A 56071-nucleotide genomic window follows, 5' to 3' on the forward strand; every position below is an offset into this window, starting at 1 on the left:
CACCGGGGAGATCTCCGGCGCGATGCTCGCCAAGCTGGGCTGCTCGTACGTGGTGGTCGGGCACTCCGAGCGCCGCGAGTACCACAACGAGGACGACGCGCTGGTCAACGCCAAGGTGAAGGCGGCGCTGGCCAACGAGCTCACGCCGATCCTGTGCGTGGGCGAGGGGCTCGAGATCCGCGAGGCCGCCGGTCACGTCGCGCACTGCTGCACGCAGCTGGACGCGGCCCTCGACGGGCTCAAGGCCGAGCAGGTCAAGGACATCGTCATCGCGTACGAGCCGGTCTGGGCGATCGGCACCGGCAAGACCGCGACCCCCGACGACGCGCAGGAGGTGTGCGGCGCCATCCGGGCGCGGCTCGCCGAGAAGTACGGCGCCGAGACGGCCGACGCGGTGCGCATCCAGTACGGCGGCTCCGTGAAGGCGGCGAACATCGCCGCGATCATGGCGCAGCCGGACGTCGACGGTGCGCTGATCGGCGGCGCGAGCCTGGACGCGGAGGAGTTCGCCTCCATCGTCCGGTTCCGCGAGCACGTCCAGCGGTAACCGTCGTCGCGGAACCGTCCGCCCAGCGAGGCGGCCGGTTCCGCGCGCCGGTTCATTTCGGGCCGCCCTGGGGCGGCCCGTTCTCCGCGCGCCCGCTATTGTGGGGTCCGCGCTGCCGTGCCCTTCGAGAGGACTGACCCCACCATGCCGATCGCGTTCGCCTACACGTTGATCGTGTTGCTGGTCATCACCAGCATCCTGCTGACGCTGTTGATCCTGCTGCACCGCGGCAAGGGCGGCGGCATGTCCAGCATGTTCGGCGGCGGCGTCACCTCCAGCCTGGCCGGCTCCTCGGTGGCCGAGAAGAACCTCGACCGCTACACCGTTCTCGTCGGCATCGTGTGGTTCGCTTGCATCGTGGGCCTCGGGCTCTGGCTGAAGTTGCAGCAGGCGGGCTGAAACACACTGTTAACGACCGGTTCCTTACCGTTCGTCAGTAACACTTCCTCCGGCGTCTCAGGGGTCGTAAACTCTGCCGCGCGGTCCGGTCCGTCCGGGTCGCGCGGTTCTTTTTTGCCGCTCCTTTCCGCCGTTTCACCCCGGCGAAGAAACGCCTCTGAAAGACAGGAGTGACATCCGTGTCCAGTGGCAGCGCGATCCGCGGCAGCCGCGTCGGGTCCAGCCCGATGCGCCCCGACGAGCGCAGCGAACCCGCCCCGCGGCGGGAGGTGACGTACTGGTGCGCGGCCGGCCACGCGGTCGATGTCCGCTTCGCCGCCGACGTCACCCCGCCGGAAACCTGGGACTGCGTCCGCTGCGGCCAGCCGGCCGGCCTCGACCGCAGCAACCCGCCCGGCCGGTTGCGCGTGGAGCCGTACAAGTCGCATCTGGCGTACGTGAAGGAGCGGCGCTCCGACGCGGACGGGGCGGCGATCCTGGCCGAGGCCCTGGCGAAGGTGCGCCAGCGTCGGGGGCGCAGCGAGTAGCCGCGCGTCGGCTTACCGGCCGGCTTCCTGCGGGTTGATTGACGCCGCTGGGCCGGTTTGCTGCGGGTTGATTGACGCCGCTGGGCCGGTTTGCTGCGGGTTGGCTTACCCGCTGGGCCGGTTTGTTGCGGGTGGCTTACCCGCTGGGCCGGTTTGCTGCGGGTTGGCTTACCCGCTGGGCCGGCTTGCTGGGGTCGGGCTTGCCGTTGGGCGGCTCGGCGGGCCGGTTTACAGCGGGCTGGTGTCGCGGCCGAGGAAGGTCACCGACGTCGCGCCCGGCACCGTGAGCTCGACGAAGCCCAGCCGGTCGTAGAAGGCACGCGCCGACGTGTTCGTCGGCACCATGCCGAGGTGCACCCGCGGCACACCGGCCGCGCGCAGCCCCGCGAGGAACGCGCCGATCAGCCCACGCCCCCAGCCCTTGCCCTGCCACTCCGGCAGCAGGTCGATGTGCAGGTGCGCCGGGTAGTCGGCGAGCTCCGGCGTGACCATGCGCTCAGGGTGATAGTGCAGCGCGAGCATGCGGTCGTCCGGCGTCACCGGCGGGTCCTGCGGCAGCGGGTAGCGGTCGGCCGTCGCCGGCAGCCACTCGTCGCGGTAACGCCGGGCGAAGCGGGCCGTGTCCGCGGTGCCGAGCACGTAGCCGACCGCCGTGCCGGTGCCGTCGTCGAGGACGTGCGCGTGCTCCGGCTCGAGGATCACGTACGGCGCCGCGAAGATGTCGCCCATGAGCCGGTCGGACGAGTACTGCCCTCGGGCGTCTCCGCCGGCGTCCGCCGTACGGACGCAGATGTCATAGATGGTGTTCAGGTCCTCGGGGCGGTACGCGCGGATTGCTGGCTGCACGACGCCAGTCTAGGCGGGCATGATCTGTGACCGGCGTCACTGCGCACCCGCCAACCTTTTGCCGCGCCAGGCGTCCCTCCCAGCGAGAGCATGTCACCGATCGCAGGAGGACCACCCGATGCGCCTGAGCGCCCGCGCCGCCGTCAGCACCGCCGCCGTCACCGCCGTCTTCGCGCTCGGCGGGACATATGCGGCGAACGCGTTCGCCGACTCCGGCCCGAAGCCCGCGCCCGTGCCGGCCACGTCGCCTGTCGGGTCGTCGCCGGCGGCGTCGCCCGTGCCCGCTACGTCGCCCGTATCGTCGCCGGTGCCGTCGCCCGTATCGTCGCCGGTATCGGAGATGCCGGGGCCGGTGCTACCGCCGGCCCGCCCGGAAGCGTCGCCGGCCCGTCCCGGAGCTTCCCCGGCTCGCCCCGAAGCGTCTCCGGCCCGCCCGGAGGCGTCCCCGGCGCGTCCTCAGGCGTCGCCCGTGGCCGTGCCGTCGCCCGCTCGACCGGAGGGCGCGGCGCCGTCACCCTCCCGGGCGCTCCCGCCGGTGAGCCCCGCCGCGGTACCGTCACCCACCCGGACCGCCCACTGACCCGCAGGGCCCGCCATGATCCTCGCCATCCCGCTGCCGTCGCTGCTGCTGCGCCGGTTGCGATCGAGCGTGTCCACGCCCGTCCGGCGGCCGTCGGCGCCGGACGGGCCGCCGGCGATCAACGAGCTGTACCACGCGCGGCGGCTCGGGCTGGTGCGGCTGGCGGTGCTCATGGTCGACGACCTGGCGACGGCCGAGGACATCGTGCAGGACGTGTTCGCCGCCCTGTACCGGCGGCACGGGGCTGATCTGCGTACCGTCGCCGACCCGGAGGCCTACCTGACCTCCGGGGTGATGAACGCCGCCCGCTCGGCGCTGCGCCGCCGCCGGACCGCGCGCGCCTACGTGCCGCCGCCGGCGGGCACGGCCCCGGCGGCGGAGGAGCAGATGCTGCTGGCCGACGGCGACCGGGAGGTGCTGGGGGCGCTGGGCGAGCTGACCGTACGGCAGCGCCAGGTCGTGGTCCTGCGCTACTGGTCGGAGCTGTCGGAACAGGAGATCGCCGACGTTCTGCACGTGTCCCGCGGCACGGTCAAGTCGACAGCCAGCCGCGCCCTGACCATCCTCCGCGGCCTGCTGGGAGAACGCCGATGACGAACCTTGTAGCGCGGTTGCACGGCGCCCTGGGCGGCGTGCTGGGAGAACACGGATGACGAAGTTTGTAGCGCGGTTGCGCGGCGTGCGGGGAGATCACGGATGACGAACCTCGAAGCGCGGCTGCGCGCGGCCCTGTCCGCCCGGGCGCTGTCCGTGTCGGCGGATGATCTGCAGCCCGCCGTGCCGCCCACCCTGGCGACCGTACCGAAACCGCGGCGGCTGGCCTGGCCGTGGGCGGGAGCGTTGGCGGGCGGTGTGGCCGTGGCGCTGGTCGCCGGTTTCGTGGCGGCGCGGCTGCCCGGGGACGACGGGACGGGCCCGGCACCGAATCCGCCGGCGGCGACCGTACCGTCGCAGCAGTCCTCGTCGTCGCCCTCGTCGTCGCCGGAGGCTTCGCCGGGGATTTCCCCGGGGGTTTCGCCGGAGCCGGGACCGGCCCGGGGGAGCGACGGCCTGCCGAAGGGCAGGCCCGAGGCGTCGCCCGGATCGGCTCGGTCGCACCCGCCGGTGCCGGTGAGCCCTGGGGCCCCGGAACCGTCGACGGCGCCCAGCCCGCCGGCCGCGTTCGGCTGATCCGTCCCACTTGAGGGTTCCGGGCCGCCGAACCGAATGGCAACCGGGGCGCGCCTGTTCTGCGCTCCCTGGGGGCGCGGGGCGGGCGAATGGATGGGCATGACGGACACGCAGATCGTTGAGCTGGGGCTGCAGGCCATGACCATCGCGGCGAAGATGTGCGCGCCGGTGCTGGTGACCGCGTTGCTGATCGGGTTCGCGATCTCGTTGTTCCAGTCGGTGACGCAGATTCAGGAGGCGACGCTGAGCTTCGTGCCGAAGGCGGCGGCGGTGGGTGCGGCGATCCTGTTCAGCGGGAACTGGATGTTGCACGAGATGGTGACGTTCACGACGCAGTTGTTCGAGAGGATTCCGTCGCTGCTGAGCTGACGTCCGTCAGAGCTCGAAAGGCCGCCCCTCGCCATCGCGAGGGGCGGCCTTCACCGTTTGGCGGCCTTCACCGCTTGGTGGCTTGCGCGGAGCGCGGCGGCCTTCACCGTTTGGCGGCCGCGGCCGTGTCGAGCAGCCAGAGCGTACGGCGGGTGCCTCGCGCGTGGGCCGCGGGCAGGTTCAGGTCGCCGCCGAGCGCCGCTCCCACCGACTCGGCCTTGTCCGGACCCGCCGCGACCAGCCAGACCTCTTCGGCGGACTGGATGGCGTTCATCGTCAGCGAGATGCGGGTGGGCGGGGGCTTCGGGCTGTCGTGCACCGCCGTGGCCGAGCCGGTGGCGGTCGCGTCGGGGTGGCCCGGGAACAGCGACGCCACGTGCCCGTCCTCGCCGACGCCCAGCATGAGCACGTCGAAGTACGGCAGGGCCGCCTCGACCTCAGCCTCCGCCTGCGGGTCGTCGGGGATCGGGGCGCCGCCCGCGGCCGAGGTCGCGGCGGTCGTGGCGGGGGAGGCGTCGGTGGCCGCGGCGGCGAGGTCGCGGGCGTACCGGGCGGCGGCCGCCCGGGCGTCGTCGCCGTCGGGGCCGTCCGAGGCGGGCATCGCGTGGATGCGGGCCGGGTCCAGCGGCAGCGCGTCGAGCAGGGCCTCGCGGGCCTGGGTCTCGTTGCGGTCCGGGTCGCCGGAGGGCAGGAACCGCTCGTCGCCCCACCACAGGTCGACGCGGGACCAGTCGATGGCGCCCGAGGCCGGAAGGTCCTTGACGGCGCGCAGCACCTTGGCAGCCACCCGGCCGCCGGTCAGCACCACGTCCGCGCGGCCGCGGGTCGCCTGCGCGTCGATGATGGTGACGACCAGGCGGGCCGCCACGGCCGCCGCCAGAATGTCGGCGTCGGGAACCACCACCACAACGGTCTCGCTCATCGGACCCCTCGTCATTTTCGGTGCTGTCACGGCTCGGGGCCGTACCGCGCCAGGCGGAACGGCCCCGTTGATCTTAGAGAGGCGCCGGGATCAGGCGGCGCTCCCACCCTTGCCGGCCATGGCGCAGGACTCGGGTGGCGGTGCCTTCAGAGCCGGCCGGAGCGGCCGGGATCAGGCGGCGCTCCCGCCCGGGCCGGCCATGGCGCCGGACTCGTCGCCTGCACGGGCGGCCTGGACCGGGTCCTTCCAGACGTGCACCCGCATCGGCGGCCGCTTGTCCAGGTCGGCGACGCCCGCCATCGCGCCGAGTGCGTCGCCGTAGATCTGGTCCGGGTCCAGGCGGCGCAGCTCCTCGGCGAGCTCGTCCCCGACCGGGCGCTTGGGCAGCGGCATGTAGCGCGGCTCCTGGCCCGTACGGCTGAACAGCGCCGTGCCCTCCTCCCGGGTGACCGTCACGCAGTCGCCGTTGGCGCACTCGAGCTGCACCGAATACATCCGCGGGGCCCGGTCGGTGTGCTGCCACACCGGCTCGATGTCCAGCCGGGACTTGAGCCAGCCGCACATCAGCGCCGCGGTCGGGTCGTTCGGGGGCGCCATGACGGTCGCGCCGGTGACCCGCTCCTCGGTGGTGTCGAACGCGCCGGCCACCAGGGTGCGCCACAGGGTGATGCGGGTCCAGGTGAGGTCGGTGTCGCCCGGCGCGTAGTCGGCCGCCCGCTGCTTGAGCGCCGCGACCGGGTCGTCGGCGAGCTTGCTGTCGGTGATCCGCCGGTCGGCCACGACGCCGAGGAAGTCGTTGGCGATGACGTCCGGCGGCGCGCCGTGCCACCACGTGACCACCGGGACGTCCGGGGCCAGCAGCGGCATGACGACCGATTCCGCGTGCAGGGCCAGGCGGCCGTACATGCGCATCACGACGGCCTCGGCCGGCCCGAGCCGGCCGCCGACGACGATCTCCGCGTCGAGCCGGCTGCGGCCCTCCAGGTCGGACCGGACCACGATGAGCAGCCGGCACGGGTGCGCGGCGGCGGCGATGGTCGCGGCGGCCTCGGCCTCGCGGACCTTCTTCTCCTCCACGACGGCGACCAGCGTCAGGGCGAGCCCGGAGGCCACGCCGCCCGCGCTGCGCCGTTCGGCCGCGAGCGCCTTGACGACCTCGTTGCCGGTGGTGTCCCACAGACCGATCATGCTCGCCTCCAAGCACGGCCCTCGCGGGCCAGCATCTCGTCCGAGGCGCGCGGGCCCCACTCGCCGGCCCGGTACGGCTCCGGCTTCGTGCCGACCCAGGCCTCCTCGAGCGGGTCGATGACGCGCCAGCTCTGCTCCACCTCGGCCGCGTCGGGGAAGAGCGTACGGTCGCCGACCAGCACGTCGAGCACGAGCCGCTCGTACGCCTCCGGGCTGGACTCGGTGAACGCCTCGCCGTACTGGAAGTCCATCGCGATGTCGCGGACCTCCATGGTGGTGCCGGGCACCTTGGAGCCGAACTTGAGCACCACGCCCTCGTCCGGCTGGACCCGGATGACCAGCTGGTTGTTGCCGAGCATCTCCACGTCGGCCGGGTCGAACGGCAGGTGCGGCGCGCGCTTGAACAGGACCGCGATCTCGGTCACCCGGCGCGGCATCCGCTTGCCCACACGGACGAAGAACGGTACGCCCGCCCAGCGCCGGTTCTGGATGCCGAGGCGGACCGCCACATACGTCTCCGTGGTGGAGTCCTCCGGCACCCCCTTCTCCTCCAGATAGCCGACCGCCCGCTCACCGGCGACCCAGCCGGGGAGATACTGCCCGCGGACCGAGCCCTCGGCGATGTTCTGCGGCAGGCTGATGGCCTTGAGCACCTTCAGCTTCTCGGCGCGGATCTCGTTGGGGTCGAAGCTCGTCGGCTCCTCCATGCCCACCAGCGCGAGCAGCTGGAGGAGGTGGTTCTGCAGCACGTCGCGCGCGGCGCCGGCGGAGTCGTAGAACGCGGCGCGGGTGCCGATGCCGACGTCCTCGGCCATCGTGATCTGCACCGAGTCGACGTACTTGGAATTCCACACCGGCTCGAACAGGCTGTTGGCGAAGCGGAGCGCCAGGATGTTCTGGACCGTCTCCTTGCCGAGGTAGTGGTCGATGCGGAAGACGTCAGCGGGCGTGAACACCTCGTCGACCAGGTGGTTGAGCGCCATGGCCGTCTTCAGGTCGTTGCCGAACGGCTTCTCCACCACGACCCGGCGCCAGCCGCCGGACTTGGCGTTGTCGGCCATCCCGGTGCGGTTGAGCTGGTTGAGCACGATGGGGAACGCGGCCGGCGGGATCGAGAAGTAGAAGGCGGCGTTGCCGGCGATGCCGTTGCGCTCGCGCAGCTCGTCCAGGGTGCTCGCCAGGCTGTCGAACGCGGCGTCGTCGTCGAACGAGCCGGGCACGAACTGGAACTGACTCGCGAGCCGCTGCCAGACGTCCTCACGCCACGGTGTGCGGGCGCCCTTCTTCGCCGCCTCGTACGCCAGCGACTCGAAGTCGCCGTCGCCCCAGTCGCGCCGGGCGAAGCCCAGGACGACGAAGCCGGGCGGCAGCAGACCCCGGTTGGCCAGGTCGTAGACGGCCGGGATCAGTTTCTTCCGGGACAGGTCACCCGTGACACCGAAGATCACCAGAGCGCAGGGCTCCGGGATCCTGGGCAGCCGTCGGTCCTGTGCTGTGCGCAGCGGATTACCCACGTTTGCCATCCTGCCAGCTTTTCATCGTCCCGCAGGGTTACCCACAGGGTCGGGCCTGCAACATCCCGGCCGCGGCGAGCAGCTGCCGGATGCCGCGCCGCCGGTCGGTGAGGTGCAGCCGCAGCAGCGGCCGCCCGTGGCGGGTCAGGGCCTGCCGCGCGGCAGCGGCGCGGCGCGAGCGGGAACCGCCCAGCGGGTACGCCCGCCCCGGCACCTCCACGTCCTCCGGATCGGCACCCGTGATCTGCAGAAACGAGCCGTTGCGCAGGTCCCCGACGTGGTCGGCGTCCCAGTCCCAGGTGACCGGGCGGCCGATGGCGGCGGCGAGCAGCGGGCGCAGGGCGGCCACCTCGGCGTCGGATCCGGGGTCGAGGACGGCCACCACGGACAGATGATCATGAATGTCGGCGCCGAACTCGCGCAGGAGGGTGCTCAGGCCGGCGCGCGGACGAGTGGTGAAGATCTCCACGGCACCGTCGGTCCAGGACGGTGATTCCTCGTCTGCCGCGGCAGTACTCGGGTGTGCGGCCGGTTCCGCGCCGCGCAGCCGTCCGGCGATCGCCGCGGCCCAGCGCCACGCCACGAACTGCGCACCCAGCGGCCCGTTGACGGCCACGTCGGGGCGCGCGCCGCCGCCCGGGACCGCGCCCGCGCGCAGGCTGCCGCCGTACGAGATGGTCAGCACGTCCTCGCCGCGCACGCCGGGGCTGTCCGGCGTCTCGGCCACGACGGGCACCAGGCCGGCGGCGCCCAGCAGGGGAGCGGCCCATTCACCCAGGCCCTCGAGGCCGGAACCGTCGGCCACCAGGGCGACCGCATCGGCGCCGGCCAGGGCCAGGCCCAGGACGAGCGCCGGGTTGTCGCCCGCCTCGGCCCGGACCGACGGCGCGAACGCCGCGGCCTGGCCGATGAGCTCGCCCGCGTCGATGCCGGCGAGCGTGGCGGCGACGAGGGTCTCCTGGCCGGGCGCCTCGAGCAGCGCCTCGGAGCCGCCGAGCGACAGGAGGTGCCGGGCCGTCTCCGCCTCGGTCAGGCCGAGGTCGAGATAGGCCCGTTGCAGCACCCGGCGCAGGTCGCCGGCGCTCTCGGCGACCACCGTCACGCTGCGGCCCATCAGATCGCGGTCGCGCGTCAGGGCGAGCACCTGCCGCGGGTCCGGGTCGTCGAGCACGGTCAGCCGGCGGCCGAGCGTACGGGCGATCGCCCGGGCCGCGCGTCCCGGGCCGGCGAGCACGACGTTATCGAGGTCGCCCAGCTCCTCGTGCAGCTCGGCGAGCTGGGGGAGCAACGCCGGGTCCAGCGCGAGGGGGTCCGGGCCGGCGTCGAGGCCGGCCAGACGCGCGTCGACCCGCCCGTGGCGGGAGGCGGTCGCCGGGGCGCCGAACACGGCGAGTCCGGCGGCCGCCTCCACGGCCGCGAGCGGGTCGATCGTCACCCGTTACCCTTTGGCGGCGTCGCTCGGGCTGCCCGAGCCCTTCGCGGCCGCGGCCAGGGACTTCTTGACGTCCTCGAGCAGCTCGGCCCAGCTGGCCTCGAACTTCTCGACGCCCTCCTCCTCCAGGACCCGGAACACGTCGTCGAGGTCCACGCCGGCCGCGGTGACGTCGTCCATCACCTTCTGGGCGTCGGCGTACGAGCCGGTCACCGTGTCGCCCCGGGTCTCGCCGTGATCCTCGAACGCCTTGATCACCGACTCCGGCATGGTGTTGACCGTGCCGGGCGCGATGAGCTCCTCGACGTAGATGGTGTCCTTGTAGTCCGGGTTCTTGGTGCCGGTGGACGCCCACAGCGGCCGCTGCGGCAGCGCGCCCGCGTCGGCCAGCGCCTTCCAGCGGTCCGAGGAGAAGATCTCCTCGTACGCCTGGTAGGCCAGCTGCGCGTTGGCGACGGCGGCCTTGCCGCGCAGCGCCTTGGCCTCGTCGCTGCCGATCTTGTCGAGGCGCTTGTCGATCTCGGTGTCCACCCGGGACACGAAGAACGAGGCGACCGAGCCGATCTTGGAGAGGTCGTGGCCGTTCGCCTTGGCCTGCTCCATGCCGTCGAGGAACGCGTGCATGACGGCCTTGTAGCGCTCCAGCGAGAAGATCAGCGTCACGTTCACGCTGATGCCCGCGGCCAGGGTCGCCGTGATCGCCGGCAGGCCCGCCTCGGTCGCCGGGATCTTGATGAACAGGTTCGGGCGGTCGACGAGCCACCACAGCGTCTTCGCCTCGGACGCCGTCTTCTCGGTCAGGTGGGCGCTGCGGGGGTCCACCTCGATGGACACCCGGCCGTCCACGCCGTTCGACGCGTCGTACGCCGGCTTCATGACGTCACACGCCCAGCGCACGTCGAACGAGGTCAGCAGCCGCACCGCCTCCTCGACGGTGACGCCCTGCGCGGCCAGGTCCTTGAGCTGGTCGTCGTACGCGTCGGCGTCGGCGAGCGCCTTGGCGAAGATCGTCGGGTTCGTGGTCACGCCCACGACGTGCTGCTCGCGGCGCATCTTGTCCAGCGAGCCGCTCTGCAGCCGTACGCGGGAGAGATCGTCGAGCCATACCGCCACACCTGCGGCGGAGAGCTCAGCCAGCCTGTCCGTCATCGCTACTCCTCAGTTTCCGGTCGTGTGACCGGTGATTTCGCCGACCTTGGCGAGGGCGGCGTTGGCCTTGGCCACCACGTTGTCCGCGGTGAAGCCGAACTGCTCGAACAGGATCTTCGCGGGGGCGCTGGCGCCGTAGTGCTCGATGCTGACGGCCTCGCCGGCGTCACCGATCAGGCGGTCCCAGCTCATCCGGATGCCGGCCTCGACCGACACGCGCGCCTTGACGCCGCGCGGCAGGACCTTCTGCTGGTACGCGGTGTCCTGCTCGAAGAACCACTCCTGGCAGGGCATCGACACGACCCGGGTCGGGGTGCCCTCGGCCTCGAGGCGCTCCTGCGCGGCGAGGCAGATCGACACCTCGGAGCCGGTGCCGATGAGGATCACCTTCGGCTCGCCGGTGGACGCCTCGGAGAGGATGTAGCCGCCCTTGAGGACGCCCTCGGCCGACGCGTACTTGCTGCGGTCGATGGTCGGCAGGTTCTGCCGGGACAGCGCGAGCGCGGTCGGCCGGTCGGTGTGCTCCAGCGCGCCGCGCCACGCCCACGCCGTCTCGTTGGCGTCGGCCGGGCGGACCACGTCGAGGCCCACGATGGCGCGCAGCGCGGTCAGCGTCTCGATCGGCTGGTGCGTCGGTCCGTCCTCGCCCAGGCCGATCGAGTCGTGCGTCCACACGTACGTGACCGGGAGCTTCATCAGCGCGGACAGTCGCACGGCGCCGCGCATGTAGTCGCTGAACACGAGGAACGTGCCGCCGTACGGGCGGGTGAGGCCGTTCGCCGCGATGCCGTTGAGGATCGAGCCCATGCCGTGCTCGCGGATGCCGAAGTGCAGGGTACGGCCGTACTCGTGCCCCGGGAACGCCTTGGTGGCGTACTCGGCCGGGATGAACGACGGCTCGCCCTTCATCGTGGTGTTGTTGCTCTCGGCGAGGTCGGCCGAGCCGCCCCACAGCTCGGGCAGCACCGGCGCGAGCGCGTCGAGCACCTTGCCGGACGCGGCACGGGTGGCGAGGCCCTTCTCGTCCGCGGGGAACTCCGGCAGCGCGGAGGTCCAGCCCTCGGGCAGGCTACGGGTCGACAGGCGGTCGAAGAGCTTCTTGCCCTCCTCGTTGCCGGCCGCCCACGCCTCGAACGCCTTGGTCCACTCGGCGTGCTGCTCACGGCCGCGGGCGGCGGCCTGCCGGGTGTGCTCGAGGACCTCCGGGGCGACGTCGAACGGCCGGTTGGGGTCGAAGCCGAGGATCTCCTTGGTGGCCTTCACCTCGTCGGCGCCCAGGGCCGAGCCGTGGATCTTGCCGGTGTTCTGCTTGTTCGGCGCCGGCCAGCCGATGATGGTGCGCAGCACGATGAACGAGGGCTTGTCGGTGACCGCCTTGGCCTCCTGGATCGCCGCCCAGAGCGCCTCGACGTCCTCGTTGTAGTCGCCCTTCTCCGGGTCGCCCTGGCGCCAGTCCACGGTCTGCACGTGCCAGCCGTACGCCGCGTACCGCGCGCCGACGTCCTCGTTCTTGGCGATGCGGGTGTCGTCCTCGATGGAGATCTCGTTGTCGTCGTAGATCACCGTGAGGTTGCCGAGCTTCTGCACGCCCGCGACGGCGCTGGACTCGTGGCTGACGCCCTCTTCGATGTCACCGTCGGAGCACATGGCGTACACGTGGTGATCGAAGATCGAGGCGCCGTCGGCGGCGTCCGGGTCGAGCAGGCCGCGCTCGCGGCGGGCGGCCATCGCCATGCCGACCGCGTTGCCGATGCCCTGGCCCAGCGGGCCGGTGGTGACCTCGACGCCGGGGGTGTGCCCGTACTCGGGGTGACCGGGGGTCAGCGAGTCCCACTGCCGCAGCGAGGCGAGGTCGTCCACCTCGAGGCCGAAGCCGGCGAGGTAGAGCTGGATGTACAGCGTCAGGCTGGAGTGGCCGCACGACAGGACGAAGCGGTCACGGGCCGCCCAGAGCGGGTCCGTCGGGTCGTGCCGCATCACCTTGTTGAACAGCAGGTAGGCGGCGGGCGCCAGGCTCATGGCGGTGCCGGGGTGGCCGTTGCCGGCCTTCTCGACGGCATCCATGGCCAGTACCCGGACCGTGTCGACCGCCCGGCGGTCGAGGTCGGACCAATTGAGATCGTCTTTGGCAGCCACGTCGATTGTGCTCCTCGGGCATGATGTGTGAACCCTTTTGAGGTTGACCCTATCCAGTCCCTGTAAACCCCCGCCCTGGGAACGGCGCAGGCCCATACGCTGAGAGCGGACAGGCAGGGGTGCCGGTTGTGACGCCATGCACCCGCGACGGGTCGACCGAGCACGGCCCCGGGCTGCGCGTAGGCTGTCCGAACGTGCCCGCCGGTCCGCACCCGGCAACGGCTCGCAAAACGCCCGCGCCGATGCCGGAAGGTGGCTGTCCGTGAGCATGATCACCGAGCGTCCTGTGCCGGGGCGGTCGCCGGAACTCCGGGCGGCGACTCCGCGGGCGGAGGCGGGCGCCGCGCCGCGCCGCGACGTCCGTGCCGTGCTGAGGGCGTACGTGTCGCTCACGAAGCCGCAGATCGTCGAGCTTCTGCTGGTCACCACCATCCCGGCGATGATGTTCGCCGCCGGCGGCTGGCCCGACCTGGGCCTGATGGCGGTCGTGCTGGTCGGCGGCTCGCTCGCCGCCGGCGCGGCGAGTGCGCTGAACTGCTACATCGACCGCGACATCGACCAGCTCATGCGCCGCACCAAGCGCCGCCCGCTGGCCACGCACAGCCTCACGCCGCGCTCCGTGCTCGTCTTCGGGCTGAGCCTCGCCGTGGTGTCGCTGGTGTTGATGGCCGCCTTCACCAACTGGCTCGCGACGGCGCTGACCGCGGCGGCGATCGTCTACTACGACGTCGTCTACACGCTGTGGCTCAAGCGGCGCACCCCGCAGAACACCTTCTGGGGTGGCATCTGCGGCGCGGCGCCCGTGCTCATCGCGTGGGCGGCGGTCACCGGCACGGTCGGGGCGATCGGATGGGCGCTTTTTGCAGTTGTGTTCTTTTGGCAGATGCCGCATTTCTACCCGCTCGCCATCAAATACAAGGACGACTACGCCCGCGCCGGCATTCCGATGCTCCCCGTGGTCCGTTCGGCGCGCCGGGTCGACGCCGAGATCTTGATCTTCACCGTGCTCACGATCGCGTCGTCCCTGGCGGCCTGGCCGCTCGGCATGGGACCGATCTACGGCGTCACGGCGGTCGTGTCGGGGGCCCTGTTCCTCGCCGAGGCGATCCAGATGGTCGCCCGTTCGCGCCGGGGCGAGCCGCTGAAGGCGATGCGCCTGTTCCACTGGTCGATCACCTACCTGACGATCCTGTTCATCGCCGTCGCGGTCGACGCGCTCATCTGAGCCTGCTTGCGGTGGGTGACACCGCCGCGACCCGGAAGCCGCGATGCCCGTTTCGCCCGCTCTTTCGGTGACTCTGGGTCACTCCATCGATGGACTTCGTAGCCACGGATAATTCGGGCGATATCGGGTGATACCAATGGCGTCGGCGGCTAAACCCGCAGGTAATTGGCATCACAAAACCCGCCCGTCATTACTTGCCCGCGGCGGAAGTCTGCCTAGGCTGCGATCCATGGCAGAAGGTTCCGATACGACACTGACCGCGGGGATCAAGTCTTTCGCCGTCGGCCACGGCGGCGCGAAGGCGGTCATCGAGTACGTCGGTAAGCGTGGCGCGCGCATCGTCCTCGTAGGCGAGGACGGCGAGTGGACCGACCAGTTCGCCGCCGGCGGCACGGACGTGGCGCGCAAGGCCTGCGAGACAGCGGGCGTGCAGGTGGAGAACGAGTGGGAGCGCGAGCTCATGGAGCAGATGCGCCCCAGCAACGACCTCTGGCGATCGATGGCGCGCCGCAGCATGGCGCGGTAAATACAGACCTTGTCGGTGCGGCCCGGAGCTTTCCTCCGGGCCGCTTTCGTCTTTCACGATCAAGAGCTTGATGTCGTGGCCCGGTGGGTGGTGCGGACCGCAACTCCCGTCGAGGCCGGGGCCGGGGCCCAGCTTCGCCGGCCCTGGCCCCTTCATTCTGCGTAAGTGGGGAACCCCGGGTCAGGCGACGGGAGCGGGGGACTGCGGCAGGGGTTCGGCGGCCGTGTCCGCCGGCGGGACCGGCGTGGGGGTGACCGGGGCCGGGCGGTCGCGCAGGCGCCACAGGACGTTCAACGTGCCCACCCAGACCAGGCAGGCGCCGAGCATGTGCGCGCCGACCAGGATCACCGGCAGGTGCGTGAAGTACTGGACGAAGCCGATCAGCCCCTGGGCCAGCTCCACCACCACGAACAGGGCGGCCGCGCGCACCGCCGCGGGAGGCGCGTTCACCGCGCGCAGGGCGAACCAGAGGGCCACCGAGAGGCCGATCAGCAGGAAGACGAGGTCCGCGTGGGCCTGGGAGACCTCGGCCGGGTCGAGGCCGGTGCGCTTGGCGTCCTCGTCGCCCGCGTGCGGGCCGCTGCCGGTCACGATGACACCGACCACGAGCACGGCGGCGCTCACCACCGTCATGAACCCGGCGAGGTGGCGCAGCGGCGGGGCCACCAGCGGGCGGGTGGGCGCGTCGCCTTCCTTCGTCCGCTGCCAGAGCGCGTACGTGACGGCGATGAGCGCCATCGAGAGCAGGAAGTGCAGCCCGACCACCCACGGGTTGAGGTCCGTCAGCACGGTGATGCCGCCGATCACGCCCTGTCCCGGGATGCCGAGCCCGGCGGCCAGCGACAGCAGGACCAGCGACCGGCGGCGCGGCTTGTGCAGCAAGGCGGCCACGAAGGTCGCGAGCGCGATCAGGCCGAGGGCGATGCCGAGCAGCCGGTTGCCGAACTCGATGACGCCGTGGACGCCCATCTCCTGGGTCGTCGTGTACGACTGGTCGGTGCACCGGGGCCACGTCGGGCATCCCAGTCCGGAACCGGTCAGGCGGACCGCCGCGCCGGTCACGACCAGGCCGATGTTGGCGATCAGCGAGGCCAGGGCCAGGGGTCGTACCAGGGTGGGCTTGCTCACCTCGGTCATCGTACGCTCGAATTCGATCTTGGATCCGGACGCCTCCACGCGGTGGTGTCCTGGATCACCGGGGGGCCGGTTTGCAGGCTCGGAACGAAATACGTAACGTTGGCGTAGTGAAAAACGAGGTGCTGGCGAGGAGCAGCCAGGTGGCCGGTGCGGCCACCGGGCCGCGCGCCGCCACCTCGGCCTCCGACGGGCGCACCCGCGACCGCGTCGCCCAGCTCCTGCTGGAGCGGGGCGCCGCCACCGCCGCCGAGCTCGGCGCCCAGCTGGGGCTCAGCCCCGCCGCGATCCGCAAGCACCTCGACGCGATGCTCGCCGACCGGCTCGTCGAGGTCCGTGAGACCCCGCGGCGCGGCCCGCGCGGCCGCGGCCGGCCCGCCAAGGCGTTCGTGCTCACCGCCGCCGCCCGCGAGAACTTCCCGCACTTCTACGACGGCATCGCCACCGCCGCCCTGCGCTGGATCGCCGAGCACGGCGGGCCGCAGGCCGTCGACGCCTTCGCCACCGCCCAGGTGACCGCGCTCGAGGAGCGCTGCCGCGCCGCCCTGCTCGAGGCCGGCGACGACCCGGTGGCCCGGGCGGAGGCGCTCGCCGAGGCGCTGACGGCCGAGGGCTACGCTGCCAACGCGACCGCGATCGCGTCCGGCGGGCAGCTGTGCCAGCACCACTGCCCGGTGGCGCACGTGGCCGCCGAGTTCCCCCAGCTGTGCGACGCCGAGACCGCGGTCATCTCGCGGCTCGTCGGCACCCACGTGCAGCGCCTCGCCACCATCGCGCACGGCGACGGGGTGTGCACCACGCACATCCCGGCACCTCACTGCGCCCATCCGACCGCCCCGCCCGCCGCCCACGACCGGACTGAAGCCCTCACCACCGCACACACGGTTAGGAACGGATAATGACCGACCAGATCGTCACTCAGGAAGAGCACCTGGCCGCTCTTGGCAAGTACGAGTACGGCTGGGCCGACGCCGACGTCGCGGGCTCCACCGCCCAGCGCGGTCTGTCCGAGGCCGTGGTGCGTGACATCTCCGCCAAGAAGAACGAGCCGCAGTGGATGCTCGACCTGCGCCTCAAGGGCCTGCGCCTGTTCGACCGCAAGCCCATGCCGAACTGGGGCGCCGACCTCACCGGCATCGATTTCCAGAACATCAAGTACTTCGTGCGCTCCACGGAGAAGCAGGCCGCCACCTGGGACGACCTGCCCGCGGACATCAAGAACACGTACGACAAGCTCGGCATCCCCGAGGCGGAGAAGCAGCGCCTCGTGTCCGGCGTCGCGGCGCAGTACGAGTCCGAGGTCGTGTACCACAAGATCCGTGAGGACCTCGAGGAGCAGGGCGTCGTCTTCCTCGACACCGACACGGCCCTCAAGGAGCACGAGGACGTCTTCAAGGAGTACTTCGGCACGGTGATCCCGGTCGGCGACAACAAGTTCGCCGCGCTGAACACCTCCGTGTGGTCCGGCGGCTCGTTCATCTACGTGCCGAAGGGCGTGCACGTGGAGATCCCGCTGCAGGCGTACTTCCGGATCAACACCGAGAACATGGGCCAGTTCGAGCGGACCCTGATCATCGTCGACGAGGGCGCGTACGTGCACTACGTCGAGGGCTGCACCGCGCCGATCTACTCGTCCGACTCGCTGCACAGCGCGGTCGTCGAGATCATCGTCAAGAAGAACGCCCGCTGCCGGTACACGACCATCCAGAACTGGTCGAACAACGTCTACAACCTGGTCACCAAGCGCGCCACCTGCGAAGAGGGCGCGACCATGGAGTGGATCGACGGCAACATCGGCTCCAAGGTGACGATGAAGTACCCGGCCGTCTACATGACCGGCCCGCACGCCAAGGGCGAGGTGCTCTCCGTCGCGATGGCCGGCGAGGGCCAGCACCAGGACGCCGGCGCCAAGATGGTGCACGCGGCGCCGTACACGTCGAGCACGATCGTCAGCAAGTCCATCGCGCGCGGCGGCGGCCGGACCTCGTACCGGGGCCTGGTGCAGGTGCTGGACGGCTCGCACCACAGCGCCAGCACGGTCAAGTGCGACGCGCTGCTGGTCGACACGATCTCGCGCTCGGACACGTACCCGTACGTCGACATCCGCGAGGACGACGTCAACATGGGCCACGAGGCGACCGTCTCCAAGGTCAGCGAGGACCAGCTCTTCTACCTGATGAGCCGCGGCCTGACCGAGGACGAGGCCATGGCGATGATCGTGCGCGGCTTCATCGAGCCCATCGCCAAGGAGCTCCCGATGGAGTACGCCCTCGAGCTGAACCGTCTCATCGAGCTCCAGATGGAGGGGGCCGTCGGCTGACCGCCGGCGCCATCCACACCAGAGGCCTACGCAACGACTGAGAACAAGGACGAGATGACTACCGAGGCCATGGCACCGCCGAGCACCAAGTCGCAGGTGCTGCGTTCCTTCGACGTGACCGACTTCCCGGCCGTGAACGGCCTGGAGGAGGAGTGGCGCTTCACCCCGATCAAGCGGCTCGGCTCGCTGATCACGGCGACCGCGCTCACCGGCGCCGCGCCCGGCTACGCCCCCGGCGACCTGCCGGCCGGCATCTCGGTGGCCCAGGTCGACGCGGGCAAGGCGGAGCCGGTGCTGACCCCGTTCGACCGGATCAGCGCGCTCGCGTACGGGTCCGCGGCCGGTGTCACGCTCATCGACGTCGCGCCGGAGACGGTCTCGGACACCGCGGCCGTCATCCGGGTCGTCGGGCAGGGCAGCGAGGCGGCCGCGGCGCGCACGTACGTCCGGGTCGGCAACTTCGCCAAGGTCACGATCGTGCTGGAGCAGACCGGCACGGCCACCCTCGCCGACAACATCGAGGTCGTCCTGGGCGACAGCGCCCAGCTGACCTTCGTCACGATCGCCGAGTGGGACGCGGGCTCGGTGCAGGCCCAGCACGTCAAGTTCAAGGTCGGCAAGGACTCGCGGGTCCAGCACGTGCAGGTCGCCCTCGGCGGCGACCTGGTCCGGCAGTTCACCAGCGTGGAGTACGCGGGCCGCGGCGGCGACGCCGAGCTCTGGGGCCTGTACTTCGCCGACGCCGGCCAGCACTTCGAGCACCGTCAGCTCGTCGACCACAGCGTGCCGGACTGCCGCAGCTACGTCGGCTACCGCGGCGCGCTGCAGGGCGCCGCGGCGCACACCGTGTGGGTCGGCGACGTGCTGATCCGCGCGACCGCGACCGGCACGGAGACGTACGAGATCAACCGCAACCTGGTGCTGACCGACGGTGCCCGGGCCGACTCCATCCCGAACCTGGAGATCGAGACCGGCGAGGTCGCCGGCGCGGGCCACGCCAGCGCCACCGGCCGCTTCGACGACGAGCAGCTGTTCTACCTGATGGCCCGCGGCATCCCCGAGTTCGAGGCCCGCAAGCTCGTGGTCCGCGGCTTCTTCGCCGAGCTGATCCACAAGATCCCGGTCGAGGAGCTGCGCGAGCGCCTCGGCGACGCGATCGAGGCTCGGCTGGCGAAGGCGGGGGCCTGACCATGGGCTTCGAGCTTGTCGGTCCCGCCGCCGACGTGGCGAAGGGCACCGTGATCTCGGCCGAGGTCGGCGGGGTGGACGTCGCGATCGTGCACGCGGACGACGACACCTTCTACGCCGTACGCGACGAGTGCAGCCACGCGTCGGTCGCGCTCTCCGAGGGCGAGGTCGAGGGCTGCACGCTCGAGTGCTGGCTGCACGGTTCCCGCTTCGACCTGCGTACCGGTGAGCCGACCGGCCTGCCCGCCACCGAGCCGGTGGCGACCTTCGCCGTCGAGATCCGCGACGGCGACATCTACGTTTCGACGACACCGAGTAATGGAGTAGAGCCGTGAGCACCCTGGAGATCCGCGACCTGCAGGTGTCGGTCAAGCTGCCCGATGGCGAGCTGAAGCCGATCCTGGCGGGGGTCGACCTCATCGTCCGAGCGGGCGAGACCCACGCCATCATGGGCCCCAACGGCTCCGGCAAGTCCACGCTGGCGTACTCCATCGCGGGCCACCCGAAGTACGAGATCACCGGCGGCCAGGTCCTGCTCGACGGCGAGGACGTCCTCGCGATGAGCGTCGACGAGCGCGCCCGCGCCGGCCTGTTCCTCGCCATGCAGTACCCGGTCGAGGTTCCCGGCGTGTCCGTGGCCAACTTCCTGCGCACCGCGAAGACCGCGATCGACGGTGAGGCGCCGAAGCTGCGCACCTGGGCCGGCGAGCTGCGCGGCGCCATGGAGAAGCTGCAGATGGACCCGGCGTTCGCCCAGCGCAACGTGAACGAGGGCTTCTCCGGCGGTGAGAAGAAGCGGCACGAGATCATGCAGCTGGAGCTGCTCAAGCCGAAGGTCGCGATCCTCGACGAGACCGACTCCGGCCTCGACATCGACGCGCTGCGCATCGTCAGCGAAGGCGTCAACCGGGTGCGCGCGACCGGTGACACCGGCCTGCTGCTGATCACCCACTACACCCGGATCCTGCGCTACATCAAGCCGGACTTCGTGCACGTCTTCGTGGCTGGCAAGATCGTTCAGGAGGGTGGCCCGGAGCTCGCCGAGCAGCTCGAGGCCGAGGGCTACGAGCGGTACGTGGCCGGCGCCCGGGCCTGACGATCCTCGACAGGAGCTGAGATGACCTTCGACGTGGCCCGGGTTCGAGCCGACTTCCCGATCCTGGGCCGGGAGATCAACGGGCACCCGCTGGTCTACCTGGACAGCGCGAACACCTCGCAGAAGCCACGCCAGGTGATCGACGCCATGCGCGACCACCAGGAACGGCACAACGGCAACGTGTCGCGCTCGGTGCACACCCTGGGCACCGAGTCCACGACCGCGTACGAGGCCGCCCGCGCGAAGGTCGCCGCGTTCATCGGCGCCGCCACGCCGGACGAGGTGGTGTTCACGAAGAACTCCACCGAGGCCATCAACCTCGTGGCATGGACGGCCGCCGACTTCCTCTCGCTCGGCCCCGGCGACGAGATCGTCGTCTCCGAGATGGAGCACCACTCGAACCTGGTGCCGTGGCAGCTGCTGTGCCAGCGGACGGGCGCCACGCTGCGCTGGTTCGGCGTCACCGACGAGGGCCGTCTCGACGAGTCCCAGCTCGAGACGCTGGTCACCGAGCGCACCAAGCTCGTCTCGATCGTGCACATGTCGAACATCCTCGGCACCATCAACGACCCGGCGCGCATCGTCGCCCGGGCCCGTGAGGTCGGCGCGCTTGTCCTGCTCGACTGCTCGCAGTCGGTGCCGCACCTGCCGGTCGACGTCGCGGCGCTGGGCGCGGACTTCATCGCGTTCACCGGCCACAAGATGCTCGGCCCGACCGGCATCGGCGTGCTGTGGGGCCGCATGGCGCTGCTCGAGACGATGCCGCCGTTCCTGGCCGGCGGCTCCACCATCGAGACGGTCACGATGGGCGGCACCACGTTCGCCCCGCCGCCCGCGCGCTTCGAGGGCGGCACCCCGCCGATCACCGAGGCGATCGGGCTGGGCGCCGCAGTGGACTACCTGACCGCGCTGGGCATGGAGAACATCCACCGGCACGAGCAGGAGCTCACCGCGTACGCGTTGAAGGCGCTCGCGGACGTCCCCGGCTTGCGCATCTTCGGCCCCGCCACGCCGGAAGGCCGCGGCGGCACGGTGTCGTTCGAGGTCGACGGCGTGCACCCGCACGACGTCGGGCAGATCCTCGACGACCTCGGCGTCGAGGTGCGCGTGGGACACCATTGCGCCCGCCCGGTCTGCACCCGGTTCGGGGTGCCGGCGATGACCCGGGCCTCGTTCTACCTCTACACGACGACCGACGACATCGACGCGCTCGCGCGCGGCCTGGAGCACGTGCGGAGGGTGTTCGCCTGATGATCGACCAGCTCTACCAGGACATCATCCTGGACCACTACAAGCACCCGCACGGGCGCGGGCTGCGCGACCCGTTCGAGGGCGAGGCGCACCACGTCAACCCGACCTGCGGTGACGAGATCACCGTCCGGGTGACCTCGGACCTCTCCGACATCTCGTACGACGGCGTCGGCTGCTCGATCAGCCAGGCGTCGGCGTCGGTGCTGCACGAGCTCCTGAAGGGCCGCCCGGTGCCGGAGGCGCTGCGGATCCAGGAGGCGTTCCTCGAGCTCATGCAGGGCCGCGGCCAGGTCGAACCGGACGAGGACGTGCTCGGCGACGGCATCGCGTTCGCGGGCGTGGCCCGGTACCCGGCACGGGTGAAGTGCGCACTGCTGCCCTGGATGGCATTCAAGGACGCCGCGGCCCGCGCGGGCGTGGGCGTCAGCCCGGAGGTGAAGGCATGACCGGCTGCACCGAACTGTGCCCGCCGTCGAGGGCCTACGGCCGTGACTGTGAGGGCCGGGAGGCCATGCCCAAGGAGGGACAAGCATGACCGACAGGACCATCGAAGAGATCGCCTCGGACGCGGCGGAGACCGCCGGCCCCGACGACGCCACGTCGCCGGCCACCTCGGCTTCCGCGACCGACGCCGCTGTCGCGGCTTCCCCGGCCTCCTCGGCCGGGGCCGGTGCGCCGGCTCCCTCGGCTGACGCTGCCGGCGGGGGTGCCGTCTCGAAGGCGAGCGTCGCTGACGTCGAGGAGGCGATGAAGGACGTCGTCGACCCCGAGCTCGGCATCAACGTCGTCGACCTCGGCCTGGTCTACGACGCCCACGTGGACGACGACAACGTGGCCACCCTCGACATGACCCTCACCTCGGCGGCGTGCCCGCTGACCGACGTGATCGAGGACCAGACCCGCCAGGCGCTGACCACCGGCCCCGGCGGCGGCCTGGTCAAGGACTTCCGCATCAACTGGGTCTGGCTGCCGCCGTGGGGCCCGGACAAGATCACCGACGACGGCCGCGAGCAGCTGCGGGCGCTAGGCTTCAACGTCTGATCCACCGTACGGCCGGAAGCCGCCGGGTCGCCCGACCCGGCGGCTTCCGCGTTCCCGCGTCCGGGCCGTTCCCGCGTCCGGGCCGTTCCCGCGTCCGGGCCGTTTCCGCGTGCGGGCCGTTTCCGCGTGCGGGCCGTTTCCGCGTCCGGGGCTTCCCGCGACGGGCGGTTTCTGTCGGAGGCGGGTGGTAGACAACGGGCATGACTCGGACGCCCGCATACCCGGAGCTGCTGGACCTCGTCGACGAGCGGGCGGCCGCCTTCCGCGAGGCCGCCGCCGCGACGGACCTCGCGACCCGCGTGCCCGGCTGCCCCGACTGGTCCCTCCGCGACCTGGTCGCCCATCTCGGCGAGGTGCACCGCTTCTGGGCGGCTACGGTCGCGGCCGGCCCGTCCGACGCGCCCCCGTCCGCCGAGGCGATCGGTGACCGGACGCCCCGCGGCGACCTGCTGACCTGGTCCGCGGAGTCGACCCGGCTGCTGCTCGACGCGCTCCGCGCCGCCGACCCCGACGAGGGTTGCTGGGCGTGGTGGGGAGACTCCGACGCGCCGATGACAGTGCGGGCGGTCGCGCGGCACCAGGTTCAGGAGGCGGCGGTGCACGCGTACGACGCCCAGGAGGCCGCCGGCAGAGCCGAGCCGATCCCCGCCGCGGTCGCCGTGGACGCGGTGCCGGAATTCCTGCAGGTCAGCCTCGGCAGCCTGGGGGCCTGGCCGCATCGCCCCGCCCGGATCGCCCTGACGGCCGTGGAGGGCCCCACCTGGCTGCTCGACCTCACGCCGAAGGGCGCGACGGCCGATCCCGCGCCCAGCGGCGACCCGGTGGCCACCATCCGGGCGTCGGCCAGCGACCTGCTGCTCGTGCTGTTCAAGCGGGTCGGCGTGGAGGCTGTGACGGTCACCGGCGACCCGTCGGCGGTGGACGAGCTGCTGTCCTGGATCGACAACGAATGACGTCAGAGATGCTTGGTGGCTTCGCGTACGGACAGCGGCGACAGCACGCCCCGGTTCTTCGCCACGTAGTCGCGTACCGCGTCCGGGTCGGTACGCGCGTAGTGGCGCAGCGCCCAGCCGATCGCCTTCCGCACGAAGAAGTCGGCGTGCCCAGCCTGTCGGGTGCAATAGCCGAACAGCCGATCGGTGTCCGTGTCAGGTCCGTAGTGCAGCTGGTGCAGCAGCGCCGTACGGACGAGCCACAGGTTGTCGTCCCCGGCCCAGGCGTCCAGGTCCGCGGTGAGCTGCTGATGCCGTCGCACCAGCCCGCCGACGAACCGGGTCGCGAGCGGGTCCACGGTGTCCCACCACGACTTCGTCGTGATCAGCGTGCGTGCCGTGCCGAGGAAGTCAGGCCCGGGCACGCCCACGTTGGCGCGCAGCCAGTCGCAGGCGAAATACTGGTATTCCCGCTCGTCCCGGTCCCAGCACGCCAGCGCCACGGCTCGAAGATCCTCCTCGGCCGGCTTCGGCAGGCCGGCCACCGCGCTCCTCGCGAGGGCGCGCTGGGTGGGCGTCGGAAAGCCGAGGAACGCGAACTGGTTGCGCATGTAGGCGGCGGTGTGCACGGCCCGCTCCGGTTCGGCGGCCGCCTCGAAGAGCCGCACCAGCCGCTCCATCACCTCGTCGGCCGGCGATCGGGTCATGCCCGGATCATGCCACCCGGGTGCGACGGACGTCCGGCGCCTGCACGACGTGGCCCGCGCCGCCGTACGCTGGTCCGTCATGAGCACACGACCGGCGGCCGGCGGAGGACGGTGGGTCGATGTGCCCCCGGAGCGGCTCGAACGGTGGCTGGAGAACTTCGCGTCCCGGCACGGCGGCTGCGTCTCCGACGGGCTGACGCTGACGGGTACGGACGGGGCCACCGCCGAGCTGTCCCCGCCACCCGGCGCGCCGCCCGTCACGGACCTGGCCGGCCTGCAGCGCGTGGTGCAGGAGCCGCGCCGCATCGGACTCCTGCTCGCCCGCAAGGGGGCCGTGGCCGTGGGCGTCGCCGACGGACCGAAGGTGCTGGCGTCCAAGGTGGACACCCACTACGTGCAGGGGCGCACGGCCGCGGGTGGCTGGTCACAACAGCGCTTCGCCCGCCGGCGCGACAACCAGGCCAAGGCGGCCGCCGCGGACGGCGCGGCCATCGTCGAACGCCTCCTGCTGCCGGAGGTACGCGCGCTGACGGCCCTGGTCACCGGCGGCGACCGTACGGCGGTGGAGGCGATCCTCGCGGCCCCACGGCTGGCCGCGCTGGTGCCCCTGCGCCACGAGCGCTTCCTCGACGTGCCCGAGCCGCGGCGCGCCGTGCTCGACGAGGCCGTGGCATCGGCGCGGGCCGTACGCATCCTCGTGCGGGACCCGGCGGCCGGAGCGCGCGGTTAGGGTTCGGTCGTGGACATCGTCGCGGAGCTGACCCTCATCCGGCACGGGCAGAGCACCTCGAACGTGGCCTTCCCGGAGGCCGACGCCGGTGGACTCGCCGACTCGGGACTCACCGGCCGCGACGCCGACGTGGAACTGACCGACCTGGGCGTGACGCAGGCCGAGGCGGTCGGACGGTGGCTCGCCGCGCTGCCCGCCGACCGGGTGCCGGAGGTTGTCGTGACGTCGCCGTACCGCCGGGCGCGGGAGACGTGGCGGATCGCCGCGCAGGCGTCCGGGCTGGATCTCCCGGAGCCCGCCACCGACGACCGGCTGGTGGACCGGCTGATGGGTGACCTGGAGATGATGACCCGGGAGGCCATCAGCCGGCGGTATCCGGACGAGCAGAGCCGCGTCGACGAGGCCGGCGAGTACCACTACCGGCCGCCGAACGGCGAGTCGTTCGGCGACATCGCGGAGCGCCTCACCGCGTTCCTCGCCGACCTGAACCGGGATCACGCCGGGCGGCGGGTCGTGGTGGTGGCCCACGACGCCGTGGTGCTGATGATGCGGTACGTGATCGAGGGCCTCGACTGGGAGGCCCTTGCCGCGGTCGAGGCTGAGGGGCGGGTTTTGAACGCCTCTCTCACCCGGTTCGACGGCTCCTCGGGGCGGTTGGTCCTGAATCATTACAACGCCGTTGGTCACCTCCCTGCCTGATTTGTGGAAGCCGTGACCGTCGCGGTTGGCGGTCGGGCGGGACTGGCGGTGGCTTCACCAGCCGTCGCTGACTGCAGGGCCCGGTGAGCGGCCGTGCGTCGGCGGCAGCCGGGCCTGCACCGCCCGCGACAGCGCGAGGGCCGGCACGGTCGGCGTGGCGTAGGGCGTGGGCGGGTCGGCGTGGTCTCACACCACCAGGGCGATGGCCAGGGTGGCGATCACTGCGCTGGAGATCAGGGCCGTGATGAGGCGGGAGCGGGGGGTTGTCAGGAAGCGGCCGATCAGCGAGCCGCTGCCTGCTATGAAGAGTTGCCAGCTGGCCGATGCCAGGAATGCGCCGGCGACGAACCAGGCGCCGCCGCCCTGGCCGCCTCGGCCCAGGACCAGGGCGGCGAAGTAGACGACCGTTGCCGGGTTGAGCAGGGTGAGGCCGAGGATGCCGAGGTACGCCGCTGCCGGGGTGGTGCGGTCGGTGTCGCGGGTGGTGGCCGGCTTCGTGAGTGCCGACCAGGCGGTGTGGGCTGCGAGCAGGAGGAGGACGCCCGCCGCGGCCCAGCGCAGGGGCGTGGCGATCGGGGCGATCGTGGCCGTCAGGGCCGCCCCGCCGAGGACGGCGATAGCGGCGTAGATGCCGTCCGCGGTGGCCGCGCCCAGGCCGGCGGCGGCCCCTACCCGCAGGGAGGCGCGGGCGCTGAGGCCCGCGATCAGGACCGCGATCGCGCCGACGGGCACGGCGACGCCGTAGCCGGCGATCACGCCGGCGAGGAATGCGCTCATGACAGGGGTACGGGGACCGCCGGGCCGCCGGGGACACGCTGCTGTCGCCGGGCCCGGACGGGTGCGGCGGTGACAGCGGTCTTCGGCAGGCTCAGGGTGGTCACGCGCCCATGGTGGTTGCGCCCGGAGCGGCGGGCAACGAGTTTACGAGACGAGGGCGGGGGTTCGGGGTGACCACTGACGCAGAATGAAGGGGCCAGGGCCAGCGAATGCTGGGCCCCGGCCCCGGCCTCGACGGGAGTTGCGGTCCGCACCACCCACCGAGCTACGACATGAAGCTCTTGATTGTGATCTAGGAAACGGCGCCCGCGGCGAACGTGTCGCAGGTCTTCGGCGAGCCGCTCTCGTATCCCTGGCGGAACCATTGCTGGCGCTGAGCGCTGGTGCCGTGGGTGAATTCTGCCGGGTTGACCGAGCCGCCGCTGCGCTGCTGGAGGGTGTCGTCGCCGATCTTGCTGGCCGTGTCCAGGCCTTCCTGGATGTCCTGGTCGGAGATGCTCTTGAAGATCTTCTGGCCGCCCACGTCGGTGCCGGTGGCGTTCTTGGCCCAGACGCCCGCGTAGCAGTCCGCCTGCAGCTCGAGCTTCACCGAGAGCTTGTTGGCGTCGCCCGGGTTGCGTTCCTGCTCGCGGCGCATCGCGGCCTCGGTGCCGGCCAGGTCCTGGATGTGGTGGCCGTACTCGTGCGCGAGGACGTACGGCTGGGCGAACTCGCCCGGGGCGCCGAGCTGGTCGGCGAGCAGGCGGTAGAACGTGAGGTCGATGTAGACGCGGTCGTCGGCCGGGCAGTAGAACGGGCCCGTTCCGGAGTCCGCCGCGCCGCAGCCGGTGCGCACCTGGTTGGAGAAGAAGACCGTCTTCGACGGCTTGTACGGGTCGCCGAAGTTCTGCGGGAACGCGTCGGCCCAGTAGTCCTGGATCGAGTTGACGAACAGCGCGTTGCGGCAGTCCAGCTGCTTGATCGCCTCGGCCTGTGAGCATTCCTGCTGCAGCGACGTGTTGTCACCGGTCTGCGGTTCGCCGCCGCCACCACTGAGGTTGTTGATGCCGAAGTAGCCGCCCACGAGGGCGATGAGCACGGTCACGATGATCCCGGTCAGGCCGCCACCGCCGATCGGCAGGCCGCCGATGCCACCACCGCCACCGCCACCCGCGGAACGCTGGTCGTCGATCTGGCTCGTGTCGATCCTGGCGTTCTCGTTGAGTTCCATCTCGTCCTCCCGGCCCGAGGCCCGCGCACTCGGCGTGTCGCCCGTGTACCCGATGATCTTCCGCCTTAATCGGGTTGGGAACCGCGCCGGGGCGCCCGGTACACTTGCCCGGTGCTGCTCTGCGAAGGCTGACCTGCCCCGCGCCGACCGAGACACCTTCCGGCCGGCGCTTCCGTGTGCCCTGAGCCAGCCCTCCCGAGAGCGAGCGTTTTCATGATCACCGCCACCGGACTCGAACTTCGCGCCGGCGCCCGGATCCTGCTGTCCCCGACCACGCTGCGCGTGCAGCCCGGCGACCGGATCGGCCTGGTCGGCCGCAACGGCGCCGGCAAGACCACCACGCTCAAGGTCCTGGCCGGCGAGGGCCAGCCGTACGCCGGGGAGGTCACCCGGACGAGTGAGGTCGGCTACCTGCCCCAGGACCCCCGCACGGGCGACCTGAACGTCACCGCGCGCGACCGGGTGCTCTCCGCCCGCGGCCTCGACACGATCCTCGCCGAGATGCAGAAGCTCGAGGTCAAGCTCGAGGAGAGCACCGAGGACAAGCTCATCCGCCGGTACGGCCAGCTGGAGGACCAGTTCGCCAGCCTCGGCGGGTACGCGGCCGAGGCCGAGGCCGCCCGCATCTGCGCCAACCTCGGCCTGCCCGACCGGGCGCTCGCCCAGACCATCGGCACCCTCTCCGGCGGCCAGCGCCGCCGGATCGAGCTCGCCCGCATCCTGTTCGCCAACTCCGGGCAGAACGGCAAGGGCATCCTGCTCCTCGACGAGCCCACCAACCACCTCGACGCCGACTCGATCGCGTGGCTGCGCGGGTACATGGCCCAGCACAAGGGCGGGCTCGTCGTGATCAGCCACGACGTGTCCCTGCTCGAGGCCGCGGTCAACAAGGTCTGGTACCTCGACGCCAACCGCGCGGTCGCCGACATCTACAACGTGGGCTGGAAGACGTACCTCGAGCAGCGCGAGACCGACGAGCGCCGGCGCCGCCGCGAGCGCGCCAACGCCGAGAAGAAGGCCGGCGCCCTCATGGCCCAGGCCGACAAGATGCGCGCCAAGGCGACGAAGACGGTGGCGGCCCAGAACATGGCCCGCCGCGCGGAGAAGCTGCTCGGCGGCCTCGAAGAGGTACGCGTCTCCGACAAGGTCGCCAAAGTCCGGTTCCCGAGCCCCACCCCGTGCGGCAAGACGCCGCTGACCGCGTCCGGGCTGTCGAAGTCGTACGGCTCCCTCGAGATCTTCACCGACGTGGACGTGGCGGTCGACCGCGGCTCCCGGGTGGCGATCCTGGGCCTCAACGGCGCCGGCAAGACCACGCTGCTGCGCATTCTGGGCGGTCTGCTGACGCCCGACACCGGAGAGGTACGCCCGGGACACGGCCTGCGGCTCGGCTACTACGCGCAGGAGCACGAGACGCTGGACGTGGACCGCACGATCCTCGAGCACATGCGCAGCGCGGCGGCCGAGCAGACCGACACCGAGCTGCGGAAGATCCTGGGCGCGTTCCTGTTCTCCGGCGACGACGTGGAGAAGCCGGCCGGGGTGCTCTCCGGCGGCGAGAAGACCCGGCTGGCGCTGGCCACGCTGGTCTGCTCGGGCGCGAACGTCCTGCTGCTCGACGAGCCGACCAACAACCTGGACCCGGTGAGCCGCGAGCAGGTGCTCGACGCGATCGCCAACTATCCGGGGGCGATCGTGCTGGTCACGCACGATGCGGGGGCCGTCCAGGCGTTGAAGCCGGACCGGGCGATCCTGCTGCCGGACGGGGACGAGGACGCCTGGAGCGACGATCTGCTGGAGCTTGTCGAGCTGGCGTGAGATGGCGGCCGGTTCTCGTTGCGGTCTCTTCGCGGCGGGCTCGGCGGTTCGTATCGCCTGGGCGGCCTGCCTTGCCGGCCGCCGTTGCCTGGGCGTTGGGCTGGGCTTTCGGGCCGCGGGCGGGGCGCGGGCCTGTCGGAGGCTAGATCGAGGATCAAGGGCATCGTCGGTTGTCAACTGGTGCCCACACAGACAGTGCGACATCTGAGGATTCCCCGGTCACCTCGTGGGCCTCTCCGGGCGCTTCCCGCGCGCGTCGACGGGTGCGTCCCGGCCGTGGATCACGTCCCAGGGTGAACGTCGGGTAGACGCACAGTGACATCGTTGTCCCTTCCCGGGGGAGATGATGTTTGCGCAGGTCATCGACCCTTGATCGGCGGAGCGGCCCGGCGCCGGAGGGTGCCGCAGCGGCCCCGGCAAAACGTTTCACCGGCCGGCTGTGCAGGTCCGCGGGCGTCCGTCAGGCAAGAGTCTGACATTGATGCCCGTGGTCATCGTCAAGTTCCTGACACTGGTAAATGGGCACGCTGGCTAAGCCAAGATACCTAGCGCATGATCGTTGGAGGCGGTCTAATAGGTGGGACCGTATCGAACCGCACAGTCTGGGACGTGAGGATTCAACATGGCAGCCACGGGCACAGCCACCAGCACTGAGAAGGGTCGTCGAATCGTGGGGAGCGAGCGCCAGACGCTCGCGAAGGACCTGGTGAAGCGCTACACCTCCGGAGAGAGCATTCGGGCGCTGGCCGCATCCACCGGACGGTCGTACGGATTCGTGCACCGCGTGCTCACCGAGTCCGGCGTTCAGCTTCGCCAGCGGGGCGGCGCCCGCCGTCGCAAGAAGGCGTGACGACCAGCGAAGGCGTGGCGCCGGGCGGCGGCGTGACGACCAGCGCGGACTCGGGTTCCGAGGTCGGCGTCAGCTATGCACAGGACGGGCCGGTCGCAACGGTGACGTTGTGCCGGCCCGATGTGCTCAATGCACAGACGCCGGCCATGTGGTCGGAACTCGTCGACATTTCCCGGAAAATGCCGGGGGACGTGCGAGTCGTCATTGTCCGCGGTGAAGGACGCGCTTTTTCCGCCGGGCTCGACTTGTCGGCAGCACGGGGGGAAGGCGATTCTTCGCTGCCCGCCCTCGCGCGCTTGTCACCATCCGAGTGCGCGGAACGGATTGCCGGGTTCCAGGAAGCGTTCACATGGTTACGGCGCCCGTCGCTGGTCACCATCGCGGCGGTGCAGGGGCACGCCATCGGCGCCGGTTTCCAGCTGGCGCTCAACTGCGACATGCGGGTGCTCGCCGACGACGCCCGGTTCTCGATGGCTGAGGTGACGCTCGGGCTCGTACCCGATCTTGGCGGGACCAAACGGCTCACCGAGCTGGTCGGGCCGTCGCGGGCGCTGGAGATCTGCGTCACCGGCCGCCGGTTGCCGGCGGACGAGGCGGACCGGATCGGCCTGGCCACCGCGGTCGTGCCCCGCGATCAGCTGGACGCGGCGGTGTCGGACCTCGCCGCGGCTGTGCTCGCCGCCGACGCCGGTGCTGTCGCGGAGATCAAAGGGCTGCTGAGCGGCGCGCCGGGCCGCTCGTACGAGGAACAGGACCGTGCCGAGCGGGAGGCCCAGACCCGGCGCCTGCGCGACATGGTCGGCCTGGAGTAAGGAGCGAACCGGAACATCCCGGTTACCTGCGGAGTTGTCGTACCCAGCGGGCAGACTGTGCCTGCCGAACGTACCGACGCCCCGGAGGTGACGCATGGGACCCATGTCCGGCGGCTCCAGCTGGACCATGCTGCGCTCGATCCAGAATTCCGAGCGGGTCACCCAGCATCAGCTCAGCCGCGGCACCACGCGGCGCATCCTGCGGTTCGCCCGGCCGTACCGGCGGGACATCGCGGTCTTCCTCGTCACCGTCGTGTTCGCCGCCGGCATCGGCGTGGCCACCCCGGTGCTCGCCGGCCACGTCGTCAACGCGATCACCACGGGTGGCTCCGACGCCGCGGCCACGGTCGTCAAGCTGGCCCTGACGATCGCCGGGCTCGCCGTCGTCGACGCTTTCCTGTCCCTCGCCCAGCGGTGGTATTCGGCCCGCATCGGCGAGGGCATCATCCTCGACCTGCGCACCCGGGTGTACGACCACGTCCAGCGGATGCCGCTGCAGTTCTTCACGCGTACGCAGACCGGCGCGCTCGTCAGCCGCCTCAACAACGACGTCACCGGCGCCCAGCGCGCATTCACCTCCACGCTGTCCGGGGTCGTCAGCAACGTGATCCAGCTCGTGCTGACCGCCGCCGTCATGTTCAGCCTCTCGTGGCAGATCACCGTCCTGTCGCTGATCCTGCTGCCGATCTTCGTGATCCCCGCGCGCCGGGTCGGCAAGAAGCTCGCCGAGATCACGCGGGAGTCGTACAACCTCGACGCCAAGATGAACGCGACGATGACCGAGCGGTTCAACGTCTCCGGGGCGCTGCTGGTCAAGCTGTTCGGGCGGCCCGAGGCCGAGAACGCCCGCTTCGCCGAGCGCGCGCAGCGGGTGCGCGACATCGGCGTGCAGCAGGCCATGTTCTCGCGGACCTTCTTCGTCGCGATGCTGCTGGTCGCGTCGCTCGCCCAGGCTCTGACGTACGGGCTGGGCGGGTGGCTCGCCGTCACGGGCAGCGTCACCGCCGGCACCGTGGTGACGCTGGCGCTGCTGCTCACCCGGCTGTACGGCCCGCTCACCGCGCTGAGCAACGTCCGCGTCGACGTGATGAGCGCGCTGGTGTCGTTCGACCGGGTCTTCGAGGTGCTCGACCTGCGCCCCGGCATCGAGGAGAAGCCCGGCGCGGTCGCCATCCCGGCCGGCGCGGGCCGCCTCGAGTTCCGTGACGTGCACTTCCGCTACCCGCGGGCCGACGAGGTGTCGCTCGCGACGCTGGAGGACGTGGCGGCGCTGGACCGTACGGAGAACGCCCCCGTCCTGCGCGGCGTCGACTTCACCGTCGAGCCGGGCCAGATGGTCGCGCTCGTCGGTCCGTCCGGCGCCGGCAAGTCCACGACCTCCATGCTGGTGTCCCGGGTGTACGACGTCACCGAGGGCGCGGTGCTGGTCGGCGGCGTCGACGTGCGCGACGCGACCCTGGACTCCCTGCGCGACACCATCGGCGTCGTCACGCAGGACTCGCACCTGTTCCACGAGACCATCGCGGAGAACCTGCGCTACGCGCGGCCGGGGGCCACCGAGGAGGAGATGTGGGAGGCGCTGCGCGGGGCTCAGGTCGCTGATCTCGTACGGTCGCTGCCCGACGGCCTGGAGACCGTGGTGGGGGAGCGGGGCTACCGGTTCTCCGGCGGCGAGAAGCAGCGCATCGCCATCGCGCGGCTCCTGCTCAAGCATCCGTCGATCGTCATCCTCGACGAGGCGACCGCGCACCTCGACAGCGAGTCGGAGGCGGCCGTGCAGCGGGCGCTGACCACGGCGCTGCAGGGCCGCACCGCCCTGGTGATCGCCCACCGTCTGTCCACGGTGCGCGACGCCGACCTGATCCTGGTCCTCGACGAGGGCCGCATCGTGGAGCGTGGCCGCCACCTGGACCTGGTCGCGGCCGGCGGCCTGTACGCGGAGCTGTACCGCACCCAGTTCGCCGACAGCGCGCCGCTGGTGCCGTCCGACCCGGAGCCGGTCATCGTGCCGGTCCCGACGCCGATCGAGCCCTGACAGCAGCGACCGGACGGCCCGGCCGCCGAACGCCCGGGGCAACGGGACGAAGGCGGGACGACCCGGGCGTTGGAGGCCGGGGCGTGAGGGTCAGTGTGCGGGTGCGTGGCTCGGCAGCGGGCGTTGCACGAGGTAGGCGCATCGGATGCCGGTGTGGACCGTGCGGGACAAGTGGTCGCCGACGATGCCGTCCGCCTCGCCGACCCGGGCGATCGCCCGCCGGATGGCCTTTCCTACCGCCAGGCGGGCGTTCTCGGCGCCGTCCGCGAACTGCCGGGGCCGGCCGCCCAGCCCGGTGCCGGCGCCGAGCTGGGCGATGAGCCACTCGCGCTCCCGCCGCGCCCGTACCGCCCGTTCCGCGTGCCCGGTGGCCTCGGCTTCGTCGAGCTCGGTGGCCAGCTCGGTGAGGCGCTGCCGGTAGCCCTGCACCGCGGCCCGGTCCAGGACCGGCTGGGCGACGGGATCGCGTCCCGCCTCGGCGAGGCCCGAAACCCCCGCGACCAGGTCGACGGCGCGTACCTCCACGTTCGGGTTCGCCAGGAGGACGACGAGGTGCAGCATGCCGATGCTGTGCCGGACCACGGTGCTGCGGGTGCCGAGCGTGACCCGCCAGCCGCGTCCTTCCCGCGTACACGTGGCGACCTCGGGGTGCTCGCTCCCCGCGGTGAGCTCTTCCACCGGGAGGACGGCGAAGATCGGCGTGCCGGTGCCGGGGACGCCGTACCCCAGCGCTACGAGTGCCACCACCCGGACCATCGAATTCCCCCTCGCGCTCGACTGGCTCCGTCACCGTGCCGGGCCCGGGCGGCGACGCGCATCCGGGGCCGGCCCGTACGTTTTCCGCCGACGTCCGGGGGTCCGCCGGCCGGGCGGCAGATACGGCGTACCGGTCGGATATGTGTCCTGGCCGCTGTTGCGTTGGCGACTCGGCCGGAGTGGGCCGCTCCGTAGCGTTTGGACCCCGTCAGCCCTTCGCGCCGCCCGGGAGACATCGATGCGACTTCTGTGCCCGACCGTTGTCGGACGGGCCGCGGAGCTCGACCTGCTGGGCCGCCTCGTGCCCGCGGCGGCCCGGGGTACGGGCGGCACGGTGTTCCTCACGGGGAGCGCCGGGATGGGCAAGACGCGCCTGGCCCGCGCCGTGCAGCAGCAGGCCGACGAGCTCGGGCTGGTGGTCCTGCGCGGGCGGGCCGTGCCGTCGGTGCAGTTCCGCCCGCTGACCGAGGCCCTCCTCGGCGCGGTACGGCGTGGCGTGGCGCCCGATCCCGCGGGGCTGGGGCCGTACCGGTCGGCGATCGCGGGGCTGGTCCCGGAATGGGGGTTGCCGAGGTCGCCGGACCTCGACGGCCATCCCGTGGTGCTCGCCGAGGCGGTGCTGCGGCTGCTCGTCGGCGTCGCCGGGGACCGGGGCTGCCTGCTGGTGCTGGAGGACCTGCACGACGCCGACGCGGACACGCTCATGATCGTCGACTACCTGGCGGACAACATCGCCGATCAGCCAGTCCTGCTGCTGGGAACGATGCGGCCCGGGCACGAGTGCACCGCGCTGGCGTACGCGGCCGAGCAGCGGCGCAGCGCCTCGGTGCTGGCCCTGTCCCCGCTGGACCCGGCGGCGGTGCGCCTCATGGCGGCCGGCTGCCTGGGCGTTGCACCGGCCGAGGTCCCGCAGGCGGCGCTCGACCGGGTGGTCCGATCCAGCGACGGCGTCCCGTTCTACGTGGAGGAACTGCTCTCCGACATGGTCACGAACGCCATGCTGATCAGTGCCGGAGAGGGAGAGGCCGACGGCGGGCCGGCGTCGTCGGACGCTGTGGCGTCGCCCGTGCCGGCGGCGGTGCGGGCCGGTGTCACCGACCGGGCGCGGCGGCTGAGCGTGGCCGCGCAGCGCCTGCTGATGGTGGCCGCCGTCTGCAGCCAGCCGTGCCCCGGGCCGGTGCTCGGCGCGGGCGCCGGTCTGGACGCGTCCGGGCTGCGGATCGTGCTGCGCGAGGTCACCGGCGCCGACCTGCTGACGGTCGACAGCCGCACCGGCCGGTACGCGTTTCCGCACGCGCTGGTGGCGGACGCGGTGCGCGACTCGGCCCTGCCGGAGGAGCTGGCGGAGGCGTCCCGTTCGGCCGCGGAGGCGATCGAGCGGACGTGCGCCGGGTTGCCGGAGGAGTGGTGTGTGCTGGCCGGCCGGCTGTGGGAGGACGCCGGCGAGGACGAGCGGGCGGCGACCCTGTTCCATCGAGCCGGTCGCCGCGCGGCCGATCAGGGTGCGGTCCGGACAGCCGTGACGCTGCTGGAGCGGGGCCTGAGGCTGGCCACCCGCGGCGCCGGGAGCCATCCGGAGACCGGGCTGATCGTCGAGGCGCTGCTGGAGATGCTCGTCGCCTCGGGGGAGGTGACGCGGGCCCGCCGGCTCTCCGCGCAGGTGGACCGGCACGTCGCCGCGGCGCAGCGGGCGGCGGTGCACCTGCGGGTGGCCCGCGCGGCGGTGGCGGCCGGGCAGTGGGACGCCGGCCGGCGCGAGCTGGCCGAGGTGCGCGAGCTGACCGGCCCGGACGCCGGCACGGCCCTGACCGCCGCCACCGACGTGGTGGCCGCCCGGCTGGCCGTGGCCGACGATGACGCGTACCGGTTGCGCCGGGCCGAGGAGCTGGCGCGCCGGGCGCTGCGGACGGCCGGCGCCGGCCCGCTGCCGGACCTGGCGTGCGAGGCGCTGGCCGTGCTCGGCGTGTGCGCCCGGGTGGACGACCTCGGCCGGGCCGACGAGCTGTTCGCGCGCGGGCTGGCTGTGGCGGAGCGGTACGGCCTGACGCTGTGGCGCATCCGGTTCCTGTTCCACCTGGGCGCCCACGCCGCGATCCGGTATGCCGACCCCGCCGGTCTCGTCGAGGCCCGCGACACGGCGTCCGACGCAGGTGCGGTGATCACGGCGCTCGACGGCGACGCGGAGCTCGCGGTCCTGCAGACGTGCCGCGGCGAGTACGAGCCGGCCGCCCGCCGCGCGCTCCACTGCGAACAGGTGGCGCACCGGCTCGGGCTCGACGAGCTCCGCCTTATCGCGCTGGGGCTGCGGATCTGCGTGGCCGCCCATCGGGGGAGGCGGGACGAGGTCACGGAACTGCTGGCCGCGTACGACGGTTCGGGCGGGCGGCACTGCGACTTCACGGCGGCGCTTCAGGGCTTCGGACTGGCGGTCTGCTCGTTGCTGGAGGAGGACCACGCCCGCGCGTACGCCGAGATGACCGAAGCCGTGGCCCTGGAGTCGAACCGGCCCCCGGAATACCTGTCGCTGAACCACGGCCTGCACCTGCTCCTGACGGTCCTCGCCGGTACGGCCGGCTGGGCCCAGTACGACTCGCTGGCCCTGTCGGCGCGCGGGCAGGCCGGATGGAACCGGCTGTTCATGGCCGTCGCCGGGGCGGTGCTGGCCGGGCGCGGCGGCGACCACGACCTGGCGGACCGCATGATGGCCGAGTTCGACCAGGTGGCCGCCGCGTACCCGCTGGGCCGGCATCTCGGGTTGCGGCTGGCGGCCGAGGCGGCGGTGGAGGACGGCTGGGGGCGGCCCGGGCCGTGGCTGCGGCTCGCCGAACAGCACTTCCATGCCGTGGGCGTGCCCCGGGTGGCGGACGCGTGCCGCGCGTTGCTGCGCCGGGCCGGGGAACGCGCCCCGCAGCGCCGCCACGGGGCGGACCGGATCCCGGCCGTGCTCCGGCAGGCCGGCGTCACGGTGCGCGAGTACGAGGTCCTCGCCCTGCTCGTCGACCGGATGACCAACCAGCAGATCGGTGAGCGGCTGTTCGTGTCGCCGCGCACCGTGGAGACGCACGTGACGCGCCTGCTGGCCAAGACGGGCCTCGCCGATCGCACGGCGCTGGCCGACCATGCGAGATCCGTGACCGCCCGGACCGGGGATCCCGGCCGGGAACCGGCAGAACGAGGGAGCGCCCGATGACCCAGGTCCGAGACAAGTCCCGCCTCGGGCGGGTGACCCCGGCCGTGGTCGCCGCCCTCGCGGTGGCCGGCGCGCTCCCGGCCCCCGGGTTTGCGCAGGCCGGGACCGGCAGTGCGCGGCAGTGGCGATTCATCTCCGTGTCCCCGGTGAAGGGGACCGGAAACCTGCACGCGGTGGCGGCCCGGTCGGCCACCGACGCCTGGGCGGTGGGGTGGACGAACCACCCCGACACCGGTGCGGCCACCGCCCTGGCCGAGCGCTGGACGGGTACGGGCTGGCAGGCCGTGCCGGCGCCTGCCTCGGCGGGTACGCAATCCTGGCTCTCCGATGTGGACGTGCTGCCCTCGGGGGATGCCGTCGCCGTCGGAAGAGAGCTGTCCGGCGATGTCTCGGTGCCGCTCATCGAGCGCTACCCGGCGGCCGGAGGACCGGGCGAGGTGGTGCCCGGTCCGGAGCCCGCCGTCGCCGGAGCCTGGCAGGGGGTGAGCCTGTCCTCGGCCACGGACGGGTGGGCGGTCGGCCAGGCGGGTTCCGGGTCACCGGGCGACCCCGCGAAGGCCATGATCGCCCGCTGGGACGGGACCCGGTGGTCGCGCGTACCGAGTCCCGGGGCGGGGACGTCGAGCAGCCGCTTGACCGCCGTCGTGGCCGTCTCGCCGAGCGACGCGTGGGCTGTCGGAGGGCTGCGGGACGCCGGCACTCCGGACGTGGACGAGGCGCTGGTGCTGCACTGGGACGGGGTCTCGTGGAGCCGGGTCGGCGGCCCCGCGCCGAGCCCGGGCGGGACCACGCTGCTCGGGGTGGCGGCGGCCGGGCCGGGGGAGGTGTGGGCGGTCGGGCGCACCGGGCCGGAGTCGCAGCCGCGGGCCGTGGCGCTGCACCGTACGCACGGGGTGTGGCAGGAGCTGCGGTCGACGCGGGCGGCGGCCACCCAGTTCAGCGACGTGGCGGTCGTCGCGCCCGGTGACGTCGAGCTCGCCGGCTATCAGGTGCCCTTCACCGAGGAGACCGTGAACCTCGAGCACTGGACCGGTGCCGGGCTGGAGCCGGACTCCACGCTCGTCGGTCCGGCGGGCGACGACCACATCGCCTCGGCCCTGAGCGGGATCGCCGCCGAGCCGGCCGGCGGTCCGCTGTGGGCGGTCGGCTGGGCCACCACGGTCACCCGGCCGGTCATGCAGCCGGTCACGCTGCGGTCGGACCGCTGATCCCGTACGGCGCAAGCCGGCCCGTACCCCCGGACAGGGCGTACGGGCCGGCGGGGCAGTGGGGTCAGAAGCCGACCACCCAGCGCTGCGCCAGGGTCCCGTTGCAGCGGAAGATCTGCATGGCCGTGTTGGGCTGCGTGGTGGCACCCGGCACGTCGACGCAGAAGCCGGTGTCGGTGAAGTGCACCCGCGACTCGATCTTCACCACGTTCGGCAGGGACGCGCCGGTGTTGTACTCCTCGTTGCTGATGGGCACGCAGGTGCCCTGCAGCAGGCGGGCGCCGTTGAACGCACCGTCGAAGGCGTCGAAGCAGAAGCCGCTCAGCTGGTTGCGGAACTTGTAGTGGTTGGTGCCGACCTTCTCCGACTCCCAGCCCTGCGCGATGCTCTCGAGCCCGGTGGTGACGCAGGGGTTCTGCACGATGGCCGCGAACTCGGCCGTCGACAGGCCGGCCGGCTCGAGGCACAGGTTGTTGCCGACGTTGCGGATGAAGGTGAAGCTGCCGCCGATCTTCGGTGACACGGTCCCGGCGGAGGCCGGGGACGCGCCGGCGCCCACGGACAGCCCGGCCATCAGCATCGCCGCGGCGGCCGCGCCCAGGATGGTACGGATGATGCGACCCATGGAACGGATCCCTTCCCTCGGTGTGTCGGGCCGGGACGTCGCCGTCCCCGTCGCCCGGTTCACCTCCGAAGGCGTGCCACCGCGTGCCATGCCCGTGCCATCGGCGTCAGTCGTGCAGGGAACCTGTCATCGGGCCCTTCGGGTCGCTCGCGATGCACCGGACGCCCCGGTCGAGGAACCAGGAGTTCTCGTCCGGGTACTGGTAGTAGACGTCGAGGGTGTCGGCCTCGTCGGGGGCGTACCGGTCGAGTTCCTCGGTGCAACGATCGTTGGCCTGCTTCTCGACCGCCTTCTCGCCCGGATAGGGGCCGCGCGGCAGGTCGAAGGTCGCGTACACCTCGCCCTTGTGCGGTTTGCCGCAGGCCACCAACGGGACGCTGCTGCGGCCTCCGATGGGGTCCAGGCTGCCCAGACACTGGCCGACCTCCAGTTCGTCGACCGGCACGCGGTTGAAGGCGTCGGCGAACCCGGCACGCCCTGACGCGTCGTTGGTGGAGGTGTCGTCGGTCGCGACGGCGATGGCGACGCCCACGACGATGGCTGTGATCCAGCAGCCGGCGAGCACGAGACCGGTGATCGCCAGGCCCTTGCCGCGCTGGGGGCGCCGCCGGGTCTGGACGAGGCCGACGATGCCGAACACCGTCGCGAACAGGACACCGCCGAGGATGCCGAAGATCAGCGAGGCGATGGCGAAGCCGTTGGTGCCGGGGTAGGCCTGCTGCGGCGGGGGCGCGAAGCCGGGGGCGGGCGGGAAGGGCTGGTTCGCGTACGGGCCGGGCTGGTTCGCGTACGGGCCGGGCTGGGAGGCGTACGGCTGGGGGTGGGGCTGCTGGGTCACGGCGAGGACGCTAACAACCGGGCCGATCGGCCGCTGTCCCCGATGATCTCGATCCGGCATCGGCGGCCGTGCGCAGCTCCGCGAAGGCCGCGGCGAGCGTGTCCACCGTGTAGTGCGCGTTCAGGCCGCTCGGGTTGGGGCAGCACCCAGACCGGTACGCCCGCGATCCGGTCCGGCTGCCGGCCCATCGTCGCTTTCGGGCGGGCGAAGGCCGTCCGGTACGCCGTCACGCCCAGCACCGCCAGGAACCGCGGCCGCCACCGGTCCACCAGCGCCGCGAGGATCTCGCCGCCCGCGACCAGCTCGGCCGGGGAGAGCTCGTCGGCGCGGGCCGTCGCGCGGGCCACCACGTTCGTGATTCCCAGCCCGGCGTCGGGCAGCGACCACTGCTCCGACGGGTGCAGCTGCCGGTCGGTGAAGCCGGAACGGTGCAGGGCCGGCCAGAAGCGGTTGCCCGGGCGGGCGAAGTGGTGGCCGGTCGCCGCCGAGTACAGGCTCGGGTTGATCCCGGAGAACAGCACCCGCAGGCCGGGGCCCACCAGGTCGGGGATGGTCCGGCCGGCCGCGGCGGCGACCTCGGCCTGCGTCGGCCGCGGCGGGAACGGCGGGGAGGAAGGGGCCGATGTCCCGGTACGGACGGGCAGAGCGGGGCGGCGCCGGGACGACATGAGCCGAGCCTATCCGCGCAGAACGCGCAGAGCCCGGCGCGCGAAGTCCGCCTCGGGGTCCGAGGCTTGAGGTGGACGGCCGCTGTGACACTCGGACCCCTTGCGGAGATCAGGAGGAGCGCGGGCATGGGTCCATCGAGGGGGTGGTCCGGCGGGCGTACCCGGCGGCCGGCGGCGGGAACGGGCACGCTGGGGGCGGACGGCGTGACGGGCGGGGAAGGAGGGACCGGGCGATGATCCTGCTCTCCGATCCCCGGGTCGCCGCCGTGCCCAGCCGGGACGACGGCGATCGGCTCGTCGACCTGCGGGACGTGCCCGAGCTGCGGCTCGACGGCCGGGCCGCCGACCCGGCCGGCGCGTACGCGCGGTTGCGTTCCGAGGTCGCGTCACGGCTGGTCGATGCGCAGAGCAAGCTGCCGGACGGCGTACGGCTGCTGGTGGTCGAGGGGTACCGGCCGAGGGCGGCGCAGCAGGCGATCTTCACGGGCTACCAGGAGGAGCTGCGCCGGTTGCACCCGTCGTGGGGCGAGGCGCGGCTGCGCGTGGAGGCGAGCAAGTTCGTCTCGCCGGTGGAGGTCGCGCCGCACAGCACCGGCGGCGCCGTCGACCTGACGCTGTGCACGCCGGAGGGCATCGAGCTGGACATGGGTACGCCGGTCGACGCCACCCCCGTGGAGAGCGACGACGCCTGCTTCACCGGGGCGCGGAACATCAGCGCGGCGGCCGGGGAGAACCGGCGGGTGCTGATCGACGCGCTGACCGCCGTGGGGCTGGTGAACTATCCGACCGAGTGGTGGCACTGGTCGTACGGGGACCGCTACTGGGCGCTCACCACGGGTGCCGGGCAGACGAGGTACGGGCCCTTGTAGCCGCTCGTTACCGTGCCCGGCCATGATCCCCATGACGCTCGCGGACATCGCTGCCGTCGTACGCGGAACCGTGTGTGACGGTGACCCGGCGACGACCGTGACCGCGCCGGTCCGCTACGAGACCTCCCGGGTGGAGCCCGGCGGGATGTTCGCCGCGTTCGCCGGTGAGCGCCGCGACGGGCACGACTTCGCCGGTCAGGTCGTCGCCGCAGGTGCCGCCGCGGTGCTGGCGTCGCGGCCGGTCGGCGTCCCGGCCGTGGTCGTCGAGGACGTACGGGCGGCGTACCAGATGCTCGCCGCGGAGGTCCTCACCCGCCTGCCGCACGTCCACCGGATCGGGGTGACCGGGTCGTCCGGGAAGACGTCCGCGAAGGACCTGCTGGGGCAGGTGCTCGGCCGGCTCGGACCGGCCGTCGCGCCGCCGGGAAACCGCAACAACGAGATCGGCGTGCCCGAGACGGTGCTGCTGACGACGACGGAGACCCGGTTCCTGGTGACCGAGCTGGGGGCGCGGCACGTCGGGGACATCGCGGCGCTGATGCCGGTCGTCCGCCCGCACACCGGCGTCGTGCTCGGCGTCGGCACCGCCCACATCGGCGAGTTCGGCGGTCGCGGGGCGATCGCGCGGGCCAAGGCGGAGCTGGTGGAGGCGCTGCCGCCGGACGGGCTCGCGGTGCTCAACGCCGACGACCCGGTGGTGGCGGCGATGGCGGGGCGTACGCGGGCGCGCGTGGTCACCTTCGGGCGGCACCCCAACGCCCGGATCCGCGCCGAGCGGGTCGAGCTGGACGGTGCGGCGCGGGCCCGCTTCCGGCTGCGGACCCCGGACGGTACGGCCGACGTGGCGCTGCGCCTGCACGGCGAGCACTTCGTGACGGCCGCCCTGGCCGCGGCGGCCGTGGCCCTCGATCACACCGACGACGTCCGGCTGATCGCGGACGCTCTGAGCAGTGCGACGCCCCGGTCCGCCGGGCGGATGCGGGTGAGCGAGCTGCCTGGCGGCGTGACCGTGCTCGACGACGCGTACAACGCCAATCCGGAGTCGATGGTGGCCGGGCTGCGCACGCTGACGGCGATGGCGGGCGGGCGCCGCCGGACTGTCGCGGTGCTCGGGCAGATGAACGAGCTCGGGGAGGGCTCGGCGGCCGCGCACGTGGAGGTGGGGCGGGCCGCCGTACGCCTGGGCGTCGACGTGGTGGTCGCCGTGGGCAACCGGGACGCGGCCGGCTACGGCGGCACGTACGCGCCGGACCGGAACAGCGCCGAGGAGGTGCTGCGGGACCTGCTGCGGCCGGGCGACGTCGTGCTGGTGAAGGCGTCGAACAGCCTGGGCCTGTCCGAGCTCGCTCAGAGGGTTCGGGAGGCGCCGCCGTCGACCGGCACCGCGAGCCCGGTCAGGTAGCTCGCCGCCGGGGACAGCAGGAACGCGGCGACCCGGCCGAACTCCTCCGGCTCGCCGAGGCGCCCCAGCGGGACGGAGGCCGCGGCATCCACGGCCGCCTTCTCGGCGTCGCCCGTGGCCGCGAACAGCTCCCGGTTGCGGTCGGTCAGCACGCGGCCCGGGAGCAGGCTGACCACGCGGATGCCGCGCGGGGCGTACTCGTCGGCCATGTCCTTGGCGACGCCGGCGAGCCCGGGGCGCAGGCCGTTGGACAGGCCCAGCCCCGCGATCGGCGTCCGGGCCGAGGTGGACAGCACGAAGCCGATCACGCCGCCGGCGCCCAGCGCGCCGGCGAAGGTGCGGGCGGCGCGTACGGATCCGAGGAAGACCGTCTCGAAGGCCTCGCGCCATTGCTCGTCGGTCTGCGCGGCAGCCGTGCCGTGGCCGGGGCCGCCGACCGAGATCAGCGCGCCGTCGAAGCGGCCGAACCGCTCGGTCGCGGCGCGCACGAGCAGGCCGGGTGTGTCCGCGTCGGTGAGGTCCGCGGCGACGCCCACGGCACCGTCGCCGAGGTCGCGCACGGCTTCGTCGACGCCGGCCTGCGAGCGGGAGGAGACGACGACTTTCGCGCCGTCGGCGACGAGCGCCTGCGCGGTCGCGAGGCCGAGGCCGCGGGAGGCGCCGGTGAGGACGTAGACGCGGTCGGCGAGGCCCAGATCCATGCCGCCGATCCTATCCGCGGCGCAGGTGCCGCGCGGTCGGCTCGTCCGCCGGCAGGAACGCCTCGATGGCCAGCTCGGACAGGGTGACGTCGCGGGGCGTACCCAGCACCGAGGTGATGCTGAAGAACGACAACTCCGTCCCGCCGGCGTCGTACCGCAACGGCACGACCGGGCCGTCGGGCTCCCGATCGTCGTCCGGGCCGGGCAGGGCGCGCAACTCGTCGTGCAGCGCGCGCAGCACCGGGTCACCGGAGGCGAGGGCCTGGTGGTCCAGGCGGTGCAGGACATGCGTACGCCACTGGGCCAGGTTCCGGATGCGCGGCGCCATGCCGGCCGGATGCAGCGACAGCCGCAGGACGTTCACCGGCGGCTCCAGCAACTCCGCCGCCGCGCCCGCGGTCAGCACCGCGATCGCCGCGTTGCCGTCGACCATCGTCCAGTGCCGGTCGACCAGCACGGCCGGGTAGGGCTCGTACCCGGCGAGGACGTCACGCAGCGACGCCAGCACCGCGGCCAGGTCCGGGCTGCCGAGGTCCGTCTCCGAGAAGGCCGGTGCGAAACCGCCGGCCAGCAGCAACGCGTTCCGCGCCCGCAACGGTACGGCCAGTTCCTCGGCCAGCCGCAGGATCATCTCCCGCGTCGGACGGGCCCGTCCGGTCTCCACGAAGGACAGATGCCGCGCGGAGACCCCGGCCTGGCTCGACAGCTGCAGCTGGCTCAACCGGCGGCTCCCGCGCCACTGCCGCAGCAGCGTCCCCACGTCACCCATGCGCCGATCGTAGGGAGGCCGCCGACCGGCGCCCATGACCTCCGAGGTAATCGACCCGCTTACCGCCCCGCGGCGACAGTGGGTCCATCGCAACCGAGAGAGGACGACATGAGCGACTTCGACACCGTGGTGGAGCGTTACCTGGCCGCCTGGAACGAGACCGATCCCGCCGTACGCAGCGCCACGATCGCGGACGTCTTCGCCGAGGATGTGCGCTACGTGGACCCGGTCGCCGCCGTACGGGGCCGCGAGGAGCTGCACGCGCTGATCGGCGCGGCCCAGCAGCAGTTCCCCGGCCTGGTGTTCACCCCGGGCGGCCCGGCCGACGCGCACCACGACCAGGGCCGCTTCACCTGGCACCTGGGTCCGGCCGGGGCCGAGCCCGTGGTGGTGGGTTTCGACGTGGTGGAACGGGACGCCGACGGGCGGATCCGGACGGTGCTCGGCTTCATCGACCGCGCGCCCGCCTGAGTGTGCCCCCGGGCCGGCAACGGCCGAACGGGGGGCCGGCCCGGTAGGGTGCCCGGGTGCTGGACGGACTCGACGAGGTGGACTGGGCTGCGCTGACGCACGCGTACGGCCCCGCGGACGACGTGCCCGGCCTGCTGCGCGAGGCGGCCCTGTCCGACCTCTACGAGCGCCTCTTCCCCCAGGGGACCGTCTACCCCGCGACCGCCGCGGCGGTGCCGTTCCTCGTCGAGCTGGCCGCGGAGGGGCGGGCGGAATTCCTGTGGATGGTGGGCGCCCTCGCCGGCGCCGCGCCCGTGCGGCCGGGGGTGCTGGCCTGCCGGGATCGGCTCGTGCCGTTGCTCGCCCATCCGGATCCGGCCGTGCGGGAGGCGGCCGCGTATCCGCTGGCCCAGCTCGGCACGGCGGATGAGCTGCTGCGCGCACGCTGGGCGGAGGAGTCCGACGCCCGGGTCCGTGCGTCGCTGGTGCTCGCCCTGCGGCTCACGGAGGCGATCACCGACCCGTCGCCCACCGTACGGGCGGCAGCCGCGGTCGCCCTGGCCCGGGGCGGCACGCCGTTCCCGCGGGACCCGGCCGTCATCGAGGCCGTGGCGACCGCGGCCGAGGCCGGTGCCGAGGTGTCCTGGCTGCACGCCGACCCGTTCGGGTGGCTCGACGTGGTGGTCCGCGCCGCGCCCGGGACAGCCCTGCCCACCCGCCTGATCGGCTCCTCCTCGGCGGACGTACGGTCCGCGGCGGCGCGGGCGCTCACCCTGCGCTGCCAGGACAGCCGCTCGGCGCCCGCGGAGCTGGTTCCGCTGCTCGAGCCGCTGCTCACCGATCCGAAGACCCGCGACGCCGCGGTCGGGGCGTTACGCCGTTGCGGGCGCGCCGCCGCGCGCTTCGCCGGTGCGCTCGCCGAGGTGGCGGCCGATTACCCGGGCACCGCCGCGAGCCGGTCGATCACCGCCGAGCTGCGGGCCGTCGAGACGCTGATGCTGATAGGGGATCCGCGCTGGGTGGAGCCGGTGATCAGGGCCGCGCGCGACGGGAACACCCCGCGGGTGCACGCCCGGATGCCGGTGTCGTGCTCGCCGCCGGTGCTCGAGGCGGTCCGCCGGGCGCTGCGGGACCTCGCCGGGGATCCGGGCGCCGGACGGGCGATCGAGGCGCTGTGTGCCGTCCTGGGCCGATGGGAGGGCGCCGCGGGGGAGGCAGTGCCGGAGCTGGTCGCCGCGCTGCCGTCCGCGCCGGCCGCCGCCGCCCGGGCGCTGCTGGCGATCGGCCACCTCGGCGGCGAGATGGTCCCGGGGCTGCGGACGCTCGCGGGCGAACCGGGTGGCCTGGCCGCCGCCACCGCGCTGTTCCGGCTCACCGGCGATCCGGGGCCGGCGCTGCGGGCCCTGCTCACCGCCCGGCCGCCGGTCCCGGCCGGCATCGTCGCCGTGCTCGGGCCCCTCGCCCAGCCCGTCGTGCCCGGTTTCGAGCTGCTGCTCACCGGCGAGGCCGCCGCGAGCCAGCCGCAGTGCGCCGGTCAGGTGCTGGCGGCCCAGGTCGTGATGGCGGCGACCGGCGACACGACGGCGGCCCTGCGGACCGTCCAGGCGATCCTGCGCACCGGCGGGCCGCGGGCGGCGCTGGGGGCGGCCGTGGTCGCCGAGCTGGTCGAGGGAGGGTCCGCCGTCCGCCTCCGCGGCGAGCTCGCCACCTGGGAGCCGGAGCTGCGGGCGCTGCTGGACGATCCGCGCGCGGACGTCGAGGCGGCCGGTGCGCTGTGGCGGCTGGGCGTCCCGGCCGCGGAGCTGGTGCCCGCGGTGCTCGGCGCGATCGAGCGGGGCAGCCGGGTCGCGGCCGCGGCGAGGCTGCTGCGGGAGATGGGTGCGACGGCCGAGATCGCCGCGCTCGTCCGGCGCGACCGGCGGATCCATGCCGCCGGGATCGACGACGACATCGTCATCAACGACGAGGTGCTGCGGGAGAGCCTGGCCGCCGCGGGCTGAGCCCGGCCGTCATCCGCGGCGCAGGACGCGTACCCTTCCGGCAGCCTGGACGGCCACCGATCCTGCTGCCGTACCCATCGCGGGAAGCCGGCGGGGACGCGGCGCGGACCGGCCGTCGTAACGCATCGCGGCCTCCCGGGCGGCCAGTTCCGCTCCGGCCGGGCGCGGCAGGGCGTCCCGGGCGGCGAGCTCCCGGGCGAGATCCCAGCCGTCACGCAGCGAACCCTGCGTCGGCCGGGACGCGGCCCACGCCGACCATTCCCGGACCCACCGCGGGCCGAATGCGGCCGCCAGGCCCGGCCACTGCCGCGCGACCTCACCGGCACGCTTGCGCAGCAGGGCGGCCCGCGCGACCTCGACCAGACGATCGTCGAAACCCGGCGGTACGGGCGCCCCGGCCGTCAACGCCGCCACGAGCGCCGCCTGCCGCTCGGCCAGTGAGCTCATGTGACCGTGGGATAGCCGGAGGCGGCCGCGATCGCGTCCAGCTCGGTGCGCAGGTCGTCGGCCGGCGGATAGTCGCCGTCGCGCTCGAGCATGAGCGCGGGCGGCCGGTGCCGGGAACACAGCTCGCTGACCAGGGCGAGCACCTCCCGCGGCACGGCGTCGGTGTGCGTGTCGTGGTAGACACCGTCGTGCGCCGAGCCGCCGGCCACGTGGCAGTACGCGATCCGCTCCAGCGGCACCCGGTCGAACAACGCCGCCGGGTCGGTGCCACGGTTCACGGCGTTGGCGTACACGTTGGCCACGTCCAGGAGGAGCAGGGCGTCCGTACGCTCCAGGATCTCCGTGAGGAACGCGCCCTCGTCGAGCTCGTCGTCCGGCCAGTCGAACAGCGCGGCGATCGGTTCCAGCGCGATCGGCACGTCCAGCTCGGCCTGCGTACGCCGGACGTTCGCGACCACCGCGTCCACCGCCTCCCGGCTGCGCGGGACCGGCAGCAGGTGCCCGGCTTCGACGCCGCCCGCCCGGACGAACGCGATGTGCTCGCTGACCAGCGGCGAATCCAGGCGCTGCGCCACCGTGGCCAGGTGCGTCACCCGCGCGGGCTCGACCGGCTCGGCGCCGCCCAGCGACAGCTTCACGCCGTGCGGCACCACGGCGACGCCGCGCTCACGCAGCCGGGTGAGGCCGGGCGGCAGGTCGCCGTGCGCGTGCACCGACTCGGCGACCACCTCGGCGAAGCGCAGCCCCGGCAGGTCGGTGACGAAGCCGGAGATCTCGGGGCGCCAGCCGATGCCCACCCCGTAGGTCTCGGTCATCCGCCACAGCCCCCGCCGCCGCCGCAACCACCGCCCCCGCCGCACGAGCTGCCTCCGGAGCAGGAACTGCCGCTGCTGCAGCTCGAGCTGCTACCGCCGTCGGAGCCGCTGCCCGTCGAGCCGAAGGTGCGCTGGATCTCCGCCTCCGCGGCGAAGGCCGGATCCATCGTGTAGAGCGAGGCCGCACCGAACAGGGCCACGCCCATGGCCGCGCCCGCCGCACCGTAGGTCGCGTACGACGGTGCCTGCACGGGGGACAGGTAGTCGTAATTCCGGCGTACCTGGCTGATGCCGGTGCGGGCCGCGGTCGTCGCGATGCGCGTACCCGGGCGCAGCGTGAGGGTGACGACGCTCGCGATGCCGATCGCGAAGACGAGGAACATGACCGGCTTGTCGTTGGCGACGCCGGCGAAGAACCGCATGATTCCGACGAGAACCAGCGCCAGGCCCGCGAACGCCCACATCCGCGCCGTCCGGATCGCGGCCGGTGTCACCGCGAGGCCGTTCGCCTCCAGGCCGGCGCGCAGCTGGTCGAGCGTCGAGCGTACCCATGGGTCGGTACCGACCTCCCGGGCGCGGATGCGCTTGCCGGCGGCGTTGTAGACGGCCGTGTCCAGCGGGGTGACGCCGCTGGGCATCGGGCCGGTCTGGCACAGCGTCTTGTCCGGCGCGCTGCCGATCGCGCCGGCCCCGCGCAGGCCGCCGAGCGCGGCGTAGACCGCGAGCCGGTCACCGCCGTTCAGGTACGCGATCTGCTGCGGGCCGAGCTTGTCGACGGGGGCGCCGCGCGTCCCTGCGAACAGGAAGCTGCGGTGGATGGCGGCCAGCACCGCCACCACCGCGACCGCGCCGAGGTAGAGGGCCAGGAAGGTCATGCCGGGGATGCCCCAGGTGTCGCCTTGGGCCGCGAGAGCCATGTGACCTCCCGTGATAGCAGGGTTGCAGGCCCTCATTGTGCAGGTCGGCGCAACGCCGTCACGACCGCCGAACGGCTCCCTCGACGACGTCGAGCACCCGGCTCAGCTCGCCGGCCGGCCGGCCGGTCGCCAGATGCAGCACCAGGCCGTCGTACGCCAGCTCCAGGAACTGAGTCAGCACGTCCACGGGTACGTCGTCGCGCAGCACGCCCGCGTCGCGCTGGCGCTCGAGCCGGTCCCGGGTGGCCGAGGCGATCGCGGCGGACCGTTCCGTCCAGCGCTTGGCGAACTCGGGGTCGGTCCGCAGCCGCCGCGACACCTCCAGCTGGGTGCCGAGCCAGCCGGCCGTGTCGCCGCTGCCGCCGGCCCGCTCCAGCAGGTCGCGCATCACCTGGACGAGGCCGTTGCGGGCGACCGTCTCCACCATGGCGGCGGCGTCGTCCTCGGCCACGGCGAGGAACAGGGAGTCCTTGTCGCGAAAATGGTGGAAAATCGCGCCTCGCGACAATCCGGTCGCCTCCTCGAGGCGGCGGACCGTGGCGCCCTCGTAGCCGTACCGCGCGAAGCATCCGCGCGCCGCCCCGAGGATCTCGTGGCGGCGGGCCGCTAGCTGGTCCTGGCTTACCCTGGGCACGCCACGATGGTGTCATGACCGTTCCGGCGCTTGCAATCCGTACGTACGGCTTGGCAGGCTCTGGCTCCGGGTCCGGCCGTTGTTAACACTGTTGGGCTGTTGGCTCCCGTATTCACTCACGTACAGTGCCCGGGTGCCCCTCGTCTTCCTCGCCCTGGACGACACCCTGCTCGACCGCAGTGGTGCGTTCAAGTTGTGGGCGAAGGGATTTCTCGACGAGATCCAGGCACCACACGAAGACCTCGACTGGTTACTCTCCGTCGACGCTGATGGCCTGACGTCCCGGTGGGATCTCGCGGATCTCATCCGTGACCGGTACCAGCTCGACGTGCCGTCGATCGACCTGCGCGAGGAGCTGCTCGAGGGGCCGCTCGCGTACGAACGCCTCGACCCGCTCGTGGCCTGCGCGCTCCAGATCGCCGGTGACGCCGGCTGGGTGCCTGTCGTGGTCACCAACGGCCCGCACGAGCAGCAGGAGACCCGCATCCGGCGTACCGGCCTGGACCGCTACATCGCCGACTGGGTCATCTCCGAGCAGGCCGGGGTCAGCAAGCCCAACCCGCGCATCTTCGCGCTCGCCGCCCAGCGGGTCCGGATGCGCCTCGCCGGCGCCTGGATCGTCGGCGACAGCCCCGAGGCCGACATCGGCGGTGCCGCGGCGATGGGACTACCGAGCGTGTGGCTGCACCGCGGCCGGGAATGGCTCGACAACCGGTTCGCGCCGACCCGCGTCGTCGGCAACGTCATCCAGGGACTGTCGGCCATCATGGCGACCGGAAAATAGGTTGCGGCTCCCGGGATCCCCCGGAAGAGTGCACCGCGTACGGATCTTCTCGAGAAAGGGGGGTGAACCTCATGGCCGTCTTTGTGCTTCGCCGTGCCCAGGTTCCGAACTTCCCTTCCTTCTCCGAGGAGACCCTCCAGTGCGAGAGCACGACTCTTTCGGCCCGGCAACCATGCGCCGAGGCCGTCGCAAGTTCGACGACGACGAGCCGGACTTCGTAAAGCGCGGCCGTCCCGCGCCGCAGCTGTCCGAGGACCCCGACCTGCCCGAGACCGGCGACCGCTGGTCCACCTGGGACGGCGCCCTGCACGGACCGGAACCCCGCCCGGACTGGGTGCGTACCGAGCACCGGGCCGTGGACACCGAACTCGGCATGCTCAAGACCGGCAAGGAAGCCGACGTCTTCCTCGTCCGCCGGGCCGTACCCGACACCGGCGAGATCAGCATGCTCGCGGCCAAGCGCTACCGCGACGGCGACCACCGCCTCTTCCACCGCGACGCCGGCTACCTCGAGGGACGGCGGGTGCGCCGCTCCCGCGAGATGCGGGCGATGACGAACCGTACGTCGTTCGGCAAGGAACTCATCGCCGGGCAGTGGGCGGCGGCCGAGTTCGGGGCGCTCACCCGGCTCTGGCAGGTCGGCCAGGAAGGCGGCACGATCTCGGTGCCGTACCCGGTGCAGCTCATCGGCACCGAGCTCATGCTCGAGTTCATCGGCGACTGGGAGACCGGCGAGGCAGCACCCCGGCTCGCCCAGGTCCGGCCCGACCGCGACGGGCTCGAGGACCTGTGGCGGCAGATGGTGGACGCGCTCAGCGTGCTCGCCCGGGCCCAGCTCGCGCACGGGGACCTGTCGCCGTACAACACCCTGGTGCACGACGGGCGGCTGGTGCTCATCGACCTGCCGCAGGTCGTGGACGTGATCGCCAACCCGCGCGGCGCGGAATTCCTCGCCCGCGACGTCCGCAACGTCGCGGCGTGGTTCACCTCCCGCGGGCTGACCGTGAACGCCGACGACCTGATCGAACGGCTCTCGTACGAGGCGGGGCTGCACTGAGCGCACCGGGCCCGGGCCGCTTCCGGCCCGGGCCCGGACCGTCTCACTGCAGGTAGTTCTCGACCTCACTGGTGCTGTGGGCCTGCTCCGCGTCCGGGTCGTTGCCGGTCTCCCGCGCCGCCCGGCGCCGGCGCAGCAGGTCCCAGCACTGGTCGAGGGCCTCCTCGAGCTCCTTCAGGCGGGCGTGCTCCTCCTCGGCGGTGAGCTTCCCCTGGCTCAGCTGCTGCCGCAGCTTGTGCTCCTCGTCGACCAGGCCGTTGATCCGGCCCAGCACCTCTTTGTCATCCATGCGCCGAGCCTAGCGTCGGGCCGGTGGGCGGGCGGCCGGGTGCGCCGCCGTTCCTGGCACCGGCCCGCTCGCCGGCGGGCCCGGAAGTGTCGTACCCCGGCGGGAGGATTTCCGCCATGGCCGAACCCCTTGCCCGCAGCGAGCTTCTCGTCTGGATCTTCTACGGCATGTTCGTGTTCCGCGATCGCTGGTGCGACGCCGGCGGGAGCGACGAGGCCCGGCAGGCGTCCCGGCGGACGGTCGTGGGGGCGTCGACCTATCACGTGGTGGGGCAGGCCCTGTCCCACCGGGCCAGGCTCAGCGTGCGGGTCTGGCGCGGGCCGCCCGCGCCGGAGCCCGGCTGGGACGGCAGCCACGAGATGGAGCTGCACTGCCCGACCGGCGAGATGGTGGCCGACGAGATCACCGGCGGCAGCCCCGAGGTGATCGACCTCGGTGAGCCGGGCGTCTACGGGCTGCGCGCGAGCTGGCGTGGCCGCGAGGCGGCGCACGAGGAGACGCTTGCCGTCATCGACGACGCCGGCCCACTGGGAGTGAGCCTGGCCGGACAGGCGGACGCCCCGCCGTCCGCGGGGGACGACGGGGCGTTCGCTGGGCTGCGTACGGTCAGCTGTTGAGCATCTTGCGGAGGACGTACTGGAGGATGCCGCCGTGGCGGTAGTAGTCCGCCTCGCCGGGGGTGTCGATGCGGACGTCCGCGTCGAACTCCACGCCCGTGTCCGTGCGGACCTTCACCGTGGACGGGATGCCGCCCTCGTTGAGGGCCGTCACGCCCGTGATGGTGAAGGTCTCGGTGCCGGTCAGGCCGAGCGACTCCGCGTTGGTCTTCGGCGGGAACTGCAGCGGGAGGACGCCCATGCCGATGAGGTTGGAGCGGTGGATGCGCTCGTACGACTCGGCGATGACCGCTCGGACGCCGAGCAGCATCGTGCCCTTGGCCGCCCAGTCGCGGGACGAGCCGGAGCCGTACTCCTTGCCGGCCAGGATGACCAGCGGGATGCCGGCCTCCTTGTAGGCCTCCGACGCCTCGTAGATCGTGGTCTGGTCGCCGGTCAGGTGGTTGACCGTGAAGCCGCCCTCGACGCCCGGCACCAGCTGGTTGCGCAGCCGGATGTTGGCGAACGTGCCGCGGATCATGACCTCGTGGTTGCCGCGGCGCGAGCCGTACGAGTTGAACTCGTGACGGGGGACGCCGTGCTCGGCCAGGTACTTTCCGGCGGGCGAGTCCGCCTTGATGGAGCTGGCCGGCGAGATGTGGTCGGTGGTGACCGAGTCGCCGAGCTTCGCCAGCACCCGCGCGCCCGTGATGTCCACGACCGGCTCCGGGGTGGCCGCCATCCCCTCGAAGTACGGGGGCTTGCGGACGTACGTCGACTCCTCGGCCCACTCGAAGGTCTTGCCCTCCGGCGTGGGCAGCGACTGCCACTGCTCGTCGCCGGCGAAGACGTCCGCGTACGCCGCGCTGAAGCCCTCGGCGCCGATCGCGGAGGCGATGACGTCGTCGATCTCCTTGGCGCTCGGCCAGATGTCCGCGAGGAAGACCGGCTTGCCGTCCGAGCCGGTGCCGAGCGGCTCGGTGGTGATGTCCAGGTCCATCGTGCCCGCCAGCGCGTACGCGACGACGAGCGGCGGCGAGGCCAGGTAGTTCATCTTGATGTCGGGGTTGATCCGGCCCTCGAAGTTGCGGTTGCCGGAGAGCACCGAGACCGCGGTGAGGTCGGCCTCGTTGACCGCGGCGGAGATCGCCTCGGGCAGCGGGCCGGAGTTGCCGATGCAGGTGGTGCAGCCGTACCCGACGAGGTTGAAGCCGAGCTTGTCCAGGTACGGCGTGAGGCCGGCCCGGTCGTAGTAGTCCATGACCACCTTGGAGCCCGGCGCCAGCGTGGTCTTGACCCACGGCTTGCGGGTGAGGCCGCGCTCGACGGCGTTCTTGGCCAGCAGCGCCGCGCCGATCATGACCTGCGGGTTCGACGTGTTGGTGCAGGACGTGATGGCGGCGATGCCGACGAAGCCGTGGTCCAGCTCGAACTCCGTGCCGTCCTCGCCGGCCACCCGGGTGGGCTTCGACGGGCGGCCGTTCGCGCCGGTCGCCGCGCTGAAGATGTGCGGCTTGTCGGCCTCGTCGTCGACCGCGTTCGCCGGCGGGTCGCTGGCCGGGAACGACTCGGCGCTGGCCTCGTCGGCGTGGCCCTCGGCCTGCACGTAGTTGGTGAGCGCCTCGCGGAACATCGGCTTCGCGGCGTTCAGCGGCACGCGGTCCTGCGGGCGCTTCGGGCCGGCCAGCGACGGGACGATCGTGGAGAGGTCGAGCTCGAGCTTCTCGGAGAAGTTCGGCTCGGCGGCCGGGTCCAGCCACAGGCCCTGGCGCTTCGCGTACGCCTCGACGAGCTTGACCTGCGCCTCGGAGCGGCCGGTGAGCTTGAGGTACTTGATGGTCTCGTCGTCGATCGGGAAGATCGCGACGGTCGAGCCGTACTCCGGCGACATGTTGCCGATGGTCGCGCGGTTGGCCAGCGGCACGGCGCTGACGCCGGGGCCGTAGAACTCGACGAACTTGCTGACCACGCCGTGCTCGCGGAGCATCTCGGTGATCGTGAGCACGAGGTCGGTGGCGGTGGTGCCGGCCGGCATCTCGCCGGAGAGCTTGAAGCCGACGACGCGCGGGATCAGCATGCTGACCGGCTGGCCGAGCATGGCCGCCTCGGCCTCGATGCCGCCGACGCCCCAGCCCAGCACGCCGAGGCCGTTGACCATCGTGGTGTGCGAGTCGGTGCCGACGACGGTGTCCGGGTACGCCTGACCGTTGCGCTCCATGATCGTACGGGCCAGGTACTCGATGTTGACCTGGTGCACGATGCCGGTGCCGGGCGGGACGACCTTGAACTCGTTGAACGCGGTCTGGCCCCAGCGCAGGAACTGGTAGCGCTCGCGGTTGCGCTGGTACTCCAGCTCGACGTTGCGGGCGAAGGCGTCCTCGCGGCCGAACAGGTCGGCGATGACCGAGTGGTCGATGACCAGCTCGGCCGGGGCGAGCGGGTTGACCTTCGTCGGGTCGCCGCCGAGGTCGTTGACGGCCTCGCGCATGGTGGCGAGGTCGACGACGCAGGGCACGCCGGTGAAGTCCTGCATGAGGACCCGGGCCGGGGTGAACTGGATCTCCACGCTCGGGTCGGCGGTCGGGTCCCAGCCGCCGAGGGCGCGGATGTGGTCGGCGGTGATGTTCGCGCCGTCCTCCGTGCGGAGCAGGTTCTCCAGGAGGATCTTCAGGCTGTAGGGGAGCCGCTCGTGCCCCTCCACCTTGTCGATCGTGAAAATCTCGTAGCTCGCGTCATCGACGCGCAGCTCGCTCTTCGCACCAAAGGTGTCGAGGCTGGCCACGTCATCTCCTTCACACCCAGCGACCGTGAGTAGTCCTCAGCAGTCTGTCGCACCGGCGACGGCCACCCGTCGGTTAGGCACGCCTAACCCACCGTCCACGTCTCCCGTAAACCGTACGTCCGTCTTGCTATGGCGTGCAACCCGGCCCGGGGCCTGTCCTGTGGGCCATGACGACGCCGAGACGGAGTCCAGGTTTCGTCTCGCAAGTGGGCCGGGCGGTCGGATACCGGGGTTGTATCCGGCCGTCCGGACCGCGCCGCGAGGCGGAAGCTGGGCCCGTCGCAGGCCGTCATGGCCCACAGGACAGGCCCCTAGGGTTTACCGGTCATGATCAACGGGAATGCGCCGTCCCGTGAAGGCGCCCACGGACCTCGAGAACCTCACCGACTTCTTCGACCGCTACGGCTCCGCGCTGACCAGGGGCGACGTCGCGGCGGTGGCCGGTTGCTACGCGATGCCGGGCATGGTGGTCGCCGACTCGTACAGCTTCACGTTCACCTCGCCGGCGGCCGTCGCGCTGTCGTTCCTCGGGGCCGCCCCGGCGTACCGGGAGCAGCAGATCGTCGCCGCCCACGCGCAGATCCTCGACGTGCAGCGGCTCAGCGCGGCGCTCGCCATGGTCGCCGTCGAGTGGGAGTACCTCGACAGCTTCGGGGCCGCCGTGCCCGGTGAGCACTACCGCTACCTGATCCGGGCCGACGCGGACGGGCCGCGGATCACGACGGTGATCTCCACACCCCGAAATTGACGCACCCCGGTGCCATAGTGTCCAGGTGAGCACGATCGAGATCACCCGGCCCGCCGAGGCCACGACCATGCTGTGCCGGCCGCAGTGGCTCGTGGTGCACTACCGGCGCGACGACAGCCGCTACGACGACTGGTCCCTGCACGTGTGGGGTGACGTCGATCCGTCCGCGGTCACCGGCTTCCCCGGTGGCCACCCTTTTGCCGGTGAGGACGCGTACGGGCGGTTCGCCTGGGTCCGGCTCGGCGACTCCGCGCGCGACGTCGGTTTCCTGGTCGTCGACGGCCACGGCGGCAAGGACGTGGCCGAGGACCGGCACGTCGACCCGGCGCTCACCCCGGAGATCTGGCTGCGCCCCGGCGACGCCGAGATCTACCCGTCGGCCGAGGCCGCGGGCTT

At 72.4% G+C, this 56071-nt stretch carries 56 protein-coding genes and 1 pseudogene (2 of these 57 cut by a window edge); 34 read left to right on the forward strand and 23 right to left on the reverse strand.

The features are described 5' to 3' along the window. The 3 genes from tpiA to IT780_RS26870 form a co-directional block, all read left to right on the forward strand. Nucleotides 1-547 carry the 3' portion of a triose-phosphate isomerase gene (gene tpiA, locus IT780_RS26860; protein WP_199514546.1) on the forward strand. It extends 245 nt beyond the left edge of the window, so the window shows 547 of its 792 coding nt (coding positions 246-792); its start codon lies off the left edge, out of view; its stop codon occupies nt 545-547. A gap of 144 nt (nt 548-691) precedes the next feature. Further along, nucleotides 692-946: a preprotein translocase subunit SecG gene (gene secG, locus IT780_RS26865; RefSeq protein ID WP_199514547.1), complete on the forward strand. Its 255-nt coding sequence runs from the start codon at nt 692-694 to the stop codon at nt 944-946. Nucleotides 947-1125: 179 nt separating this feature from the next. Then, nucleotides 1126-1473 carry an RNA polymerase-binding protein RbpA gene (locus tag IT780_RS26870; protein ID WP_199514548.1) on the forward strand — a complete coding sequence of 116 codons (348 nt, stop codon included), beginning with the start codon at nt 1126-1128 and terminating at the stop codon, nt 1471-1473. 228 nt (nt 1474-1701) lie between these two features. Here the strand turns inward: IT780_RS26870 and IT780_RS26875 are convergent, their stop codons facing one another. Further along, nucleotides 1702-2319 (reverse strand): GNAT family N-acetyltransferase, encoded by a 618-nt coding sequence (locus IT780_RS26875; RefSeq protein WP_199514549.1) that lies wholly within the window; start codon nt 2317-2319, stop codon nt 1702-1704. 595 nt (nt 2320-2914) lie between these two features. Here IT780_RS26875 and IT780_RS26880 point away from each other — a divergent pair. The 3 genes from IT780_RS26880 (at nt 2915) to fliQ (ending at nt 4438) form a co-directional block, all read left to right on the forward strand. Continuing rightward, nucleotides 2915-3493, forward strand: a complete 579-nt coding sequence (locus IT780_RS26880; protein WP_199514550.1) for an RNA polymerase sigma factor — start codon at nt 2915-2917, stop codon at nt 3491-3493. 102 nt (nt 3494-3595) lie between these two features. Next, nucleotides 3596-4069, forward strand: coding sequence for a hypothetical protein (locus IT780_RS26885; RefSeq protein WP_199514551.1), 474 nt, complete (start codon nt 3596-3598; stop codon nt 4067-4069). 99 nt (nt 4070-4168) lie between these two features. Next, nucleotides 4169-4438 carry a flagellar biosynthesis protein FliQ gene (fliQ, locus tag IT780_RS26890; RefSeq protein WP_199514552.1) on the forward strand — a complete coding sequence of 90 codons (270 nt, stop codon included), beginning with the start codon at nt 4169-4171 and terminating at the stop codon, nt 4436-4438. Nucleotides 4439-4541: 103 nt separating this feature from the next. On the opposite strand, the gene IT780_RS26895 is transcribed toward fliQ, so the two are convergent. The 6 genes from IT780_RS26895 to tkt form a co-directional block, all read right to left on the reverse strand. Next, entirely contained in the window at nt 4542-5360 is an 819-nt protein-coding gene (locus IT780_RS26895; protein ID WP_199514553.1) for a 6-phosphogluconolactonase, read from the reverse strand. A gap of 171 nt (nt 5361-5531) precedes the next feature. Next, nucleotides 5532-6548, reverse strand: a complete 1017-nt coding sequence (locus IT780_RS26900) for a glucose-6-phosphate dehydrogenase assembly protein OpcA (RefSeq protein WP_199514554.1) — start codon at nt 6546-6548, stop codon at nt 5532-5534. Next, on the reverse strand, nt 6545-8062 hold the full coding sequence (zwf, locus tag IT780_RS26905; RefSeq protein WP_199514634.1) for a glucose-6-phosphate dehydrogenase: 1518 nt from the start codon (nt 8060-8062) through the stop codon (nt 6545-6547). The genes IT780_RS26900 and zwf overlap by 4 nt, the downstream gene beginning before the upstream one ends. Nucleotides 8063-8099: 37 nt before the next feature. After that, entirely contained in the window at nt 8100-9497 is a 1398-nt protein-coding gene (locus tag IT780_RS26910) for a glucose-6-phosphate isomerase (protein WP_233413544.1), read from the reverse strand. 3 nt (nt 9498-9500) lie between these two features. Continuing rightward, on the reverse strand, nt 9501-10643 hold the full coding sequence (gene tal / locus IT780_RS26915; protein ID WP_199514555.1) for a transaldolase: 1143 nt from the start codon (nt 10641-10643) through the stop codon (nt 9501-9503). Between the two features lie 9 nt (nt 10644-10652). Beyond that, complete coding sequence (gene tkt, locus IT780_RS26920) at nt 10653-12869, reverse strand: transketolase (RefSeq protein WP_372443808.1); 2217 nt, start codon at nt 12867-12869, stop codon at nt 10653-10655. A 172-nt stretch (nt 12870-13041) separates the two neighbouring features. Between tkt and IT780_RS26925 the strand changes: the two genes are divergently transcribed. Both IT780_RS26925 and IT780_RS26930 read left to right on the forward strand, forming a co-directional pair. Then, on the forward strand, nt 13042-14004 hold the full coding sequence (locus tag IT780_RS26925; protein ID WP_199514557.1) for a heme o synthase: 963 nt from the start codon (nt 13042-13044) through the stop codon (nt 14002-14004). Nucleotides 14005-14233: 229 nt separating this feature from the next. After that, nucleotides 14234-14530, forward strand: coding sequence for a hypothetical protein (locus IT780_RS26930; RefSeq protein WP_199514558.1), 297 nt, complete (start codon nt 14234-14236; stop codon nt 14528-14530). Nucleotides 14531-14710: 180 nt separating this feature from the next. Here IT780_RS26930 and IT780_RS26935 read toward each other — a convergent pair whose 3' ends face one another. Next, nucleotides 14711-15667 (reverse strand): COX15/CtaA family protein, encoded by a 957-nt coding sequence (locus IT780_RS26935; protein WP_199514559.1) that lies wholly within the window; start codon nt 15665-15667, stop codon nt 14711-14713. A gap of 107 nt (nt 15668-15774) precedes the next feature. Here IT780_RS26935 and IT780_RS26940 point away from each other — a divergent pair, with 107 nt between their 5' ends. From IT780_RS26940 to IT780_RS26980, 9 genes are all read left to right on the forward strand, one after another. Next, complete coding sequence (locus tag IT780_RS26940) at nt 15775-16563, forward strand: helix-turn-helix transcriptional regulator (RefSeq protein ID WP_372443802.1); 789 nt, start codon at nt 15775-15777, stop codon at nt 16561-16563. Continuing rightward, a complete protein-coding gene (sufB, locus tag IT780_RS26945; RefSeq protein ID WP_199514560.1) occupies nt 16563-17984 on the forward strand; it encodes a Fe-S cluster assembly protein SufB in 1422 nt (473 codons plus the stop codon). Before IT780_RS26940 ends, sufB begins: the two co-directional genes overlap by 1 nt. A 54-nt stretch (nt 17985-18038) precedes the next feature. Continuing rightward, the gene (gene sufD, locus IT780_RS26950; RefSeq protein ID WP_199514561.1) at nt 18039-19172 is read left to right on the forward strand and encodes a Fe-S cluster assembly protein SufD; all 1134 of its coding nucleotides are present in this window, start codon (nt 18039-18041) and stop codon (nt 19170-19172) included. 2 nt (nt 19173-19174) lie between these two features. Next, nucleotides 19175-19507: a non-heme iron oxygenase ferredoxin subunit gene (locus IT780_RS26955; protein WP_199514562.1), complete on the forward strand. Its 333-nt coding sequence runs from the start codon at nt 19175-19177 to the stop codon at nt 19505-19507. Then, complete coding sequence (gene sufC / locus IT780_RS26960; protein ID WP_199514563.1) at nt 19504-20268, forward strand: Fe-S cluster assembly ATPase SufC; 765 nt, start codon at nt 19504-19506, stop codon at nt 20266-20268. Before IT780_RS26955 ends, sufC begins: the two co-directional genes overlap by 4 nt. Before the next feature lie 21 nt (nt 20269-20289). Next, on the forward strand, nt 20290-21519 hold the full coding sequence (locus IT780_RS26965; protein WP_199514564.1) for a cysteine desulfurase: 1230 nt from the start codon (nt 20290-20292) through the stop codon (nt 21517-21519). Further along, nucleotides 21516-21965, forward strand: coding sequence for a Fe-S cluster assembly sulfur transfer protein SufU (sufU, locus tag IT780_RS26970; RefSeq protein ID WP_199514637.1), 450 nt, complete (start codon nt 21516-21518; stop codon nt 21963-21965). The genes IT780_RS26965 and sufU overlap by 4 nt, the downstream gene beginning before the upstream one ends. 85 nt (nt 21966-22050) lie before the next feature. Further along, entirely contained in the window at nt 22051-22560 is a 510-nt protein-coding gene (locus tag IT780_RS26975) for a metal-sulfur cluster assembly factor (RefSeq protein ID WP_199514565.1), read from the forward strand. A 200-nt stretch (nt 22561-22760) separates the two neighbouring features. Further along, on the forward strand, nt 22761-23513 hold the full coding sequence (locus IT780_RS26980; protein ID WP_199514566.1) for a maleylpyruvate isomerase family mycothiol-dependent enzyme: 753 nt from the start codon (nt 22761-22763) through the stop codon (nt 23511-23513). Between the two features lie 2 nt (nt 23514-23515). Here the strand turns inward: IT780_RS26980 and IT780_RS26985 are convergent, their stop codons facing one another. Further along, on the reverse strand, nt 23516-24199 hold the full coding sequence (locus tag IT780_RS26985; RefSeq protein ID WP_199514567.1) for a DNA alkylation repair protein: 684 nt from the start codon (nt 24197-24199) through the stop codon (nt 23516-23518). A gap of 79 nt (nt 24200-24278) precedes the next feature. Between IT780_RS26985 and IT780_RS26990 the strand changes: the two genes are divergently transcribed. Both IT780_RS26990 and IT780_RS26995 read left to right on the forward strand, forming a co-directional pair. Beyond that, nucleotides 24279-24929: an acVLRF1 family peptidyl-tRNA hydrolase gene (locus tag IT780_RS26990; RefSeq protein ID WP_199514568.1), complete on the forward strand. Its 651-nt coding sequence runs from the start codon at nt 24279-24281 to the stop codon at nt 24927-24929. A gap of 9 nt (nt 24930-24938) precedes the next feature. Then, the gene (locus IT780_RS26995) at nt 24939-25628 is read left to right on the forward strand and encodes a histidine phosphatase family protein (protein WP_199514569.1); all 690 of its coding nucleotides are present in this window, start codon (nt 24939-24941) and stop codon (nt 25626-25628) included. A gap of 186 nt (nt 25629-25814) precedes the next feature. On the opposite strand, the gene IT780_RS27000 is transcribed toward IT780_RS26995, so the two are convergent. Continuing rightward, complete coding sequence (locus IT780_RS27000; protein ID WP_199514570.1) at nt 25815-26405, reverse strand: LysE family transporter; 591 nt, start codon at nt 26403-26405, stop codon at nt 25815-25817. A gap of 292 nt (nt 26406-26697) precedes the next feature. Beyond that, nucleotides 26698-27615 (reverse strand): KPN_02809 family neutral zinc metallopeptidase, encoded by a 918-nt coding sequence (gene ypfJ / locus IT780_RS27005; protein WP_199514571.1) that lies wholly within the window; start codon nt 27613-27615, stop codon nt 26698-26700. A 213-nt stretch (nt 27616-27828) separates the two neighbouring features. Between ypfJ and IT780_RS27010 the strand changes: the two genes are divergently transcribed. From IT780_RS27010 to IT780_RS27025, 4 genes are all read left to right on the forward strand, one after another. After that, nucleotides 27829-29433, forward strand: a complete 1605-nt coding sequence (locus tag IT780_RS27010; RefSeq protein WP_199514572.1) for an ABC-F family ATP-binding cassette domain-containing protein — start codon at nt 27829-27831, stop codon at nt 29431-29433. Nucleotides 29434-30055: 622 nt separating this feature from the next. Then, entirely contained in the window at nt 30056-30283 is a 228-nt protein-coding gene (locus IT780_RS27015) for a helix-turn-helix domain-containing protein (protein ID WP_015620263.1), read from the forward strand. Between the two features lie 32 nt (nt 30284-30315). Beyond that, entirely contained in the window at nt 30316-31095 is a 780-nt protein-coding gene (locus IT780_RS27020) for an enoyl-CoA hydratase/isomerase family protein (protein ID WP_199514638.1), read from the forward strand. 94 nt (nt 31096-31189) lie between these two features. Beyond that, nucleotides 31190-33130, forward strand: a complete 1941-nt coding sequence (locus tag IT780_RS27025; RefSeq protein WP_372443803.1) for an ABC transporter ATP-binding protein — start codon at nt 31190-31192, stop codon at nt 33128-33130. 90 nt (nt 33131-33220) lie between these two features. On the opposite strand, the gene IT780_RS27030 is transcribed toward IT780_RS27025, so the two are convergent. Further along, a complete protein-coding gene (locus IT780_RS27030; RefSeq protein ID WP_199514573.1) occupies nt 33221-33877 on the reverse strand; it encodes a hypothetical protein in 657 nt (218 codons plus the stop codon). Nucleotides 33878-34124: 247 nt separating this feature from the next. On the opposite strand from IT780_RS27030, the gene IT780_RS27035 reads away from it, so the two are divergent. Both IT780_RS27035 and IT780_RS27040 read left to right on the forward strand, forming a co-directional pair. Then, nucleotides 34125-37076 (forward strand): helix-turn-helix transcriptional regulator, encoded by a 2952-nt coding sequence (locus tag IT780_RS27035; RefSeq protein WP_199514574.1) that lies wholly within the window; start codon nt 34125-34127, stop codon nt 37074-37076. Further along, the gene (locus IT780_RS27040; protein ID WP_199514575.1) at nt 37073-38284 is read left to right on the forward strand and encodes a hypothetical protein; all 1212 of its coding nucleotides are present in this window, start codon (nt 37073-37075) and stop codon (nt 38282-38284) included. Before IT780_RS27035 ends, IT780_RS27040 begins: the two co-directional genes overlap by 4 nt. 64 nt (nt 38285-38348) lie before the next feature. Here IT780_RS27040 and IT780_RS27045 read toward each other — a convergent pair whose 3' ends face one another. The 3 genes and pseudogenes from IT780_RS27045 to mug form a co-directional block, all read right to left on the reverse strand. Continuing rightward, nucleotides 38349-38909, reverse strand: a complete 561-nt coding sequence (locus IT780_RS27045; protein ID WP_199514576.1) for an RICIN domain-containing protein — start codon at nt 38907-38909, stop codon at nt 38349-38351. A gap of 106 nt (nt 38910-39015) precedes the next feature. Beyond that, nucleotides 39016-39747, reverse strand: a complete 732-nt coding sequence (locus IT780_RS27050) for a DUF4190 domain-containing protein (protein WP_199514577.1) — start codon at nt 39745-39747, stop codon at nt 39016-39018. 10 nt (nt 39748-39757) lie between these two features. Next, nucleotides 39758-40415, reverse strand: a pseudogene (gene mug / locus IT780_RS27055) (G/U mismatch-specific DNA glycosylase). A 233-nt stretch (nt 40416-40648) separates the two neighbouring features. Here mug and IT780_RS27060 point away from each other — a divergent pair. Together IT780_RS27060 and IT780_RS27065 are read left to right on the forward strand one after the other, a co-directional pair. Then, the gene (locus IT780_RS27060; RefSeq protein WP_199514578.1) at nt 40649-41284 is read left to right on the forward strand and encodes a M15 family metallopeptidase; all 636 of its coding nucleotides are present in this window, start codon (nt 40649-40651) and stop codon (nt 41282-41284) included. A gap of 22 nt (nt 41285-41306) precedes the next feature. After that, complete coding sequence (locus tag IT780_RS27065; protein ID WP_233413546.1) at nt 41307-42686, forward strand: UDP-N-acetylmuramoyl-tripeptide--D-alanyl-D-alanine ligase; 1380 nt, start codon at nt 41307-41309, stop codon at nt 42684-42686. Here the strand turns inward: IT780_RS27065 and IT780_RS27070 are convergent. Both IT780_RS27070 and IT780_RS27075 read right to left on the reverse strand, forming a co-directional pair. Then, on the reverse strand, nt 42632-43387 hold the full coding sequence (locus IT780_RS27070) for an SDR family oxidoreductase (protein ID WP_199514579.1): 756 nt from the start codon (nt 43385-43387) through the stop codon (nt 42632-42634). The two genes, IT780_RS27065 and IT780_RS27070, sit on opposite strands and share 55 nt — an antisense overlap. Nucleotides 43388-43397: 10 nt before the next feature. Beyond that, on the reverse strand, nt 43398-44156 hold the full coding sequence (locus IT780_RS27075) for a helix-turn-helix domain-containing protein (protein ID WP_199514580.1): 759 nt from the start codon (nt 44154-44156) through the stop codon (nt 43398-43400). A gap of 108 nt (nt 44157-44264) precedes the next feature. On the opposite strand from IT780_RS27075, the gene IT780_RS27080 reads away from it, so the two are divergent. Together IT780_RS27080 and IT780_RS27085 are read left to right on the forward strand one after the other, a co-directional pair. Next, on the forward strand, nt 44265-44627 hold the full coding sequence (locus IT780_RS27080) for a nuclear transport factor 2 family protein (RefSeq protein ID WP_199514581.1): 363 nt from the start codon (nt 44265-44267) through the stop codon (nt 44625-44627). 56 nt (nt 44628-44683) lie between these two features. Further along, a complete protein-coding gene (locus tag IT780_RS27085; protein WP_199514582.1) occupies nt 44684-46606 on the forward strand; it encodes a HEAT repeat domain-containing protein in 1923 nt (640 codons plus the stop codon). A 9-nt stretch (nt 46607-46615) separates the two neighbouring features. On the opposite strand, the gene IT780_RS27090 is transcribed toward IT780_RS27085, so the two are convergent. The 4 genes from IT780_RS27090 to IT780_RS27105 are packed head-to-tail and all read right to left on the reverse strand — an operon-like array spanning nt 46616 to nt 49419. Beyond that, nucleotides 46616-47053, reverse strand: a complete 438-nt coding sequence (locus IT780_RS27090) for an SCO6045 C-terminal-like domain-containing protein (RefSeq protein WP_199514583.1) — start codon at nt 47051-47053, stop codon at nt 46616-46618. Beyond that, nucleotides 47050-47868: an MbnB/TglH/ChrH family RiPP precursor modification enzyme gene (locus IT780_RS27095; protein WP_199514584.1), complete on the reverse strand. Its 819-nt coding sequence runs from the start codon at nt 47866-47868 to the stop codon at nt 47050-47052. Before IT780_RS27095 ends, IT780_RS27090 begins: the two co-directional genes overlap by 4 nt. Next, nucleotides 47865-48785 carry a TIGR04222 domain-containing membrane protein gene (locus tag IT780_RS27100; protein ID WP_199514585.1) on the reverse strand — a complete coding sequence of 307 codons (921 nt, stop codon included), beginning with the start codon at nt 48783-48785 and terminating at the stop codon, nt 47865-47867. The genes IT780_RS27095 and IT780_RS27100 overlap by 4 nt, the downstream gene beginning before the upstream one ends. A 58-nt stretch (nt 48786-48843) precedes the next feature. After that, nucleotides 48844-49419 (reverse strand): TetR/AcrR family transcriptional regulator, encoded by a 576-nt coding sequence (locus tag IT780_RS27105; protein ID WP_199514586.1) that lies wholly within the window; start codon nt 49417-49419, stop codon nt 48844-48846. 133 nt (nt 49420-49552) lie between these two features. On the opposite strand from IT780_RS27105, the gene IT780_RS27110 reads away from it, so the two are divergent. Together IT780_RS27110 and IT780_RS27115 are read left to right on the forward strand one after the other, a co-directional pair. Next, the gene (locus IT780_RS27110; RefSeq protein WP_199514587.1) at nt 49553-50203 is read left to right on the forward strand and encodes an HAD family hydrolase; all 651 of its coding nucleotides are present in this window, start codon (nt 49553-49555) and stop codon (nt 50201-50203) included. A 139-nt stretch (nt 50204-50342) separates the two neighbouring features. Next, nucleotides 50343-51260 carry a serine protein kinase RIO gene (locus IT780_RS27115; protein ID WP_372443805.1) on the forward strand — a complete coding sequence of 306 codons (918 nt, stop codon included), beginning with the start codon at nt 50343-50345 and terminating at the stop codon, nt 51258-51260. Nucleotides 51261-51303: 43 nt separating this feature from the next. On the opposite strand, the gene IT780_RS27120 is transcribed toward IT780_RS27115, so the two are convergent. Beyond that, nucleotides 51304-51549 carry a DUF2630 family protein gene (locus tag IT780_RS27120; protein ID WP_199514588.1) on the reverse strand — a complete coding sequence of 82 codons (246 nt, stop codon included), beginning with the start codon at nt 51547-51549 and terminating at the stop codon, nt 51304-51306. Between the two features lie 116 nt (nt 51550-51665). Here IT780_RS27120 and IT780_RS27125 point away from each other — a divergent pair, with 116 nt between their 5' ends. After that, the gene (locus IT780_RS27125; RefSeq protein ID WP_199514589.1) at nt 51666-52166 is read left to right on the forward strand and encodes a hypothetical protein; all 501 of its coding nucleotides are present in this window, start codon (nt 51666-51668) and stop codon (nt 52164-52166) included. On the opposite strand, the gene acnA is transcribed toward IT780_RS27125, so the two are convergent. Continuing rightward, nucleotides 52156-54927 carry an aconitate hydratase AcnA gene (gene acnA / locus IT780_RS27130; protein ID WP_199514590.1) on the reverse strand — a complete coding sequence of 924 codons (2772 nt, stop codon included), beginning with the start codon at nt 54925-54927 and terminating at the stop codon, nt 52156-52158. The genes IT780_RS27125 and acnA overlap by 11 nt on opposite strands. 352 nt (nt 54928-55279) lie before the next feature. Here acnA and IT780_RS27135 point away from each other — a divergent pair, with 352 nt between their 5' ends. Together IT780_RS27135 and pulA are read left to right on the forward strand one after the other, a co-directional pair. Then, complete coding sequence (locus IT780_RS27135; RefSeq protein WP_199514642.1) at nt 55280-55675, forward strand: DUF6841 family protein; 396 nt, start codon at nt 55280-55282, stop codon at nt 55673-55675. A gap of 25 nt (nt 55676-55700) precedes the next feature. Continuing rightward, nucleotides 55701-56071, forward strand: partial view of a pullulanase-type alpha-1,6-glucosidase gene (pulA, locus tag IT780_RS27140; protein ID WP_307831402.1) — the beginning only. 2920 nt of this gene lie beyond the right edge of the window; 371 of the gene's 3291 nt are visible here — the first part of the coding sequence; it begins with the start codon at nt 55701-55703; its stop codon lies beyond the right edge, outside the window.

The sequence above is a fragment of the Nucisporomicrobium flavum genome (assembly GCF_016464385.1).
GTDB classification, from domain to species: domain Bacteria; phylum Actinomycetota; class Actinomycetes; order Mycobacteriales; family Micromonosporaceae; genus Actinoplanes; species Actinoplanes flavus_A.

Bases quoted from the DNA above. Each gene is read 5' to 3' on its own strand.
- secG (WP_199514547.1), top strand. From the start codon at position 692: ATGCCGATCGCGTTCGCCTACACGTTGATCGTGTTGCTGGTCATCACC.
- IT780_RS26880 (WP_199514550.1), top strand. From the start codon at position 2,915: ATGATCCTCGCCATCCCGCTGCCGTCGCTGCTGCTGCGCCGGTTGCGA.
- IT780_RS26885 (WP_199514551.1), top strand. From the start codon at position 3,596: ATGACGAACCTCGAAGCGCGGCTGCGCGCGGCCCTGTCCGCCCGGGCG.
- fliQ (WP_199514552.1), top strand. From the start codon at position 4,169: ATGACGGACACGCAGATCGTTGAGCTGGGGCTGCAGGCCATGACCATC.
- IT780_RS26895 (WP_199514553.1), bottom strand. From the start codon at position 5,360: ATGAGCGAGACCGTTGTGGTGGTGGTTCCCGACGCCGACATTCTGGCG.
- IT780_RS26900 (WP_199514554.1), bottom strand. From the start codon at position 6,548: ATGATCGGTCTGTGGGACACCACCGGCAACGAGGTCGTCAAGGCGCTC.
- tal (WP_199514555.1), bottom strand. From the start codon at position 10,643: ATGACGGACAGGCTGGCTGAGCTCTCCGCCGCAGGTGTGGCGGTATGG.
- IT780_RS26930 (WP_199514558.1), top strand. From the start codon at position 14,234: ATGGCAGAAGGTTCCGATACGACACTGACCGCGGGGATCAAGTCTTTC.
- IT780_RS26935 (WP_199514559.1), bottom strand. From the start codon at position 15,667: ATGACCGAGGTGAGCAAGCCCACCCTGGTACGACCCCTGGCCCTGGCC.
- sufB (WP_199514560.1), top strand. From the start codon at position 16,563: ATGACCGACCAGATCGTCACTCAGGAAGAGCACCTGGCCGCTCTTGGC.
- sufD (WP_199514561.1), top strand. From the start codon at position 18,039: ATGACTACCGAGGCCATGGCACCGCCGAGCACCAAGTCGCAGGTGCTG.
- IT780_RS26955 (WP_199514562.1), top strand. From the start codon at position 19,175: ATGGGCTTCGAGCTTGTCGGTCCCGCCGCCGACGTGGCGAAGGGCACC.
- IT780_RS26965 (WP_199514564.1), top strand. From the start codon at position 20,290: ATGACCTTCGACGTGGCCCGGGTTCGAGCCGACTTCCCGATCCTGGGC.
- IT780_RS26975 (WP_199514565.1), top strand. From the start codon at position 22,051: ATGACCGACAGGACCATCGAAGAGATCGCCTCGGACGCGGCGGAGACC.
- IT780_RS26980 (WP_199514566.1), top strand. From the start codon at position 22,761: ATGACTCGGACGCCCGCATACCCGGAGCTGCTGGACCTCGTCGACGAG.
- IT780_RS26985 (WP_199514567.1), bottom strand. From the start codon at position 24,199: ATGACCCGATCGCCGGCCGACGAGGTGATGGAGCGGCTGGTGCGGCTC.
- IT780_RS26990 (WP_199514568.1), top strand. From the start codon at position 24,279: ATGAGCACACGACCGGCGGCCGGCGGAGGACGGTGGGTCGATGTGCCC.
- IT780_RS27000 (WP_199514570.1), bottom strand. From the start codon at position 26,405: ATGAGCGCATTCCTCGCCGGCGTGATCGCCGGCTACGGCGTCGCCGTG.
- ypfJ (WP_199514571.1), bottom strand. From the start codon at position 27,615: ATGGAACTCAACGAGAACGCCAGGATCGACACGAGCCAGATCGACGAC.
- IT780_RS27010 (WP_199514572.1), top strand. From the start codon at position 27,829: ATGATCACCGCCACCGGACTCGAACTTCGCGCCGGCGCCCGGATCCTG.
- IT780_RS27015 (WP_015620263.1), top strand. From the start codon at position 30,056: ATGGCAGCCACGGGCACAGCCACCAGCACTGAGAAGGGTCGTCGAATC.
- IT780_RS27025 (WP_372443803.1), top strand. From the start codon at position 31,190: ATGGGACCCATGTCCGGCGGCTCCAGCTGGACCATGCTGCGCTCGATC.
- IT780_RS27035 (WP_199514574.1), top strand. From the start codon at position 34,125: ATGCGACTTCTGTGCCCGACCGTTGTCGGACGGGCCGCGGAGCTCGAC.
- IT780_RS27040 (WP_199514575.1), top strand. From the start codon at position 37,073: ATGACCCAGGTCCGAGACAAGTCCCGCCTCGGGCGGGTGACCCCGGCC.
- IT780_RS27045 (WP_199514576.1), bottom strand. From the start codon at position 38,909: ATGGGTCGCATCATCCGTACCATCCTGGGCGCGGCCGCCGCGGCGATG.
- IT780_RS27060 (WP_199514578.1), top strand. From the start codon at position 40,649: ATGATCCTGCTCTCCGATCCCCGGGTCGCCGCCGTGCCCAGCCGGGAC.
- IT780_RS27065 (WP_233413546.1), top strand. From the start codon at position 41,307: ATGATCCCCATGACGCTCGCGGACATCGCTGCCGTCGTACGCGGAACC.
- IT780_RS27070 (WP_199514579.1), bottom strand. From the start codon at position 43,387: ATGGATCTGGGCCTCGCCGACCGCGTCTACGTCCTCACCGGCGCCTCC.
- IT780_RS27075 (WP_199514580.1), bottom strand. From the start codon at position 44,156: ATGGGTGACGTGGGGACGCTGCTGCGGCAGTGGCGCGGGAGCCGCCGG.
- IT780_RS27080 (WP_199514581.1), top strand. From the start codon at position 44,265: ATGAGCGACTTCGACACCGTGGTGGAGCGTTACCTGGCCGCCTGGAAC.
- IT780_RS27090 (WP_199514583.1), bottom strand. From the start codon at position 47,053: ATGAGCTCACTGGCCGAGCGGCAGGCGGCGCTCGTGGCGGCGTTGACG.
- IT780_RS27095 (WP_199514584.1), bottom strand. From the start codon at position 47,868: ATGACCGAGACCTACGGGGTGGGCATCGGCTGGCGCCCCGAGATCTCC.
- IT780_RS27100 (WP_199514585.1), bottom strand. From the start codon at position 48,785: ATGGCTCTCGCGGCCCAAGGCGACACCTGGGGCATCCCCGGCATGACC.
- IT780_RS27120 (WP_199514588.1), bottom strand. From the start codon at position 51,549: ATGGATGACAAAGAGGTGCTGGGCCGGATCAACGGCCTGGTCGACGAG.
- IT780_RS27125 (WP_199514589.1), top strand. From the start codon at position 51,666: ATGGCCGAACCCCTTGCCCGCAGCGAGCTTCTCGTCTGGATCTTCTAC.